Genomic DNA, 57,671 nt, shown 5'->3' with positions numbered 1-57,671 from the left:
TGCAGATATTCAAACCTACATCACATTTACGCCAAATGCGAAATGGCAACATGGATTTTTAGGTAATATATCTCAAAATAAATATGATTACAAGCCGCTTTTTAGTAAAACAAATTTTGGTACTATTAGTGAACCAATAGCTTTATTAATTGAATATCAAGGTCAAGAAAAAGACAGATACACTACATTTTTTGGTGCTTACAAAGGGATTTATGCAGTTAATGATAATTTTGATTTAAAATTCATTGGATCTGCTTATCATACTATGGAACAAGAGTACTTTGATATTCTTGCCGAATATAGATTAGGAGAAGTAAATTCTAATTTAGGAGATGATAACTTCGGAAATGTTGAGTATACACGTGGTGTAGGATCACAATTAACGCATGCCCGAAACGATTTAGATGCTTTAATTATGAATGTAGAAGTAAAAGGAATTCATAAAAAAAATGATGACCAAATTGAATGGGGTTTAAAATATACTCATGAAAGTATTCGTGATCGTTTAAGAGAATGGGAAGTGGTAGATTCAGCTGGTTTTTCTTTAAATAACCCAATTTTAGATATTCCTATTAATGAACAACCTTACACACCTTATACAGGTCCTTTGGTTCCGTATAGTAATGTAAGAGCTACTAATTTTGCCAACATAAACAGATTTTCAGGTTATGCGCAATGGAATAGAAGAACAAAGTGGAATGAGCATGATATTTTTACCAATATTGGTGTTCGTGCTCATGAATGGCAGGTGAGTGGTGATAATATTTCGGGTAAAAGTCAAATTACTATAAGCCCTCGTGCTCAATTTGCTATTAAACCTAATTGGGAAAAGGATATGCTTTTCAGACTTTCGGGAGGTTTGTACCATCAGCCGCCTTTTTATCGTGAGTTAAGAGATAGCTTGGGAGTTGTTCAGCCCAATGTAAAAGCACAGCAATCTGTTCATGTAGTTCTTGGAAATGATTTTAGTTTTAAAATGTGGAATCGCCCTTTTAAATTGGTTTCTGAATTATACTATAAGTCACTTTCAAATGTTAATACTTACACGCTTGACAATGTTCGTATACGATATGAGGCAAATAATGACGCAAAAGCATACGCTCAAGGGTTAGATTTGCGTTTAAATGGAGAGTTTGTTCCTGGAACAGAGTCGTGGTTGAGTTTTGGATATTTAAAAACAGAAGAAAACATCAACAATAGAGGGTATATTGCAAGACCAACAGATCAAAGATTAAAGTTTGGAGTTTTATTTCAGGATTATGTGCCAAACATTCCAGCCTTAAAAATGTACCTGAATTTAGTCTATAATACAGGATTACCGGGTGGATCTCCATCATATGCCGATCCATATGATTATCAATTGAGATTGAGAGATTATCGTAGAGCCGATGCTGGTTTCTCTTATGTTTTTACAGATAGAGCAAGAGCTAAGGAAGAAGGAAGTTGGCTTTATAAATTTAGAGAATTGTCATTAGGATTAGAAATATTTAATATGTTTAATAATCAAAATGCAATTACAAACACATGGGTTAGAGATGTTTACACAAAACAGCAATATGGAGTGCCTAACTACTTAACATCTCGTGTTTTTAGTGTTAAGTTGATTGCCAAATTGTAATTTTTTTAAAATATATTTGATTAAAACTTAAAAGCATGAAAAAGATAATTGTTTATATTCTTCCGCTTTTTTCACTTTTTTGGAATTGTAAAGAAGAACAAAAGCCAAAAGTGAAATATGATAAACCAACTAATAAAGTTGAAGTGAAAAAAGACACTTCAAAATTATTAGTAGCTGATTTACCACTTCAGTTTTCAAATTCGAATGTATTATTATACACCATTGGTGAATTACAAGTTAGCAGTTTTCAAAAAGGAAGTTATTCTGAAAAAATGGATGCTGAAACAACGTTTAATGTTTCTAATGTTTTAGAAGATGAGTTGACAGGATATCTTCAAAATGTAAAATTTCAGCAAATAGGGACAGATTCATTACATGTCTTAACTGATAAAGTAGTTATGATTGAGCGAATGACCTATCTTAAATCTAAAAAAATGTTAGTTTATGTGTTGGCAGATGCCGATACTAATCAAGACAGTAAAGTAGATTCTGATGATATCAAATCATTATATATTAGTAATGATATGGGTAAAAACTTTACCAAAGTATCTCCGGAACTTCAAGAGTTAATTGATTGGAATTATGTGGAAGTTGCTAATAAAATATTTTTTAGAACCATTGATGACCAAAACAAAAATGGTGCTTTCGATAAAAATGACGAATTGCATTATTTCACCGTAAATGTATCAAAGGATTGGAAAGCAGAAGAGTTTAAGGTGGTTAAATAAGAATATCACTCTCCAAATCAGATTTTTCAATTTCGAAATCAAAACCTAATCGTTCAACAAGTTCGATAACGAGTTTTTTGTACCAGTTTTCACTTTTTGGATGAATATAAATCTTCTCGATTAAGGTGTTTATATCAACATGAATTTTTAATCCGTCGTTTATGGTCATTTGTTGATTTGTAACGTCTGATATTATGCGAATCTCTCTTTCATACTGAAAACTTTTTCGTTTGAACAAGAAAGGGAAAAAAGCATCGTCAAAAGGGATGTATTCCTTCTTATAGTCTATATAATTTACTTCACCAATGTATTGCTCGAAATGTCTTTCTGGGTGTAAAGCTTCTTTTAGCCTCCCTATTGTGGACTGAATGGCAAGTCCTTCATTGTTTTTTGTGAAAATTTGCCACATGGCAAAACTCTCATATTCATTGGTGTGCCAGCTACTAACTACCACATTTTCACGATGTGATTTGTAGTAATCAAGAAATTTAGGATTGTTTTCAGATATTTTTTTAATTTCTTCAAAGGTGGGTTCACTAAATGTGCCTTCGTATTGATCTTCAAATTTATCAGATCGCGACATAAACATTTTACCTGATAGTAAAATATCTAAAAATTTTGAAAGGTCAAGATATTTCCACACAACAGTATTGGGATCTTCTGGTAATTTGATATTGTTGTTTGGAATATACATACGTAATTATTTAGGGAATTTTGCAGAATACCTTCCGATAAAGAAAGCACTTAATGTGAAGCCTACTATAAATTTTGATAGAATATCTTCTCCTAAAAATTCTAATATTAATAAATAAATTATCGTTGAAAGTATTATAAAAATACCTGTGAATGTACTTTGCTTCATAATTTTATTTTTTTACCAAGATATATATTCTTTATGTAATAAAAAATCCCGAACGAGTCGGGATTGTATTTATTCAAATGATTGCATCATTACTAATTTGGAATAAGTTCCATTTTTAGCTAAAAGTTCATCGTGAGTTCCTTGCTCAACAATTTCACCTTTTTGCATTACTACAATTTTATCTGCTTTTTGTATTGTAGACAAACGGTGAGCAATTACAATAGATGTTCTGTTCTGCATCATATTTTCCAGAGCAACTTGAACAAATTTTTCACTTTCAGTATCTAATGCTGATGTTGCCTCGTCTAAAATCATTATCGGAGGATTTTTAAGTACGGCACGAGCAATAGATAAACGTTGTTTTTGTCCTCCCGATAGTTTTCCTCCAGAATCACCAATATTGGTTTCTATTCCTTTAGGTAAATCTTTCACAAACTCATAAGCATTGGCTACTTTAAGGGCTTCAATTATTTCCTCATCAGTAGCGTTTGGTTTACCAATAAGTAAATTGTTCTTTATTGTGTCATTAAATAAGATAGAATCTTGCGTCACTAATCCCATTAGGGCACGAAGCGAATGCATTTCTAAATCTTTAATGTCAATTCCGTCAATAGCAATTTTTCCTTCATTAACATCATAAAAACGCGTCAATAAATTGGCAATGGTACTTTTTCCACTTCCAGATTGACCAACTAAAGCAACAGTTTTTCCTTTAGGAACTTCTAATGAAAAATTCTTCAATACATTTTCTTCTGCGTAAGCAAAATTGATGTTTTCAATTGTTATTTTTTCATCAAAAGACTTTTTAACGATAGCGTCAGGTTTGTCAGTAATTGTGTTTTCTTGTTCTAATAAAACAAAAACTCTTTCGGCGGCAGCTAAACCACTTTTCACCTGAAAAGAAGCCTTTGAAATTGCTTTTGCAGGAGTAAGGATAGTATAAGCGAGAGCTATGTATGTAATAAAAGCTGTACTGCTTAATGTTTGATCAACCAAAACCAGTTTTCCTCCATACCAAAGTAATGTTCCAATAGTCATAATTCCTAAAAACTCACTCATTGGCGAGGCTAAATTATTTTTGTTAGAAATACTGTTAGATAATTTTAGTAATCGGTTAATAGAATCATTAAATTTTTGGATAAAAATATTCTCTGCATTAAATCCTTTAACCACTTTTAATCCTGATAGTGTTTCATCAAGTGTAGAAATAAAAACTCCTGATTCTTGCTGTGCACGTTGTGATTTTGATTTTAAGCTTTTGCCAATTCTGGAAATAATGAATCCTGAAATTGGTATGAATAAAAATACAAACAATGTAAGTTCTGAACTAATTGCAAACATTGTTATGATAGAAAATAGAATAGTTAAAGGTTCTCTAACAATCAATTCCAGAATTTGAAAAAAAGAGTTTTGAACTTCTCCAACATCCCCAAGCATACGTGCCATAACATCTCCTTTACGCTGATCTGAATAATAAGAAACAGGCAGATGTATTATTTTATGATAGAGTTTTTGTCTTAAATCACGCAAAACCCCATTTCGTAAAGCAGTAACATGTCTAGAAGCTAAGTAATTGAAAAAGTTTTTCAGCAATGCAGTTATTAATACAATTCCAATTACCAGTAATAAAGCATTTTGTTTCCCATGTTCATTAGAAATACTTGTGATTGTATAGTTTAAATAATCTACTCCGAAATCTTTTATATCTGCAATACCAGTGTAAATGGGTTTGGTTAATACCTTTTTACCTTTGTCAAAAATGACATCAAGGGTAGGCATTAAAGAGACCATTAGTAACGTACTAAATAAAGCATATGATACGTTGAAAATAATGTTTAGGGTAACATTCCTTTTGTAATGTAGTGCAAAAGGAATTATTTTTTTTAGATTATTATCCATTAATTAAGATTAAGTTCTTTTATAATGTTTGTGATTTTAGTATCCAAAAGAAGTTCAGCTTCAGTAATATCTGCAAGACTTTCAATAGCACAATTTACACTAAAATAAAACTTTATTTTAGGTTCTGTGCCACTTGGACGTGCACAAATTTTGCTTCCGTCTTCTAAATAATAAATTAATACGTTCGATTTAGGAACTGTAATTTCAAATTCTTCATTGTTCATGAAATCTTTCCCTTTTGAACTTTGATAGTCTTCCACACAAACTACTCGTTGACCATTTATTTCAGAAAGCGGATTTTCACGTAAATCAATCATCATTTGTTTGATTTCGTTTGCTCCTTCAATTCCTTTTTTTGTTATAGAAATTAGGTGTTCTTTATAGCATCCAAAATCAACATACATTTGAAGCAATTCTTGATACAAAGAGCTTCCTTTTTCTTTTGCTTGTGCTGCTATTTCGCAGACTAACAAGATAGCACCTACACCATCTTTGTCGCGAACCGCATCACCAACCATAAAACCAAAACTTTCTTCACCACCACCAATAAATTTTTGATTAGGGAAGTCTTTGATAAATTTTGCAATCCATTTAAAACCTGTCAAACCAACTTTGCATTCTACACCATAAGCTTCAGCTAAATCAAGCATCATAGGAGTTGATACAATGGTAGAACCAATAAATTCGTTTCCAGTTATTTTTTCTTGTTTTTTCCATTGTTCCAACAAGAATGCTGTCATGACTACCATGGTTTGATTTCCGTTTAGTAGCATCATTTCTCCTTTGGTATTTCTAACGGCCACACCTAATCTGTCTGAATCAGGATCTGTCCCCACAACAATATCAGCATTTAATTTTTCTGCTAATTCCATAGCCATTTCTAAAGCTTCTGGTTCTTCTGGATTTGGGGATTTTACAGTTGGGAAATTTCCATTAGGAATCTCTTGTTCTTTAACAATATTTACATCTGTATAACCTGCTTTCGCTAAAACTCCAGGGATAGCTTTTATGGATGTTCCGTGTAATGGCGTGTAAACAATTTTTAGATTTTCTTTGGCCGATTTTGAAGTGTCAAAACTAGCATTCGCTACTGTTGAATCTCTGAAAGCCTCATCAACTGCTGTGTCGATATATTCAATTAAATTTTCATTTGCATTGAAATTTATATCAGTATATTCTAAACTTTCAATAACCTTGATAACTTCACCGTCTTGTGGAGGTACAATTTGGCCTCCATCTTGCCAATACACTTTGTATCCGTTATATTCAGGTGGATTGTGAGATGCAGTAAGAACAATTCCAACATGACAATTTAAATGTTTAACAGCAAATGAAAGTTCCGGAGTTGGACGCATATCTGAAAACAAATACACTTTAATTCCATTTGCCGAAAAAACATCGGCCACAACTTTTGCTAATGTATTACTGTTGTTACGACAATCATAAGCAATTGCAGCTTTTAAATCTTCTCCAGGAAAACATTTTTTTAAATAATTTGATAAGCCTTGTGTGTTTTTACCCAGAGTGTATTTGTTGATACGGTTTGTACCAACACCCATAACTCCGCGCATTCCTCCAGTTCCAAATTCTAGGTTTTTATAAAAGCTGTCCTCTAGTTCCTTTGGCGAAGAAGTCATCATTTCTTCGATTGCTTCACGAGTTTGATTGTCGAATGTTGGTGTTAACCAAACGTTTACTTTGTCTAAAATTGCCTTTTCTATATGCATTTTCTTAATTTTAGAATTATTATTATTATATCTGTCTAAAGATTGATTTCTTTAGAAATTTTATATCGTTCTTCATTGTTTTTTGTACGAAGTATAATTTCGCCTAAAAAACCAGCTAAAAATAGTTGTGTTCCTATAATCATTGCTGTTAGCGCAATGTAAAATAAAGGATTGCTGGTTACTAATATTGTTTCGTAACCTGTATACAATTTAAATAATTTTAATCCAATTATTAAAAAGGTAGACACAAATCCAATGATAAACATTAAAACACCAGCTGCTCCAAACAAGTGCATTGGTCGTTTGCCATATTTTGATAAAAACCAAATGGTTATTAGATCAAGAAAGCCATTTATGAATCTGTTGATTCCAAATTTTGATTCTCCGTATTTTCTAGCTTGATGTATTACTACCTTTTCGCCAATTTTTCCAAATCCTGCATTTTTTGCTAGTACAGGGATATAACGATGCATTTCTCCAGAAACTTCAATGTTCTTGATAACAATGTTTTTGTAAGCTTTTAGTCCACAGTTGAAATCATTAAGTTGGACATCTGATGTTTTGCGAGCTGCCCAGTTAAATAATTTTGAAGGTAGATTTTTAGCTACTACAGAATCATATCTTTTTTTCTTCCATCCAGAAACTAAATCGTAATTCTGTTGGGTAATCATGTTGTATAATTCTGGAATCTCGTCTGGACTGTCTTGTAAATCAGCATCCATTGTAATTACTACATCACCTTTTGCTTTAGCAAAACCAGCATGTAAAGCTTGAGATTTTCCAAAATTTGTTAGAAACTTAATTCCTTTTATGTTTGAATTCTCTGCTGATAAATTCTGAATTGTGTCCCAAGAATTATCAGTACTTCCATCATCAATAAAAATAACTTCATAACTAAAATTGTTTTCAGTCATGACTTTTGTAATCCATGATGTTAATTCGGGTAACGACTCTTGTTCGTTTAGTAAAGGAATTATGATCGAAATATTCACTATTGTTGATATGAAGGTTTAGATTTAAAAATAGCTGCCAAAATTAATCCAAAAATTGAAGCAATAACTACATAAACAAAAAAACCTTGTATTTGTTGACCAATTGAAAATTGATCATTTTTTTGAATTTGCTCTATAGCTTTATTTATTTCTGAAGATGGAGCTCCAAATTTTTGTAATAACTCAGCAGTAAATTTAATTGACATTTCTTTTAATGTATCTTTAAGAGAAGGGTCTATAAAGTTGAAAAGTATTATTTCAAAAATGATGGCTAATGCAAGACCAATTAATATTGATATAAAATAAGTAGTAAAAGCATCTTTAAATGAAATAATTCCTTTTAGCTCTTTTTTAGTTTTACTTATTAAAATGACCGAAATTGCTCCAAAAATTAATACTTTAAGAAAAGTAATCCATCCAGACATAAATAATTCTAAATTTGTGCTGTATATTATTGTAGTAATTAAAATAGAAATTACACCAGTTATTATTCCGTAATTGATTCCGTTTTTCTTAATAATTTCGTTCATGGCTGATTAGTTTAGTTTACAAATATATGAATAATTAAAGTTTCAGGATTAGTGTGTTAAAATCAAAAAATGTTACGGAAACATTTGGATTTTAAAAAATAGTTGTACATTTGCACCCTGAAATTAATAGAATTAAAACAAAAGTTACTGTAAGTTAATACCTTTTTACTAGTAAAGAGCATCAAAACCCAAAGTAGCAAATCATAAAAAGATTTATCATGAAAAAAGGAATTCACCCAGAAAATTACAGATTAGTTGCTTTCAAAGACATGTCAAATGACGACGTTTTTATCACTAAATCTACTGTTGAAACAAAAGAAACTATCACTCACGAAGGTGTAGAGTACCCAGTTTACAAAATGGAGATCTCAAGAACTTCTCACCCTTTTTACACAGGTAAATCTAAACTTATCGATACTGCAGGACGTATAGATAAATTCAAAAACAAATACGCTAAATTCAGCAAATAATCGCTGTTTTTATCATCATATAAAGCCTTTCCGATTTGGGAAGGCTTTTTTTTTAGGTTTTGTAGTTTTATTACTAAACTTTGTAACTTTGATACATTATAAATCTGAACTGTAAAAAATGAACTATATACTTTTTGACGGAACGGTTAGAAACGCATTACTTCCGTTTACTTTTACTCGTCCCGTTGCTGATATTCGTGTTGGAATTTTAACTATCCGTGAAAAATGGGAAAAATATTTAGGTTACACTACTACAACCTTGACAGAGGAGTATTTAATGGATAAATATCCAATGGTTGAGATGGAAGAAAACATTATGATTAATGCTTCTTTTTTACCAAATGATATTTTAGTTGAAATGATTAGATCTTTGGAAGAAAATCAAGCCATTTTTTATAAAGAAGAAGTTGTAGCTTTTTATAGTAAAGAAAATCAGGAAGTCGATTTTGATACTTTCGAAATTATCGATTTTGATGAAGAATGTCTTCGAATAGAACATACTTGGGATATTTTTTCAAAAAACGATGCAGCACTTCGTGAAGATTTTGAATTGATTACTGAAGGCAGACATTCACAGCCTATTCCGAAATCGGTTAATGTTTTATCTCCTGAAAATATATTTATTGAAGAAGGTGCAAAATTAGAATTTGTGACTTTAAATGCTTCTACAGGCCCCATTTACATTGGTAGAAATACTGAGATTATGGAGGGTTCTGTAATTCGTGGCCCGTTTGCACTTTGTGATAATGGTAGAGTAAAATTGGCTACTAAAGTTTATGGGGCTACTACAGTTGGGCCTCATTCAGTTATTGGTGGGGAGGTGAATAATTCGGTATTGTTTGGATATTCTAATAAAGGACATGATGGTTTCTTAGGAAATTCCGTTTTAGGCGAATGGTGTAATATTGGAGCCGATAGTAACAATTCCAACTTAAAAAATAATTATGAGGAGGTGAAACTTTGGAGTTATGAAACAGAAGGTTTTGCAAAAACGGGTCTTCAATTCTGTGGATTAATGATGGGGGATCATAGTAAATGCGGAATCAATACCATGTTTAATACTGGTACTGTAGTTGGTGTTTCTGCTAATATTTTTGGTTCAGGATTTCCGCGTAATTTCGTCCCAAGCTACTCTTGGGGTGGAGCTTCAGGATTTACAACTTATTTAACTTCAAAAGCTTTTCAAACGGCTAAAATTGTTATGGCGAGACGACAAGTTGAATTTACAGAAGAAGACGCTAAGATTTTGGAACACGTTTTTGAGGAAACTAAAAAATACAGAAAAGAATAACTTGAAATTTTATAGAAATTATAACACCACGATTGCGAGAGTAGTCGTGGTTTTTTATGTAAATTTATTCCTCAAAATTTAAAGCAATGTATAGAATAGAAAACGATTTATTAGGGGATTTGCAAGTTCCTGAAAATGCATATTATGGAGTTCAAACTCAAAGAGCTATAGAAAATTTCCATATTTCGGGAGTTAAGCTATATCAGTTTCCCGAATTTATAAAAGGCTTGGCTTATGTAAAATGGGCAGCTGCCGAAACTAATTTTGAGTTAGGGTTGCTTGATGGAAAAATAAAGGATGCGATTGTTCAGGCTTCCAAAGAAGTTATCGAAGGTAAACTTGATCAAGAATTCCCTGTAGATATGATTCAAGGAGGAGCAGGAACTTCAACCAATATGAATGTCAATGAAGTATTGGCTAACCGCGCACTTGAAATCATGGGCTATAAAAAAGGAGAGTATCAGTATTGTTCACCAAATGATCATGTAAATTTATCACAATCTACAAACGATGCATATCCTACAGCGATTAAAGTAGGAGCCATTCATTCGAATGTTAATATGATTAAACATTTGAAACTGTTAATCCAATCTTTTAGAAAAAAAGGTGAAGAATTTAAACATGTGCTAAAAATGGGGCGTACACAGTTGCAAGATGCTGTTCCTATGACTTTAGGACAGGAATTTGAAGCTTTTGCCGCAACTTTAGAAGAAGAAATCGATCGATTGACTCAAAATTCTAATTTATTTTTAGAAACAAATATGGGTGCAACTGCTATTGGAACAGGATTGAATGCTGCTCCAGGATACGCTAAACTTTGTGCTGAGAATTTAGCTAAAGTTACAGGACTTGCAATAGTTTCTGCGCCAAACTTAATTGAAGCAACACCAGATACAGGTTCGTACGTTATCTATTCGTCGGCTTTAAAACGTATGGCAATCAAAATGTCTAAAATTTGTAACGATTTGCGTCTACTTTCTTCAGGGCCGAGATGTGGATTTAATGAAATTAATCTTCCTCCAATGCAACCTGGTTCTTCAATTATGCCAGGAAAAGTAAATCCTGTTATTCCAGAGGTGATGAATCAGGTTTGTTACAGGGTTATAGGAAATGATTTAACAGTTACTATGGCTGCCGAAGCTGGTCAGTTGCAGTTAAACGTGATGGAACCAGTGCTAATATATGCTATCTTAGAATCGATGCAATTGATGATTAATGCAATGGATACTTTAAGAGAAAAATGTATTGATGGTATCACAGCTAATGAAGAACACTGTAGAAATATGGTCTTACACAGTATTGGTATTGTTACTGCCCTGAATCCACACATCGGGTATAAAAACAGTACTAAAATTGCTAAAGAAGCACTCGAAACAGGGAAAAGTGTTTACAATCTTGTTCTAGAGCATAACATATTGTCTAAAGAGCAGTTGGATGAAATTTTAAATCCTGAAAACATGTTAGCTCCTAAGGCTTTTAAATAATTGAATAGTAATTGATTAATAATTTTTACAAACCAATATTTCTAACTAATTTTGCACCCTCAATTTTTTGACAACGATTTCATTGATTGAGCTATTTTATGGAAAACAGAAAAAAAGTAGCCTTTTATACTTTAGGCTGTAAATTAAATTTCTCTGAGACATCTACCATTGCGAGAAATTTTCAAGACGAAGGTTTTGACCGTGTCAATTTTGAAGAAGTTGCCGATATTTACGTAATCAATACGTGTTCGGTAACCGAAAACGCCGATAAACAATTCAAACAGATTGTGAAAAAAGCCATGAAGCTTAATGACAAGGCGTTTGTTGCTGCTGTTGGATGTTATGCTCAATTAAAACCTGAGGAATTAGCTTCGGTTGACGGAGTAGATTTGGTTTTAGGAGCAACAGAAAAATTCAAAATTACAGATTATATTAATGACCTTTCCAAAAATGATATGGGTGAGGTACATTCTTGTGAAATCGAGGAAGCCGATTTTTATGTTGGAAGTTATTCGATTGGCGACAGAACCCGTGCATTTTTAAAAGTGCAGGACGGATGTGATTATAAATGTACGTATTGTACTATTCCATTGGCACGTGGAATTTCACGTAGTGATACAATGGAAAACGTGATGAAAAATGCCAAAGAAATTTCAGAAAGAGGAATTAAAGAAATTGTTTTAACTGGAGTTAATATTGGGGATTATGGGAAAGGTGAATTCGGAAATAAAAAACACGAACATACTTTCTATGAGTTAGTTCAAGCATTAGATAAAGTGGATGGAATTGAACGTTTACGTATTTCTTCTATTGAGCCAAATTTGCTTAAAAATGAAACAATAGATTTCGTATCGCAAAGCCGAACTTTTGTGCCGCATTTCCATATTCCGTTACAATCAGGTAGTAACACAATTCTTAAAAAAATGAAGCGTCGTTATTTACGTGAATTGTATGCCGAACGCGTAGCTAAAATTCGTGAAGTGATGCCTGATGCTTGTATTGGTGTAGATGTAATTGTTGGTTTTCCAGGAGAAACAGATGAATTGTTTTTGGAAACATATAATTTCTTAAATGAATTGGATATTTCCTATCTACATGTCTTTACTTATTCTGAAAGAGATAATACAGAAGCAATGGCCATGGAAGGGGTTGTTCCGGCAAATGTAAGAGCGAAGCGTAGTAAAATGCTTCGTGGATTATCAGTAAAAAAACGTCGTGCTTTTTATGAAAGCCAAATTGGATTGGACAGAACAGTTTTGTTTGAAGGAGAAAACAAAGAAGGTTACATTCATGGATTTACAGAAAACTATGTAAAGGTTAAAACACCTTGGAATCCAGAATTAGTAAATACATTACATCATGTTAATCTAACAAAAATTGACGAAGACGGTAGTGTAAGAATGGAGTTTTTAAATGTACTAGTATAAAAGAAAAGCCTGTCGAAAGACAGGCTTTTTTTTAATATTTATAATGAAACCGAAGTTTAGTAATTCTGAAAACATTATCAGCTAATCTCTCAACAAATTCAAATTTATTTCTTCCTGGTTGATTTAAGGCAATTATCGATTGAGCGTCAATTTCATAATACATTCCGTTGCCTTCCATCATAAATCTTGCGCCATTATTTCTGTAGGCAGAACGTATTAAATCAAATTCGAATAAGTTCCACGTAGTATAATTAGCATTAAAATCACCATTGGATGTGCAAATTCCTTCAGTAATTTCAGTTTTACTTCCGTAGTATTTTTCAATTTTTTCAAAAAAATCAATAATACTTTGATTGTCTTCTTGGTCTGTCATTATTCGAATGGTAAAATTATTTCATATCGAAACTTTTTAAAGCCTAATTCCCGGAGGAAGCATGTCTTTGTATTTTGGATTTTTTTTAATAAATGTAGCAATTCTTGGAAATATAGGGACAACTTTGAATTTTTTCTCTTCAGCAATGGACATGATTTCTACTAAAAAATCATCTATAAATTGATCATTGCTAAAGTTTTCAGGCGTATTAATACGTGTTAAAAATATCTTACGATCCTGAAATGAATATTCAACGGTTACCATTCCTTCTGGTGTGGGAGTTTCAAATTGACGTGAAAAAGAGTTGTCTTTAATTTCCATAATTTCTACTAAGGAGTCTTAAAATAAATATAAATTAACAGCGAAGGTTAAAAACTGTTGTTTGAAATAGTTAATTTTATACAAATTTCGGTAAAATCTTACTAACTCTACACATTTTATGTCTAAAATTCATGTTTATTTTATGCCTGGGATGGCAGCTAGTTCATCTATTTTTGAGCGAATTAAACTTCCTGAAGAACAATTTGAAATGCATTTTTTAGAATGGGTTTTACCTGAAAAGAATGAAAAGCTAGAGGAGTATGCCAAGAGAATGGCTCAAAATATTAAACATGAAAATGTAGTTTTGATTGGAGTTTCTTTTGGAGGTATTTTAGTTCAAGAAATGTCTCAATTTGTTTCTGCTAAAAAAATAATTATTATTTCTAGTGTGAAAAGTAATAAAGAATTACCAAGCAGGATGAAAATTGCAAGAGTTACTAAAATCTATAAATTAGTTCCAACTAGCTTGGCACAAAATGTCGAGGTTTTGGCAAAATATGCCTTTGGAGAAGTGGTTAAAAAGAGGTTAGAGTTATATGAAAAGTTTTTAAGTATGCGCGATAAGTCCTATTTGGATTGGGCAATAGAGCAAATTATAAATTGGAATAGGGTAGAGCCAGATCCAAAAGTGATTCATATTCATGGTGATGCTGATGAGGTGTTTCCGATAAAAAATATAAAAGATTGTATAAATATTGAAGGTGGAACTCATATCATGATTTTGAGTAAATATCGATGGATTAATACTATCTTGCCTGAAATAATATTGAAATAAGATGAAGAAAGTATCTGTATTAGTTGTAGCAATTTTTTTAGGAGTAATGCTTTTGAGTGCTTCTAAAAATGAAGCAGAGAAATTTCCAACCAAGATTGATTTTTGTGGAGAAGAAGCGCCTTTGCATATTTCAGATGTCCACGATAGACTAGATAGAGAGTTAGTAGTTAACCAGTATATGCACGGTTCGACTATATTGATTATTAAAAGGGCTAATAGGTTTTTCCCAATAATTGAACCTATTTTGGCTAAAAACAATGTGCCAGACGATTTTAAATATTTAGCAGTAATAGAAAGTTCATTAACAAATGCGACTTCGCCATCAGGAGCAAAAGGTTTTTGGCAATTTATGCCTCAAACAGCTAAAGAAAAAGGAATGGAAGTGAATGATATTGTTGATGAACGTTATCATTTAGAGAAATCTACACAAATGGCTTGTGAGTATCTTATTAAAGCTAAAGAGAAATTTGGTTCATGGACAATGGCTGCTGCGTCTTATAATGGAGGTATGAATGGGTTGCAAAAAGCCGTTGATCAGCAAATGGAAACAAATTACTATAATCTTTTATTGACTGATGAAACGTTTAGGTATGTTTTTAGAATTTTAGCTCTAAAAGAAATTATGCAAAATAAAAGTGCTTACGGATTTAATCTGACAGCTGAAGAATTATATCAGCCAATGCAGTCTAAAAAAATAGAAATTGATAGTAGTATAACAGATTTGGCTAAATTCGCAAAAACTCAGGGAATAAATTACAAGGAACTTAAATTGTTTAACCCTTGGTTGCGTGATAAAAAACTTGATAATCCTACTAAAAAGAAATATGTTTTAGAAATTCCAATCAAAGGATAATTAATCATGAAAAGTATGACAGTAACAATAATATTATCTTTAGTTTTAATTGGTTTATTGGCTGGAGTTTTAAGTGGTTTAGTGGGTGTTGGTGGCGGAATTATTATGGTGCCATTACTTGTTTTGCTATTAGGATTCAATCAGCATCAAGCGCAAGGAACAAGCTTGACGGTTTTGGTAGTGCCGGTAACTGCTTTAGCAGTATTCAATTATTATAAGGAAGGATATATAAATTGGAAATACGCGGCAATAATTGCTGTTTTTTTCGTTGTAGGAAGTTATTTTGGTAGTAAACTTGCTGTAAGTATTGATCAAAAAATGCTGAAAAAGATATTCGCAGCTATTCTAATATTGGTAGCAGGAAAAATGCTACTCGAAAAATAATTAATTAGTGGTTAATTGTTCGTCCGAAATATTTTTTTCGATAAGTAAACTGCTAAGGCCTTCTCTAAAAACGTTATAATTTAAAGTATAAGCTTTTACATAAGAACTTTTGTTATCAGGTTGTGCACCTCCTCTTTTGATATTTACTACTTTTAAATTTTGGTCTAAAAAGTAAGATGTGGGAAACCCAAGAGTATGTTTTAAATGTGCTACTATTATAGCATCTCTTTTGTAAGTTTCATGAGCATAACAAACAGTGATGTTGTGGTTAAATTTTCGGGCAATTTGTTTTACTTCATATTTTTTGTTCCAAAACAAGATTACAAACTGTACGTCTTTAGCATATTTTTGAGCTAATTTGTTCAAGGCAGGAATTTCTCCTTTGCTTGGAATACACCATGTGGCATATGTCAGTATGAAAACGGGTTTCTTGAAACTACTGAGTTTTACCTTTCTTTTTTCAAAACTCTTTAAGGTGTAATCTTCAAATGTGGTTCCAATTAAATGATGTGAAACCAATGAATCAAACATAATCTGACCTTTTTGAATTTCCCTGTTGGCAAATGCGTCATTGCTCTTAATGTTGTATCTATTTAAATGCTCTTTCAAGGCTTCAGGAAAAGTAGCCTCTTGGCTCTGAGCGTAATTGCTTGAGAAAGCTGCAAATAGTAGTAAAATAGTAGTGTAAATATTTTTCATAAGCAGTAATTCTTAATGCTAATTTATAAATATAAAACTCTGTATTTCAATAATATCGGTCAAATATCTAAAATATCGATTAACAACATATATATACGAAAAAACCACACAAATATTGTGTGGTTTTTTGTTTTTTAACAAAAAAAGATGTACTAAATTTTCTTCAGTTGATCTTTCATCATCTTAATTTGATCTTTCAGCATATTGTGTTTGTCAAGTTTTTTAGCCTCATTTAATAAGTTTGTTGCTTCAAGCTTTCTTCTTCTACTTAAAGCAATACCTGCTAAATTTAATTTAGCTAAAGCCAAATCTTGGTCCATAGATAAACCTAAACTAATTGCTTTTTTAAAATATTTTTCAGCCTGATTTAAGTTGGTTTGAGAAATCATTAAACCATTTAAATAATTGTAATAACCTTGTTGTTTTTGAACCAAAGCTGTTTCAGGATTTTTAATTTTGTCTAACCATTTTTTTGCTCCTTCAAAATCTTGATTTCTTAATTTTAAAAAAGCCATTAATATGTATTCATTTCTAAAGTATAGAAAAACAGGGATTATTGTAAGTAGTGTTAAGAAAATTCCATTTCCAATATTTCCTTCAGTAAATTGCCAAATTCCAGTAATAAAGAGTAATCCAGCTATGATTAGTTTGATGTTTTTATGAAACATAAAAGTGTTTTTAATAATGAGTTGCAAATATAAGAAAAGGAAATAAATTATTTTTTATAAAAGCACTTGCAAGAATAAAAAATCGTTGTATATTTGCACTCGGTTTCGAGAAAACCAAAAATTAAGATATTTATACAAGATTTTAAAGATACACAGTTATGAGTAAAAGAACATTTCAACCATCGAAAAGAAAAAGAAGAAACAAGCACGGTTTTATGGACAGAATGGCTTCTGCGAATGGAAGAAAAGTCCTAGCTCGTCGTCGTGCTAAAGGAAGACATAAATTAACTGTTTCTTGCGAACCAAGACACAAAAAATAATGATTGATTTTCAGTCAAATATATAGGCGTTACTTTTATCAGTAACGCCTTTTTTTTAAACTGTTCATAAAAATACTGATAATTATTTAGAGCTTTTTCCTGCTGTACGCTGTATCTTTTTAATTTTGCTTAGTTCATAGAAAAGGTGTTGTAAAGCAAAATTAAAAAGGATGCTGCTTCCATCAGGGCTATAATACAAACAACAACTAAATTCTGAATTAATTCGGAATAAACAACACAACAATGCCTAAAGACAATTCAATTAAATCGGTTTTAATTATCGGGTCAGGTCCCATAATTATTGGTCAAGCGTGTGAGTTTGACTATTCAGGTTCACAATCAGCACGTTCGTTGCGTGAAGAAGGAATAGAAGTTATCTTAATCAATTCTAATCCAGCAACCATCATGACCGATCCTTCAATGGCGGATCACATTTATCTAAAGCCATTAACAACAAAATCAATCATTGAAATCCTTAAAGCACATCCGCAAATCGATGCTGTTTTACCAACAATGGGAGGTCAAACGGCCTTGAACCTTTGTTTGGAAGCTGATGATAAAGGGATTTGGAAAGATTTTAATGTAAAACTTATCGGAGTTGATGTTAATGCTATTAACGTTACAGAAGATAGAGATAAGTTTAAAGCATTATTAAATGAAATTGGAATCCCTCAAGCACCTGCAAAAACTGCAAACTCTTTCCTAAAAGGAAAAGAAATTGCTCAGGAATTTGGTTTTCCATTAGTAATTCGTCCTTCTTTTACATTAGGAGGAACTGGAGCTGCTTTCGTTCATAAAAAAGAAGATTTTGATGAGTTATTAACTCGAGGACTTGAAGCTTCTCCTATTCACGAAGTGTTAATCGATAAAGCACTTTTAGGTTGGAAAGAATACGAATTAGAATTACTTCGTGATAAAAATGATAACGTAGTTATTATATGTACAATCGAGAATATGGATCCAATGGGAATCCATACTGGAGATAGTATCACTGTTGCTCCAGCAATGACTTTGTCAGATACAACATTCCAGAAAATGCGTGATATGGCTATGCACATGATGCGTAGTATAGGAAACTTTGCAGGGGGATGTAACGTTCAGTTTGCGGTTTCTCCAGATGAGAGAGAGGATATCGTTGCTATCGAAATTAATCCGCGTGTATCACGTTCATCTGCTTTAGCATCAAAAGCAACTGGATATCCAATTGCTAAAGTTGCAACTAAGTTAGCCTTAGGATATACTTTAAATGAATTACAAAATCAAATTACAAAATCAACTTCGGCTTTATTTGAGCCAACATTAGATTATGTAATTGTAAAAATCCCTCGTTGGAACTTTGATAAGTTTGAAGGTTCAGACAGAACATTGGGACTTCAAATGAAATCGGTAGGAGAGGTAATGGGTATTGGTCGTTCGTTTCAAGAAGCGTTACATAAAGCTACTCAGTCCTTAGAAATTAAGCGTAATGGTTTAGGTGCTGATGGTAAAGGCTATAAAAACTACGAGCAAATTATAGAGAAATTAACCCATGCAAGTTGGGACAGAGTTTTCGTAATCTATGATGCGATTGCTATGGGAATTCCATTATCAAGAATTCATGAAATCACAAAAATTGATATGTGGTTCTTGAAACAATATGAAGAATTGTTCTTGCTAGAGAAAGAAATTTCTAAGTATACTCTTGAAACACTTCCAAAAGACTTATTGTTGGAGGCAAAACAAAAAGGGTATGGAGATCGTCAAATTGCTCATATGTTGAACTGCTTAGAGAGTCAGGTTCACGCATTGCGCGATACAATGAATATTCAGCGTGTATATAAATTGGTAGATACTTGTGCTGCCGAATTTAAAGCACTAACTCCATATTACTACTCAACTTTTGAAGCAGAGATTGAAAAAGTTGATGGGACACGTTTTGTTGATAATGAAAGTGTTGTTTCAAATAAAAAGAAAATCGTTGTTCTTGGTTCTGGTCCTAATAGAATTGGTCAAGGAATCGAGTTTGATTACTCGTGTGTACACGGAGTTTTAGCAGCAAAAGAATGTGGTTATGAAACCATCATGATTAACTGTAATCCTGAAACGGTTTCAACTGACTTCGACACGGCTGATAAATTATATTTCGAACCTGTTTTCTGGGAACATATTTATGATATTATCCAACATGAAAAACCGGAAGGTGTAATTGTTCAATTGGGAGGTCAAACCGCTCTTAAATTAGCTGAAAAACTTCATAAATACGGAATCAAAATTATAGGAACAAGTTTCGATGCGCTAGATTTAGCAGAAGATAGAGGTCGTTTCTCGGAGTTGTTGACAGAATTAAATATTCCGTTTCCTAAATTTGGTGTAGCAGAAAATGCTGAACAAGCTGTTAAATTAGCTGACGAATTAGATTTTCCATTATTAGTTCGTCCTTCATATGTTTTGGGAGGACAAGGAATGAAAATTGTGATTAATAAGCAGGAATTAGAAGAGCATGTAATCGAAATTTTAAAGCACATTCCAAATAATAAATTATTGTTAGATCATTATTTAGATGGAGCAATCGAAGCGGAAGCAGATGCTATTTGTGATGAAGATGGGAATGTGTACATTATTGGTATCATGGAGCACATTGAGCCTTGTGGTGTGCACTCTGGTGATAGTAATGCAACTTTACCACCTTTCAATCTTGGTGAGTTTGTAATGCAACAAATTAAAGATCATACTAAGAAGATAGCCGTAGCTTTAAAAACAGTTGGATTAATCAATATTCAGTTTGCAATTAAAGATGATACGGTTTATATCATCGAAGCAAATCCTAGAGCTTCTCGCACTGTTCCATTTATTGCAAAAGCTTATGGAGAACCGTATGTGAATTATGCAACAAAAGTTATGTTGAGAGAAAATAAAGTAACTGATTTTAATTTCAATCCAAAACTTAATGGTTACGCTATTAAACAACCAGTGTTCTCATTCAATAAATTCCCAGGAGTTAATAAGGCATTAGGGCCTGAAATGAAATCGACTGGGGAGAGCATTTTGTTTATTGATGATTTAAAAGATGATCAATTCTACGAATTGTATTCTCGAAGAAAAATGTATTTGACTAAATAAGTATAAAATATATCTCACCATAAAGCCCCTTTTTAGGGGCTTTATGGTTTTTTTGTAACATGAAGTAAATATTTAATGAAAAAATATAAAAAAATATTTACAAAATAAAAGAGTAAAATCTTACAGAATTTGATATCAACAAAGCGATTTTGTTTTAAAAATTAATTAAAAATAACTATATGATTGTCGTTTTGTGTTAAAAAATATTTTTTTATTATAATATTGTTAATTTCTTAACATTTAGTTTTTTGTATATATTTGGGTAAAATTTTTTTAGCCCATGAAACACAAATACCTACTTTTATTATTTGCTTTTTCAATTTTCTCAGTGTATTATTCCTGTTCAGGAGACGATAGTACTGCAGGAGATGATAGTGATTATGTTCCAGTTTCACCTGTTACTGTCGATTTAACTAAAGTTCCCTACCCAAAATTATCAGATTACAAGTTTTTTGAAGGTGAGATGAAAGCTCAGAAACCTTCACCTGATGTACTTCCTTTTGAACCAAGGAGTACACTCTTTACAGATTATGCACATAAAAAACGCTTCGTTTGGATTCCAAAAGGGGTAAAAGCAACTTATAATGCAGACGGGAACGTTTTAGAATTGCCTGTTGGTTCTGCTTTAATCAAGAACTTCTATTATACAAATGTGCAGCCCAATAATACTAATAGAATAATAGAAACCCGAGTTATGATTAGAAAATCAACAGGTTGGATTTTTGCGAACTATGTTTGGAATGATGCTCAAACAGAAGCTTTTTTTGATCTGCAGGGTAGTATTACATCAATACAGTGGAAGGATGATAATAATGTTGTAAAAAGTACAGATTATAGAATTCCTGAAGAGTCTCAGTGTATTGTTTGTCATAAATCAAAAACTACGGTGGGAGGTATTGAAGTAACAAAAAATATTCCGATAGGGATTAAGCCTCAAAATCTTAATTTCAACTACAATTATGGCTCTGATGCGAAAAATCAACTTCAAAAATGGATTGACGCCGGTTATTTAGAAAATAATTTTTCTTTGCCTTCAGATGAAAATTCCGTTGTCGATTATAATGACCAAACTAAGCCATTAGAAAAAAGAGTTCGTTCATATTTTGATAGTAATTGCGCTCATTGTCATAACGATGACAGACACTGTGATTATCGTCCAATGAAGTTTGGTTACAACAAGACTGCATTGCCTAGTGGGCAAGGACTTACAAACTTAGGTGTTTGTGTGGATACACAAGACATGCAGGGATTCCCTTCAGCTTTAAGTAAAATTGTAACTCCTGGAAATACAGACCGTTCTATGCTGTATTTTAGGGTGAGTACAAATGATGAAACGTATAGAATGCCTCTTCACGGAAGAACAATGGTTCATGAAGAAGGTGTGCTATTGATAGAACAATGGATTAATTCACTACAAGGTTGTCCATAAAACGAAAAAACCACAAACAAAAACTACTAAACAATGAAAAAAATTACAATTTTAATTACACTGCTATTTGTGATGCAATTTTCAATAGCTCAAGACAGTTGTGTTGGAGCTGTTCCTATAACTACAGCAGGTCTTTATACTGTTGATGTCATCAACGGAGCACCACCAACTTTAATCTGTGCTGATAATGGTGCAATTCCTTCTACTAGACCACCAGGAGCAGAATGGTATGCATATACTCCTACAGCTAACTATACGGTAACTGTTACAACCGATATTACTCAAAATACCTCGGGGATAGATACTAGGGTTCATGTGTATACAGGTAACTGTGGCGCGCTAACATGTTATGCAGCAGATGATGACGCAGGGACACTTTATCAGTATTCTTCAGTGGTAACATTTAATGTAACTGCAGGAACTACTTATATTATCGCTTTTGATAACCGATGGAATTCATTAGGGTTTACCTTTCAATTAATAGAAAATACTATTGTTGTCCCTGTTCCTGCACCTGTTACTTACACTAATCAAGTAATAAGTACTATTAATAGCACGCATAATAAATGTGTGGTCGATATGAATGGTGATCATAAGGATGATATAGTAGGTGTAGGTTCTGGATACTTGAAAGTTCACAACCAAGAACCCGGAGGTACTTTTTCTATTACAAATTTTACTCTTTCTGGAACTAGTAAAATGCCTACATGGAGTATGGCGGCTGGTGACTACAATAAAGATGGTTATAATGATTTGGTTTTAGGTGCTGGTGACGGATTATCGCTTTGGAGTTCCCAAAATAACGGAGGAGTAGTAACTTATACTCCTATAACCCCTGGAGAATACATATTTTGTCAAAGAACTAATTTTGTAGATATTAACAATGATGGAAATTTAGATATTTTCTCATGTCATGATGTGAATAGAAATGTATATTATCTAAACAATGCTTCTAATAACCTAACTTATTACCAATCGGGGGTAACACCTGGAGCCTACAATTTAGGACTAACTGCAAGTGGAGGAAATTATGCTTCACTTTGGACCGATTTTGATAATGATGGTGATGTTGATATGTTTATTTCAAAATGCTCCGGACCACCTTGTGAATTACATAGAAATGATGGAAATGGTGTTTTTACAGATATTTCAGCCATAGCACAAATTAACCCAACGCCAGTACAATCTTGGTCTTCTGCTGTAGCAGATTTTGATAATGATGGAGATATGGACATTTTGATAGGTTCAAATGGTTCTACTGATCATAAATTTTTCAGAAATAATCTTGATTTAACAAATAGTACTGAGGAAGCTTATTCAGAAATTACAATAGGATCAGGCTGGGATTTGGATTCTACGATTAATCGAGATTATATCGCTTATGACTTCGATAATAATGGTCTTGTTGATGTTATGGGTAGCGCAAATAAAATCATGTTCAATCAAGGAAATAATGTTTTTTCTCCAGTGACTTATACGGGGCTAGGAATTAGTGTTGGTGGTGTTGGTGATTTAAATAATGATGGATTTTTGGACATAGTAAACGGAAGTACAATTCATTTTGCAACGCCTAATGGTAATAATTGGTTAAAAGTTGCTTTAGATGGTGTTCAAAGTAACAAAAACGGAATTGGAGCAAGAATTGAAATTTATGGTCCATGGGGAAAACAAATTAGAGATGTTAGAAGCGGAGAAGGATTTGCTTATATGAGTACTTTAAATGCTCATTTTGGATTAGGTGCTTCAACAACGATAGATCAGGTTGTTATACATTGGCCATCAGGAATTGTGGATACATATAATAATGTTACTCCAAATCAACAATTACTTGTTACAGAAGGTGCAACGCTATCGGTTATAAAAAATGAAAACAATTCAGTTTTTAGTATTTATCCAAATCCAGCAAGAAATGTTATCAATATTCAAATGAATAGAATGGGGATTGAATTTGCAGAAGCTAAAATTTATGACTTAACTGGTAAAAAAGCTCTTGAAAGCAAAATGAATGAGAATAAAATCAATGTAGAAAGTCTTTCAAAAGGAACATATATTTTAGTTTTAAAAGATACAGATGGTAATAATTATTCTCAAAAAATTATTAAGGAATAATAAAATGTCTTTTAAAAAATCAAAAACCGTCTCAATAAAAATGGGACGGTTTTCTTTTTTTGTATTTTTACCAAGCAATTATACGATATGATCGAAGAGAGAGTAATTTTAGTAAATGAAAATGATGAGCAAATAGGTTTAATGCCAAAATTAGAAGCTCACGAGAAAGCCTTATTGCATAGAGCTTTTTCAGTTTTTATACTGAATGATAAAAATGAATTGATGCTTCAACAAAGAGCACATCATAAATATCATTCGCCCTTATTGTGGACGAATACTTGTTGCAGTCATCAAAGAGAGGGAGAAACAAATATAGAGGCTGGTAGTAGAAGATTAATGGAAGAAATGGGTTTTATAACCGAACTAAAAGAGTTGTTTCATTTTATTTATAAAGCACCTTTTGATAACGGATTGACTGAGCATGAACTAGACCATGTTATGGTTGGATACTTTAATGAAGATCCGAAGATTAATAATGATGAGGTTGAAAGTTGGAAATGGATGAGTATTGATGCTGTTAAAGATGACATGGAAATCAATCCTGAAATTTATACGGTTTGGTTCAAAATCATATTTGATGAATTTTATCATTTTCTAGAAGACCATAAGTTATGAAAGTCACAGTAAGCAGGAAAGCTCATTTTAATGCAGCTCACAGACTGTATCGCAAAGATTGGTCTGACGAACAAAATCAAAAAGTTTTTGGGAAATGTAATAACCCTAATTTTCACGGACACAATTACGAATTAATTGTAAGTGTGACAGGTAGTATTAATCCAGAAACAGGATACGTTATTGACATTAAAGATTTATCAGATATTATTTTTGAAGAGATTGAAGCCAAATTTGATCATAAGAATTTAAATTTAGATGTTCCTGAATTTGAGAATTTAAATCCAACTGCAGAAAATATAGTTGTGGTTATTTGGAATAAAATTAGAAAAAGAATCGCTTCAGAAAACGATTTGGAAGTAACATTATATGAAACGCCACGAAATTTTGTAACATTCAAAGGATAATTATGCAAGAAGTATTAAAAGTAGGGGATAAATTGCCATTATTTGGAGCTAAAGATCAAAAAGGAGAAGATTTTTATATTACTTCTGTTTTAGAAAAAAAAGTTTTGGTAATATATTTTTATCCAAAAGACGATACGCCTGGATGTACTAAACAAGCTTGTTTTTTTAGAGATCAGTACGAAGAGTTTAAAGATTTAGGTGCCGAAGTTATAGGCATAAGTGGTGATAGTGTTGCAGCACATAAAAAATTTGCTCATAAATATGATTTACCTTTTACTTTATTGTCTGATAATGATAAAAGCATTCGTAAATTGTTTGGTGTGCCAACTAACTTTTTAGGATTAATTCCTGGACGAGTTACCTACATTGTAGATAAAAAAGGAATAGTAAGAATGATTTATGATAGTATGGATGCAGAAAGCCATTTTCCTAAAGTTGTTGAAGCAGTTAAAAATTTAATTTAATGGAAGTTTACCCTTTGATATTTAAACCCATTTTAAAAGATAGAATTTGGGGTGGTACAAAACTAACTACACAACTTAATAAAGAAAAACTAACTCAAACCACAGGTGAAAGTTGGGAAATATCGACAGTACCTGGAGATGTTAGTATTATTGCTAACGGAATTTACAAAGGTTTAAACTTAAATGAATTAATCGAAAAATTTCCAGATGAGGTTTTAGGTTATAAGATTCATAAACAGTTTGGATTAGATTTTCCTTTACTGTTTAAATTTTTAGATGCTAGAGAAGATCTATCTATTCAATTGCATCCTAATGATGAATTGGCTAAAAAACGCCATAATTCGTTTGGTAAAACAGAAATGTGGTACGTTATGCAGGCTGATGATGAAGCAAGGCTAATTGTAGGTTTTAAAGAGAAATCTTCACCTGAAGAATACTTAAAACATCTAAACGATACAACCTTAGTTTCTATTCTTGATCAAGTACCTGTAAAAAAAGGAGATGTGTTTTTCCTTGAAACAGGAACAATTCATGCTATTGGTGCAGGGATTGTAATTGCAGAGATTCAGCAAACTTCTGATGTAACCTATAGAATTTACGATTTTGACCGTAAAGATGTGAACGGAAATAAGCGGGAACTTCATGTCGATTTAGCTTTAGAAGCGATAAATTATGACGTAGTCGCTGCTAAAAAAGAATACAATTCTGTAGAAAACAGAAGCAATGAAGCAGTTAAATGTCCTTATTTTACAACAAGTGTAATTCCGTTAAATGGAAAATTTGACAAAGTAAAAAACGACGATTGCTTTGTTGTGTATATGTGTACCGAAGGTGAATTTTTGGTTCATTATAAACATCATAATTTCGAATTTAAAAAAGGAGATACTATTTTATTGCCATCGGTATTGACTGAATTTCAATTGATTGGACAGGCAAATTTGTTAGAAATCACAATAGAGTAGTATATATTAAAAAGATTAATTGTACTTTTGCAACCAAAATTTAAAATACATAAAAATGGGAAGTGTTAAAAACTTAAAAAAAGACATCAACTTTGTAATGGGTGATATCATTGAGGCAGTTTATTTATATGAAATGACTACTACTGGTAAGCCGTCTGATGCGACTAACGCAATTATCGAAGAAGTGATTGCTACTTTCGACGGATTAATTACTAAAGTTAATGCTAAAAACGTTGAGAATAAAAAAGCACATTTCAATCAAATCAATAAGGATTTAGAAGTAGCTGCTAATCAGTTGGTTGATAAAATCAACGCATTATAGTAGTAAAAAATCAATAAAATTAGGGTGTAAGTGTTTGGAAGTTAAAAAAACTCCATTATATTTGCACCCGAAATGAGTCGCCGGTGTAGCTCAGCTGGCTAGAGCAGCTGATTTGTAATCAGCAGGTCGTGGGTTCGAGTCCCTCCATCGGCTCAATTTTTTTCAAAATAATAATACACTTTTGCCGGTGTAGCTCAGCTGGCTAGAGCAGCTGATTTGTAATCAGCAGGTCGTGGGTTCGAGTCCCTCCATCGGCTCAAAAAAGGTCTTCAAATGAGAAGACCTTTTTTTATTTATATAAAATCCAGATCTTTTACTAGTCTATTATATAAAAAATAAAGCCTCCAATAAGGAGGCTTTATTTTTTAGTATTCTAAAAGTATTTATTTTTTTGATGTAGTTGTTTCGTTTTCTTTTCTTTCTTTAAGAAATTGAGTGAATTTTTGCCCGTATTTTGATTTTGCAACTTCAGGGGACATCGATTTTTGAATTGTATCTAGATATTTAATGTTCATGTCATAAATGTCTGTCAAAGCAATATATGGAGCTACTTCTTTATCAGCATGTGTTAATGCATAATTTGCGGCATATAAATAACGTTTTTTTAGCAACGTCTCTTGTTTTTTAGCATTTTCAGCAGAGATATCTTTTTTGTTTTTTAATGCCATTAATTCATCTTTAACATATTCTAATTGTTGTTCATTAAACTTAGAGATAATTCCTTTATAATCTGTGTATAAATCGTTGTTTTTAGATCCAGTTATTTTAGCATTGCCTAAAAAGAATTCTAAATCTGTATCAATGTTTATTTTTCCAGGTTCTGCAAAAAATAATAAATTGTTGTCAAGAGAATTGGTTACACCTCTATCGACAAATAAGTATAGCATTTCAGGAGAATCTATATTTATAATACTTTTGAATGATGATTCACCGTTTAAAACAATTGTGTCAAGCGCGATTAATGTAGTATCCTGTACTTTTTGAATATATAATTTGCCTTTTTTAAAGCCTTTAATATTTCCTGTAATTTCTAAATTTCCTTTAGCTTTTTCTTCTCCACAAGCAACTAATAATGAAAGAGAAAGAGCTGCTATAATAACTTTATACATGTTTTTTCAATTTGGCGCAAAGTAATAAAAAAATCCTCAAATTGATTTACAAAATGAGGATTTAAATACTTTTATAATTGAAAATTATCCTTTTAACCAAGCTTCTTTAAGAGCGTTTTTGCTTTTGTCAGTTAATTGGTAGCCATCTACTTCTTCGTAAGGTAAAACGATTTTTCCTTTTAATTCAGATTCTTTACCATCGCGTTTAATTTTGACAGTGATGGCATCACCATCTTTCCAGCTTTGGCTAGCCATGATTAAATCATAAATATTATCTAAATTATAATTTGTCCCATTTATTGCTGCTATTACATCTCCGTTTTTGATACCTAGCTTAGTATAAAATTCAGGTAAATCTATTCCTGGAATTGGCATAATTTCCTTTGTGTTTGGGTTAACCGTAATGTAAGGTGTTTGCCCTTTTAAGAATACATTACCAGCAACTTTTGTTTTGGCTTTTGTTACACCCACTTTAGCAAAAAACTCTTCGTATGGAATTGGTGTTGGACCATTTACATAAGTATCTAGGAATGTTTTTACTTCTGGATACGTTAGCGAAACAATTTTATCAAACAATTCTTCATCGTTAAATGGTTTGTTGATTCCGTATTCATTATTTAATTTTTGCATTAAATCTAAAATACCTCTTTCACCATTACTTTTTTCACGAATTGTAATATCTAAACACATTCCTATTAATGCTCCTTTTTGATATACGTTTAAGTATTGATCTTTATACGGATTTTCTAATACGTTAGCACTCATTTTAGTGAATGGCATAGTATCGTTCATTTGTGAGGCTTGACGAATTTTGTCTGACATTCTATTATAAAAATCATCTTCAGAAATTAATCCTTGATTGATTTGGAATAAGTTGGCAAAATATTCAGTTACACCTTCATACATCCATAAATGTTTAGACATTTTAGGTGCATTGAAATCGAAATAATGAATTTCGTTAGCATGAATTCCTAGAGGAGTTACAATGTGGAAAAACTCGTGAGAAACAACATCTTTTAATTGTTCTGCCATTTCTTGTTCAGGCATCATTTCAGGCATGACTACAGTAGTAGAAGTAGTATGCTCTAAAGCTCCGAAACCTTTTGCGTCGTTTTTACTTAAATCAGAAAGATATAATAGAACCGCATATTTTTTTGTATTGTTGATTGGGCCTAAGAATTTTTTCTGAGCTTTCATCATTGTTTCCATTGCAGGAGTAATATCGGCAGCTTTAAATTTTCCAGTTGGAGAATATACACTAATTAAGATGTCCATATCTTCTACTTTAAAAGTAGTATAATCAGGTTTAGAATACATAATTGGATGATCTACCAATTCGGCATAACGAGATGCTTTAAATGTATCTTGATTAGCTGCTGCGTCTAAATCGGTCATAGAAGTTGCACCAAATAATTTATCTGAATGCGAAATAGTTACAGTGTAAGGAACTTCTTTTTTGTCTGAAAAATAGCCCACAAATCCATGAGTATTTACCATGAAACAATCAGGATCAATGTTTGTTCCAGCCGGTGAGAATACATCTTTACCACCAATTCCTCCTTGAGTTTCTTGGTCATAAGTATCGTTTACCCAATACGTAACTTTGCTCAATTTTGTTGCTTCCGAAATTCTCCAAGTATTATCGTCCATTTTAGCAATAGGAAGCGAGTTTCCTTTTGCGTCGTAAGCTTTTACGTTTTCAATATATTTTCCGTAGTTGTCTGCCGAGTAAGTTCCAGGAACAGTTTTAGGAATGTTGAATGTTACTGTTTCTTCTTTAGTTGGAGAAGGTAATACAGTAACCATTACTTTATCATCTTTAATAACATTTAGGTCAATGTTAACTTTTACCTCAGGTGTAACAGCAGTTGTGCTAGTTTGACCTGATTTACAGCTCATCATGAAAAAAGCGAATGACGCTGCTATTAATATTTTTTTCATTTTTTAGATTTTTACTTTTGCTATATGTGTGTGTATATTGTTTTTTGTTACATTGAAAATAAAAAACTCCTGAATTTCAGGAGTCAATAATTAATCGAATTTATTTTTCAAATAGTATTTTCCATCTAGTTCCTCGTCAAAATCATCAACATTAGCTTGCTTAGGCTTAGGTTTTGTTGCTGTTACCTTTTTCTTCCAAAGTTCAAATTGATCTTTGGATAAACGCTTACGGATTAGCTCTGTTACTTCATTTTCGCTAATGCCAAATTCTTCCTTAATTACTTCAAAAGGTTTTCTTTCCTCTTGTGCCATGCTGACTAGTCTTTCTAAAGTTTCTCTGTCTAAATCAGCGATTTTACTTTTTCTCATTTATAAAATGTTAATTCAAAATAAACTTGCAATACTTATACCAATATTAATAAAAAGATATTAAAAAATAAATTTTAATTTTCGGGTGCTCTATATTTTTGAAAAGGAATTGCTAGTAAGTTGGAAAGCTTATTATTTTCTTCCTCTTTCATATGTGTATCTACTCCATAAATTAATTCTTCTCGTGGCATTACCATAAATGTTCCAAATAATCTGTCCCAAATAGAAAAAATATTTCCATAATTACTATCTGTATAAGGTAATTTATAATGATGGTGTATTTTGTGCATATCTGGTGAAACTATGATGTAACTGATATACTTATCTAATGTTTTTGGTAACGACATATTTGCATGGTTAAACTGTGATAAAAACACAGAAAGTGACTGATACAAAAAGAATAACCAAATTGGGGCTCCAACTATTATTATAGCAAAAATTGTAAAAATAAAACGGATAACACTTTCTCCTGGATGATGTCTATTGGCCGTTGTGGTGTCAATCCAAGTATCTGTATGATGAATTAAATGATATCTCCACAAAGGTTTTGTTTTGTGTTGCACAAGGTGAGCAGTATATGCTCCTATAAGATCCATGAATAATAAACCTACAATTGCTTGTAACCAAAGATTGTCTAAATGAAACCAATAAATAAGACCGAATTTATTTTCAGAAACAAAAACAGAACTTTTATATAGTAGGAATGCTAAGGAAAAATTGATAACTATTGTGGTTAAAGTAAAGAAGAAATTAATCCCAGCGTGTTGCCATTTGTTATATTTAAACTTAAATAAAGGGAATCCGTTTTCTATTATCCAAAAAAGAGTAATTCCTCCAATTAACAGAAAACTTCTATGAGATGATGGGATGGTTTGAAAATAATTTACAATTTCGCTTATCATAATTTGAGTAGGTTTAGTACTCAAATTTAATAAAAAAATTATTTGATAATCCTGAAGGTCAAATTAATTCTCGGCCCAATTTCCTTTTTTGTCTTCGGGATTTGATGTTTCCAAAAGTGTTGCGTTGTTCCTTTCATTATTAATAAACTTCCGTTTTCGAGTGTGATATTTTGTTTTATATCCTGTGAATTGTGTTTAAGTTGAAAAACCCTTTCGGCACCAAAACTAATTGAAGCTATTATTGGGTTTCGTCCTAATTCTTTTTCATTGTCAGCGTGCCAACCGTTGCTGTCTTGTCCGTCACGATATAAATTTAAAAGCACAGTTGTAAAATTTTCTCCACAAACTTTTTCCACTTCATTTTTAATATACATGATTAAAGGACTCCATTGATGAGGTTGCATCACAATATTAGAATAACCATAAGGTTTTCCTTCGTTACCATATAAAGCAGTTAGTCTAGGTTGTAAATGTGAATGACCAAATACTGTTATAGTATCTTGTTGCCATTGCACTTCGGTTTTAAGTTTTTCAAAAAGATTATTGGATTCTTCAAGTGAAAAAAAACTTGGGAAATACTCTATTTCGGCATTTGGAAGTGTGAAAACTATTTTTTCATCAGGGAATAAACTCATCTGTCAAAAATAAAAAAAGCGACAAAACTTTGTCGCTTTTTTTATTAAATATGATAAAATTAAGCTGCTTTAGTTTCTAAGAATGATTTATAAATAAACCCTCCAGCAATTGCTCCAGCAATTGGGGCAACCCAAAACATCCAAACTTGCATTAAAGGTTCTCCGCCTGCAAAGATTGCCTGCGATAATGAACGAGCTGGATTTACTGAAGTATTGGTTACTGGAATACTTACTAAATGTATTAATACTAGTGCTAGACCTATTGCTAATCCAGCGAATTTAGTGTTAGCAAATTTATCAGTAGTTCCTAATATGATTAGTAAAAAGAACATAGTTAGAATAAATTCGGTCACAAAAGCAGATACTATAGAATAACCATCTGGAGAGAAAGCTCCATATCCGTTTGAAGCAAATGCTCCAGCTTTTGTATTATCTATTGCAAAACCTGCTTTTCCAGATAAAATTAAATATAAAAATCCTGCAGCAACAATTGCTCCAGCACATTGTGCAATTATATAAGGCACTAAATCTTTAGAATCAAATCGACCACCCGCCCAAAGCCCTAGAGAAACAGCAGGATTAAAGTGTCCACCTGAAATATGCCCTACAGCATACGCCATCGTGACAACAGTTAAACCAAAAGCTAGAGAAACTCCCGCAAAACCTATTCCTAATTCTGGATATCCAGCTGCGAAAAGAGCACTTCCACAGCCGCAAAAAACTAACCAAAAGGTTCCAAAAAATTCTGCAATTAAATTTTTCATAATATTATATAGTTTAGTTGGTTAACAAGTGTATTGAAAGGCCCAATAAATGAGTAAAAACTGCAATGGCAACCTCAGTAGTCTTACCCATTTGGGTAAACCAAGTGCTGCTTTATCGTTTTGATACATAAAAATATTGGCAGGAAATATGGCAATTAATAGAATAATGATTCCCCATGCTGCGTAATTTGATAACTGCGTAATGCAAAGTGTAATACCTAGAATAATTTCGGCAACACCACTGGTTATGTTCAAAAGCTTTTGATTAGAAAAGTAAGGAGGGATAATTTTATAGTATAATTTTGGAATTCTAAAATGATTGATTCCTGCTAAAATATACAATAAAGCCATTGCATATAAATGCCAAGGTAAACCCATAAGTTGTAGTTTTCTTACGAATTTACCTAAAAAAGTCTTATAAAGTTTAAAAAATTATTTTTTTCCGAACTGAATGTTCATGATTATAATGGCAAAAATGATCAATACAATACCAATCCATTGCGTTAATACAACTTGTTCTCCAAGAACTAAAAAAGCCATAGAAACAGACACTGGTAATTCTAAAGATGAAACTATACTTCCCAGTCCAATTCCTGTATGAGGAAATCCAGCATTCATAAGCATAGGAGGGATAACTGTTCCAAAAATCGCTAACAATACACCCCATTTCATGAAAATGTCGTAGTTAAAAGGAGTTGCCTGTGTGTAAAATGCAAAAATGAAAACGACAATAGCACCGCCTAAAAGCATATATAAACTTCTTTGTGCAGATGATATATGTGTCGCTACTTTATTTGCAGTAAACATCGTTGTTGTGAATGAAGCTGCCGCTAATAATCCTAAAACTACACCTCGCCAGTCAAGGGTAACAGTATTTTGTATAAGATTTGTTGCTAAAGCAGTTCCTGCTAAAACAATTAGGACCGCAATTATTTTAATGTTTGAAGGTCTTTTTTTCTCTAAAATCCATTCTAATAAAACACCCATCCAAACCGTTTGCATTAATAATACAATACCAATAGAAACAGGGATATATTTTACAGCTAGATAATAAAAAATACTTGTCAATCCTGTAGAAGTACCAGCAATCATTAGTTGAGTAATGTCTTTTTTATTTGCTTTAACTACTTCAGATTTCTTTTTAGCTTTTTGAAAAGCATTAATTAATAGAATCACAAAGATTCCTAATATAAATTGTGATGTAATTACTTCAGCTGGTGTAAAAGGTAAACCAGTCATTCCTTTATCATGGTAAGCAAGTTTTACAAAAGTCGCTAACATACCATAACTTGTAGCTCCAAGACCTACTAATAAAACTCCTTTTAATACATTATTATTCGCCATCATTTCATTTTTAAAAAGCCGGCAAATATAATGTATAGTTGTGAGTTATGAGTTATAAGTTATGTTTTTTGTTTAAAAAAGTATTGCGGCGAACTTTTTTTATCTTCTTCTGTTATGATGTACAGCTCTAACTCTTCCTGTTTTTCCTTTATGAATTACAGTAGTTCCTCTTCTGTTTTTAACTATAGTGGTAGATGAATGTCTTCTTGGCGCATATGATTTATGTACTACAACACGACGTGTAGGTGTTCTATGAATATAAGTTTTATGTACATGACAACGAGTAACGAAAACAGTGTGACGCATTGGTCTCCAAGGTTTCCACCATCTTGGATATACTGCCCAGCGAAAAGGCGAAATCCAAACTCTATAGCTAGGAGCATAAATAAATCGTACACTTGGCCAAAACCAAACATTTACTACAATTCTTGTTGTAACTAATTTGGGGATAGCTGGGCCATTTTTTCCTGAATCCATCTTATCATTAACGTCAAATGGTTCAGCAATGGTGTTTTCTGCATACAAATCCTCATCACCAAAAATTTGTAGCTGTGCTTCCTCGTTACCTGTTTTTTCGATTACAATGGTAGCTACATCTTGTTTTTCTTTTTCGTTAATAATTGCAGATAGAACTAAAACGTGTTTGTTTCCTTCAATAATATCTTCAACAGTTATATAGTCGATATCTCCATCATCGTTTAAATCAAGATTGTTAACATCGTTATTTTCTTTGTTGATGAAAGATTCAAATTCTTCAATGGTATTTGCTTTTTTAAGCATAGAAAGGGCGCCTTCAAGACTGAAATTTTCTCCAGAATATTCAGGAGCTTCGTTTTGTTGGGCAAAAGCGGATGTTATTCCTAAAATAAGAAGAACAGAAGCAACACAATTTTTCATAGTCTGTATTTTTTAGTTTAATGATAAGACTATGTAAGTTTAATATGGTTTAATCTTTTTTAGAAAATTCTTCTAAATCACTAAGGTGGACTCTCAGCGCATTAACCGAAATACTGATTTCCCAAAATGAGATCCCTAATGAAATTAATAAGCACAGCATACTTAATCCAAAAAGATAAATCGCAACATTTTGCATTTCTACAAAAAGTAAAAGCATTGCAAAAACGGATAAAAACAAGCAAAGTACTCCCATAAGTTGCATAAAACGTATCAAGGTTAGGCGCTTGTTTAGATTGTGGATTTCTAAAAGGATTGATTTGTTATGAACTTCTTCATAATTTTTTTTTAAACTGCGAATAATTTGCGCGATAGTCAAAAATCGGTTGGTATAAGCCAAAAGAATTAATGAAGTGGCAGAGAATAATAATGCAGGTGTTTCTATAGATAATGTCATGTCGGTGTATATACTTTCAAATTTCTGAAATAATTTTCATTTATTAGGTATAATTTTAAATGAAAGAATTTTTCTACAAAATTAACTAAATTGTTATTGTTTTGTCTTTAAAAAGAATTATGTTTGATTAATAAAAATTAAAAATCTTAATTATGTAAAAAAACATTTTAAATTTGGAAGGTGTTGTTATCTTGAGTAAGATACAACAAAAAAGTATTAAAGGAGCCTTAAATAATAATAATCTTGTAAAATGCCCTCAGGACGATTGTTCTAATGATAAAAATTGTCCTACAAACTCTTATTGTGCAAATACAACCTGTAAAAATCCGGATGGAACATATTCATCATTTAATAGCTGTCAATGGAGATAGATTACATTGAGGAGAATTTTTATCCCCAATAAATAAGTTATGCTTAAAATATTTGTTAGCTTATCACTTCTTCTATTCTGTCAATCAGATAAAATGTCATATGAAATTATTTTGAAACCAGTAATTGGACCAAAAAAAAATATTTTTCATATGAATAGAATGAGCTATGAATTGAATTTAGTAGATGAAATCACTGGATTTTCAAATACAATTCATAATGAATATAAAGGTATTTCTAAAAATGATTCAGTTTTTTTTTATTTAAAATCTGAAAGTTTTAGCCAATACATTTTCGATTTGTATAAAGAAAAAAAATATGATAAAGCTCAATTTTTAGAATATTGTAAAAAAAGAAGGATTGACACTCTTGAGTTATCTCAAAAGTCAATTAGTCAAGGATTTGTTGTAATGGTTGAATACCAAAAAGGAAATGTTTTTATTACAGCTGATACAGATAGAAATAAAAATTTTGGTGATAATTTGAAGCAAACTTTTGATATAAAAGCAAAAATCAGTAAAGATGATGATAGGATAGAAAAATCTGAAATTCAGGACTATTCTTATGAGATTTATTCAGATAAAAAAATAAAAATATATCACAGAAAAATAATAATTTATCCATCTGTTATTCACGAAAATAATGAAACTAAAATTTCATTTAAATACAAATATGTTGATTTTTGGGAGGGAAAATTAAACTTTGATAATCAAAAGTTTTCCTTTTTTTATCAAGGAATAGATAATAATAGAGGTGGTTTGTTTATAATTCCCAAAGAAATTGATTTTAAGCATCAAGATGATAGCTTTGTGAGTCAATTTCAATATTATAAAGGTGATACAATCTTAATTAATAAGCAACAATTTAAATTTGATAGTGTTAACTCTTCAATTTCAAAATTGTATTTGAGTGAATTGAAGAAGTTTGATAAAAATTACGGAAATTATATAGGTACTTATCTTGAAAATTTTAAAATTATTGATTTTAAAGGTATTGTGAAAAATACTGATTTGTTAATAAAAGATAAGCAATACACTTTAATAGATTTTTGGGCCAGTTGGTGTGGGCCTTGTATTGAGAGGTTTCCAGAAATAAAGCAATTGCAGGAAAAATATGAATCTAAATTAAATATGATTGGTATTTCAACCGATGTTTCAATAGAAAAAGCAAAGCAAACAATTGAAAAATACAATATTAGTTGGGGAAATTTTCATGGTAGTTTTAAAACAAAAATTAACAAAAACCTAAATATTAAATCTTTACCGACATATTTTTTAATTGACAGGGATGGTAAAATAATATATAGAGGAGAAAATGTAAAAGAAATCATCAAGATTTTAGAAAAATAATTGTTTATTTTTTTGTAACTTTTTTCTGATTGACTAGTCTAACGAGCAATTATATTCAGAGAAATGCACAAATCAATTTTTATTTCCACCTTATTTTTTATTTCAATTTATTCCATTTCAGCACAAGAGAGTCAACAGTCTAACAAAGAAAAAATCAACACACTTAATGAAGTTGCCATTGTAAAAGAGAAAAAAGCAGTCGAACAAAAAGCTGATAGGACAATTTTCGATTTTTCAGGTCAGGCTTATTTAAACTCTGGTTCGCTATTGGAAGGAATCAAAAAATTGCCTGGTTTAATTGCTACAGATATAGCAGGAATGTTGTATCAAGGAAAACAATTAGACGTGTATTTAGACGGTCGTCCGTTAAATATTTCATCTAATGAGTTGAATTCTTTTCTAGACGGTATGCCTGCCAATTCAGTAGAACGTATTGAAGTGATTACACAACCCGGAGCTGAATTTCCTGCCACTTCAGGAGGAGCCATTTTGAATATTATCACCAATAAAAAAGCTAAAAATTATTTATCTGCAACCTATACTAACAGCACCAGTTTTTCAAATAATGAATCGATTCGCTGGAGAGCTAATAATGGACTGATGTTGAGTGCTAAGAATAAATTGTTTGGATGGCAATTAAACATTGGACAAAATTATGCTGAAAGAGGACTTTGGAACGAAGTAATTAAGACAGAAAATAATACCAAAACGATACTGAACAAAAGTGATGCGGATAGAATTAATCGAAATTATTATGCCAAATCGGGATTGACTTTCGATTTTGGCGCAGACAGATTACTTTTAAATTATGATTTGATTTACAATAAAAACAATAGTTATACCAATGCTTTTGGAGAGTTACCTAGCGCAACTACTTTTCAAACTTCAGATAAAGGAGATACAAAAAATACCCGTCAAGATGCAGTGGCTACTTTTCAAAAACGATTTGAGAACAAAGCGAAGAAGTTAGATTTCAGTTTCAATTACAATCGAATGAATACTGATTTTATGTTAAATTCGGTAACATTCAATACTTTGGTTTTAGATAATTCTTCTCTTCAGGAGTTGTATAATTTCAAAGCTGATTATTCTCAACCTTTGAAAATATTAGATGAAGGTAAAATGAGTTTTGGAACATTGTATGAAGAATTGTTTTTTAAAACCAAGAATGAAGGAATAACCAATTTGGATTACCGTCGTAGAACAGCATCAACTTATCTGGAATTTCAGGCTAAATTGAAAAAAATTGACTTCATTTTGGGAGGAAGAGCAGAAGATTATGATATTTCTGGAAAAACAGATACAGGTGATTTAATACCTTTTAAACAATTCCGATTTTTTCCAAACACCAGTGTACAATACAATTTTTCTAAACAAGTGTATTTCAATTTGAACTATAGTAAAAAGATTTCATTGCCAAGTACTTCGGTACTAAATCCTAACAATACAACTTATCAAAATCCAAATGCAGAAACAATAGGTAATCCACAATTACAACCTACTATTTATAATAATTTTGAAGCTAAAATTAGCGCTATCGATTATGCTTTTTTAAGTTATAATTTAAGTGTTGGCGATAATCAAGTAGTCCAACGAATTTTATATGAAAATGATAGGATGATTAATACTAACATTAATGTTTCACAACTTCGATCTCATAGTATCAATTTTGGTATGCCTATACCGTATATGTTGTTTACAAAAGGATTGGCTGAAACTATGAAAATGAATGTGAATCCTGACGAAATGAATTTCTTGTATGTATTTGCAGGTCGTCAATTGCATGAAATCCCAAATATAAAGACCAAAGCTTTTTGGTACATAAATCTTATGTCGCAAGTGGTATTGCCTCAAAAAGTAAAATGGATGACTACTTATAATTTTATTCCAGCTGGAGGAAACTATTATTATTTTGGAATTGACAAGCCTTTAAACGCTAGTTTGAATATGAATTTTTCGAAGAAATTCTTAAATAATCAATTATCAGTTTCGATTAATTTAGATGATATTTTAAATACCAATAAAGGACAGTTAAACTCAAGACTAACTCCGTTGACAGTTACCAATAAAAATGATACTCGTCGTTATGGGTTTTCAATTAACTATAAAATTCCAACCAAAAATAAATTAGCCAAGGAAGATCCCAACATGCTGAATAAAGATAAAAAAGAAGATAACGGAACGTTAATTGGTAATTAAAAATTAAAAGACCAGTTTACAAATTTGTAAACTGGTCTTTCTTCTTTTATTTTCTACTTATTTAAGTGTTTCAAATCCTCTTTTTACAAAGGCTGTTAGTTCTTCACCTCTTAACAAACCTTGAGATAATTTTGCTAAGTCAAGAGCTTGTTTTACCAAATCCTCCTGTATAGATTTATCTTCCGTTTTTAGAATAGTTGATGCTAAATCTGAATTTGAATTCACAACCAAATTGTACATTTCAGGGAAATTGCCCATACCAAACATTCCGCCACCACTCGTTGCACTCATTTCTTTCATACGGCGCATAAATTCTGGCTGTGTGATAATGAATGGTGCTGCCGAACTTTCCATAGCTTCAAGTTGAACAGTATAGGTTTCTTTTGGGACAATTCCTTCTAATGAATTTTTTAGTTTTTCTTTTTCTTCATCAGATAATTTTGAAATTTGTGTTTCTTCTTTAGCAATTAATTTATCAATATGATCAGCATCTACACGAGAAAAAGTTAAGTTCTCATTATCTGCTTCTAACTTCTGAATTACATGTGATACAATTGGAGAATCTAAAAGTAACACTTGATATCCTTTTGCAGTAGCAATATCTATATAACTGTGTTGCCCTTCTTTATTTGAAGCGTATAAAACAACCAACTTCCCATTTTTATCAGTTTGAGTGTCTTTAATAGCTTCTTTTAGTTCTTCAAGTGTGAAATATTTACCATCTGTTGTAGGATATAAAACAAAGGAACCTGCTTTTTCATAAAATTTAGGTTCAGAAAGCATTCCGTACTCTAAAACAACTTTGATGTCATTCCATTTTTGTTCAAAATCTACTCTGTTTTCTGTAAAAAGAGATTTTAATTTGTCGGATACTTTTCTAGTAATGTAATTCGATATTTTCTTCACATTTCCATCGGCCTGTAAATAAGAACGAGAAACATTTAAAGGAATATCAGGTGAATCGACCACACCTTTAAGCATCATTAAAAACTCAGGAACAATACCTTCTACATTATCAGTAACATAAACCTGATTTTGATACAATGAAATTTTGTCTTTTTGAATTTGGATGTTATCACCTAACTTAGGGAAGTATAAAATACCAGTTAAGTTAAAAGGATAATCGACATTAAGATGAATGTTGAACAAAGGTTCATCAAAACTCATTGGATACAACTCACGGTAGAAGTTTTTATAATCTTCGTCATTTAAATCTGCAGGTTGTTTTGTCCATGTCGGATTAGGGTTGTTGATTATATTATCAACTTCTTTATATTCTGTTTTGTAATCTTCTGGAGCATCTTCTGGTTTTGGGAGTGCTTCTTGTTTTGTTCCAAATTTAATTGGAACTGGCATGAATTTATTATACTTTGTAAGTAATTCACGGATTTTGAAATCTTCTAAAAATTCTAACGAATCATCAGCAATGTGTAGGATTATTTCTGTACCTCTTTCAGTTTTTGAATGAGGTTCTAGTGTAAATTCAGGACTACCGTCACATGTCCAGTGTGCTGCAGGCTCATCTTTGAATGACTTAGAGATAATCTCTACTTTATGAGCTACCATAAAGGCCGAATAGAATCCTAAACCAAAATGACCAATAATACCTGAATCTTTTGCAGAATCCTTATATTTTTCTAAAAATTCTTCTGCGCCCGAAAATGCTACTTGGTTGATGTATTTTTCAATTTCATCAGCAGTCATTCCCAAACCTTGATCGATGATATGTAATTTTTTGCCTTCTTTATCGTTCTTAATTTCAATAATTGGGTTGCCATATTCAACTTTGGCTTCACCAATACTGGTTAAGTGTTTCAATTTCAGAGTGGCATCGGTTGCATTTGAAACTAATTCACGAAGAAAAATTTCATGGTCGCTGTATAAGAATTTCTTGATTAAGGGAAATATGTTTTCTACCGAAACATTAATTTTTCCTGTTGTCATATAGAATAGTTTTAAAGTTAATATTTGTTGCCTTTCAAATTAAATACCAAATTTTAAAAAATGACAAAATGTCGTAGTAGAAATAGTATAAGAATCGGCTAAAATTATGTAAATTTGGTACTCCCTTTCGAGTATAATTTTGAATTATCAAACATTAAAAACAAATCATATGAAAAGACTAGCATTATTTTTATGTTTAATTGGACTAGCGATGTCTTGTAAGCCAAAGCAAACAGTGGCTGCATCAAGTACTGTTGATAGAAGGTCACAAGTAGCTGTTAAAGGAAATTGGACAATTACATCAGTTTCTTTTCCTGGTTCAGATTATATTAAAGTAACTTCATTTGATATTGCAGACTCTAAATGTTTTGTTGGAAGTAATTGGCAGTTTGTCTCAAATAATGATTCAGGAACAATGGAATTAACACAAGCTAACTGTCCACAATTTGCATCAAAAATAAAATGGTACGTTAATAAAGATCAGCAATTTGTATTAAAACTTCTTGATGCTGGAGAAAAAGCGAGAAAAGTAAGAGATGGTTATATTCTTTTATTGACTAATCAAACACAAGAATCTTTTCAGTTAATCGATAAAATTGATGTTGGAGGTAAATTAACTAGCGTAGTGTATCAGTTCAAAAAAAATAACGTAACTAAATAAATTATGAAAAAATCTATTCTATATATATTGTCCTTTTCGTTGATTTCAGGAATGACATTATCGAGTTGTGAATCTGTAAAAAATGCTAATAATACACAAAAAGGTGCTGTGATTGGTGCTGTTGGTGGAGCTGTACTTGGTGGAGTTTTAGGTAACAATATTGGTAAGGGTGGAAATGGAGCTTTAGGTGCTGTTATTGGTGGAGTTGTTGGTGGAGTTGCTGGTGGTTTAATTGGTAACAAAATGGATCGTCAAGCCCGTAGTATAAGTGAGTCGCTACCTGGAGCTAAAGTAGAAAGAGTAGGAGAAGGAATTAAATTGACTTTAGGAGAAAATTCGGTTAATTTCGATTTTAATAAAGCTACTTTAACTACTAAAGCAAAAGGAAATTTGGATAAATTAGTTCCTGTTTTTAAAGAATATCCAGATACTAACATTGAAATATTTGGGCATACTGATAGCAAAGGTGCAGATGATTACAATATGAATTTGTCAAAACAGAGAGCAGAATCAGTTAAAAATTACTTAGCAGGTAGAGGTTTGAGTTCTTCACGTTTCAAAATTGTTGGAATGGGAGAGACTGAACCAATAGCAAGTAACGATACAGATGCTGGACGTGGAGAAAATCGTCGCGTGGAATTTGCAATTACTGCGAATGAAAAAATGATTCAAGATGCTAAAAAAGAAGCAGGACAATAATTTTTAAAATAATTGTTGAAAAAGCTGTCCTTTGTGACAGCTTTTTTATTGGTAATCTCACTATTTTTGTGCTCCTAATTTTAAATAATGCTTCAGGTAAATAATATATCGTTTGGCTATACTGATAAAATCATTATCAAGTCAATTAATTTTGAAATCCAAAAAGGGCAAAATATTGCTGTTATTGGTGAAAGCGGTTGTGGTAAAAGTACACTACTAAAATTAATTTACGGATTACATGATTTGAATGCAGGCAATATTTTTTGGCACGATACAGAAGTATTAGGGCCTAAATATAATTTGGTTCCAGGGATGCCATTTATGAAATATATGGCACAAGATTTTGGATTAATGCCTTACGAAACTGTTGCAGAAAGTGTTGGGAAGTTTTTGTCAAATCAGTTGCTTGCCATTAAGCGTTTGCGTATTCAGGAATTGTTGGACATTGTTGAAATGGGAGAGTATTCTAGAGTACGAATTAATGAATTAAGTGGAGGACAACAACAAAGAGTTGCTTTAGCGAGAGTTTTGGCTTTAGAACCTGAAGTTTTAATGTTAGATGAACCTTTTAGCCATATTGATAATTTTAGAAAAAATGCTTTACGTAGAAATCTTTTTGCGTATTTAAAAGCAAGAGGTATTACAGTTATTGTTGCAACACATGACAGTACAGATGCTTTGTCATTTGCTGATGAAACGATTGTTTTGAAAGGTGGTGAAGTAATTTGTAAAGCCCCATCAATGAAAATTTATCAGAACCCAAAAAATAAGTATGTAGCTTCTTTATTTGGTGAGGTTAATGAGTTAATAGTGAATAAAAATGCAATTTCTGAAACTATTTTGGTATATCCGCATCAGTTAAAAGTAGCCGAAGAAGGAGTGCTTAAAGTAACGGTGAAACAAAACTATTTTAAAGGTGGTCATTATCTTGTTAAAGCCGCTTTTAATGGTAAACCTTTGTTTTTTGAACATCCAACTCCTTTAGAATTGCAATTAGATGTAAGTTTGAATGTTGTTAGATAATAAAAAGCTCCTTTAAAGGAGCTTTTTTATTGTATTAGTTTTTAAGATGTTTTTCTAGAAACTGATCTTGTTCCCATAGTAAGTGAAAAATGTTTTCTTTTGCAGCATATCCATGAGATTCTTTTGGTAAAAGAACCATTTTTACAGGAGCGCCTAAGCCTTTTAGGGCTTGAAAATAACGCTCAGTTTGTAATGTAAAAGTTCCAGGATTGTTGTCTGCATCACCGTGAACTAAAAGCAACGGAGTCTTCATTTTTTCTGCATTCATAAATGGCGACATTTCATTGTACACTTTTTGGGCCTCCCAGTAATTACGTTGTTCACTTTGAAATCCAAATGGAGTCAATGTGCGGTTGTAAGCGCCACTACGAGCAATTCCGCAAGCAAATAAATTAGAGTGTGTCAATAAATTTGCTGTCATAAAAGCACCATAAGAATGCCCTCCTATGGCAACTTTTTTAGGATTTATATAGCCTAATTGATCAACAGCATTGATAGCAGCTTCACCATTTGCGACAAGTTGCGTAATAAAAGTATCATTTGGTTCTGTAGTTCCTTCCCCAATAATTGGGAAAGAAGCGTCATCAAGTACTGCATATCCCTTAGTTACCCAATACACAAAAGATCCATAATAAGGGAATGTAAATTCATTAGGGTTTTGTGTGGTTTGTCCTGCCGAATTTTTATCTTTAAATTCTGTTGGATAAGCCCAAACTAATAAAGGAAGTTTTTCCTTTTTAGCATTTCTGTCATAATTAGCTGGTAAGTATAACGTTCCTGAAAGTTCTACGCCATCTTTTCGTTTGTATTTAATTACTTCTTTATAAACGTTTTTAATACTTTCAAATGGATTTTTGAATGCCGTTATCGGAGTTAATTTTTCTTTAGATTTAATGTTTCTAAAGTAATAGTTGGGGAATTCTGTTTTAGATTCAATTTTCACTAAAACATCACCTTTTTTGAAATCTTCAATAGATTGAATATCTTCTTTTTTGTCTTTGTAAGCAGATTGGTATAAGCGTTTCTTTTTTAAAGTGTTTAAATTAAATTCATCAATAAAAGGAAATTGACCTTCTTTTGTAAAGCCTTGTCCAATTAAATATAAGTTGTTGTTTTCAATTGCCAAAACATAACGTCCATATTCGTTTCTTTTTGTTTCAAAGTCGCCCGGATCAGAATAAACATCTTGAGAATTTCTATCTGAAATCACTTTTGGAGCTTCAGAAGGATTAGAAGGATTAAACAAATATGTTTTTGTATTTCTGGTATCGTACCAGTTATCATAAGCTATTGCGGTCGTGTTATTACCCCAAGTGATACCTGATAGTCGTTGTGGAGTTTTTAAAATTGATTTTGCATTTTCAGTAAAAGGAGCCTTCCAAACAAAAATTTCATCTCTGAAATCTACTTTGTTTGCCGGATCTCCGCCATCTAGAGCCTCTACAAAACATATTGTCGCAGGTTCGTCTGTTCGCCAAGAAAGACTACGTTTACCTTTTTTAACAGCCATGAAACCTTTAGGCATAATTTCGTTTAAAGGCGACTCGTTAATAGTTTTTACTTCATTTCCTGCTTTATCATAAACAATAGTTTTTATTGGAAAACGGTTAAAAGGGACGATGTATGAAAACGGTTTTTCAATTGTATTTACCAGTAAATAATTTCCATCAGGGGAAAATGATTCACTCATATATAAATCTGCTTTTTTAAATAAAGTAGCAGTTCCATCAAGAGTAACTTTGTAGTATTCTGATTTAATTAAATTTTCAAAATTGATTTCATCCGCTTTGTTTTTAAGTAAATCTTGAAAAGTTCTGTTTTGTGATACTTTCCCATCTGAAGTTGAAACTGTAGGGCCAGTTGGTAAATCCTTTTTAGTATCAAGTAATTCAGGTCTGTTTTTTGGTAATGATTTTACCAAAATACTTTGCCCATCTCTAAACCAATTGTATGGATTTCCAATGTTTGCATTTAAATTAGCTTCAGTTAATTTTTTTGCAGATGCCGTTGCGATGTCTAATACCCATAATTCTACACCATTTTTTGTAGTATTTGTAAAGGCCATTTTAGATTCATCTGGTGACCAATTTAGATAAGCAATTTTAGGATTTTCAGGTAATCCGCTAACTTGTAACTCATTTTTGTCTTTAACTTTTCTGACTTTAAGATTGTTGATGTACGTTAAAGAGCTAGAAATATTCGTTTTAGGATTAATTCGTAAACCTCCTAAACGCATTTCGTCCTGATTTAAATCATCTAATGATTTGTAGGTATTTCTAAAAGTAAAAACAATCCAAGTTTTTTTACTGTCCATTAAAACAGAAGGAGCAGCTTGATATTCTGCTAGTTCTAAAATTTCTTTAGATGGTTTTTGATAGTTGAGGTTTTCCTGAGAAATTCCATAATAGCCTGATAATAGAAAACAGACAGATAAGAATAGTTTTTTCATATGTTATGGTTTGTATTGTAAAAATACACTTCAAATTTTTATAAAAGTTTATCTTAACATTTTTTTAAATAATTCCAAAAATTAGCAATATTCCATAAAAAAGGAGTAAAATGGCTACAATGTTTTGTATTGCTTTAAAAGTAGTTTTTTTAAGTAATTTATTTCCAAAGTATACGCCTAAAAATGCAGATAATGTGGCTAGTAAAACTAATTTGAAGTCTAAAGCTACTTCGGTACTAACTATTTTTGGTATATATATGCTTAATCGAGAAATATCTACTAAACATGCTATAACAACACCAGTTACTATGAAAGATTCTTTTGATAAACCAGAGCGGACTAAAAAAACACTCCTAAGCGCGCCTTGATGTCCAGAGATACCTCCAAAAAAGCCACTTAGTATCCCTCCAATTGATAAATACTTTTTATCAAATTCAAGATTTTTAAATTTTGGAATGAAATCGAATAAAGAAAAAATAATCAATAGCAATCCTATTATTGATTTTAATGGAGTTATTCGGAATATTTTATTGTTGATTGTGTATTCAAAAAATGATGATGACTTGGTTAGTAGTTCCAAAATATAAGCTCCTAAAAAAGCAAATAAAATAGCAGGCAGACCAAATTTTAATATCACAGTTTTATCAGCATTCTTGCCAAAAAGAAAAAATTTAAAAAGATTATTTAAAAAATGGACTATTGCAGTTAACACAACGGATACTTCTATAGGAAAAAATAAAGCAAAGACAGGTAAAAGGAGGGTTCCTAAACCAAATCCAGAGAAAAGAGTTAGTCCAGCACCTAGCAAGGATACTAAACATATGATTATATAATCCATTTTTTTTAACTTTTTTACAAAATAAACAAAACTTAATGAAAGGTAAAATTGTCAATTCAGAAAATTTACCTAATTTGTATTGTTAATTTTTGTGGTAAACGTAAATTTGCAAACTGATTTTTAACTAAAATATAAAATATGTATCATTCTAAAATTACAGGTTTAGGATATTATGTGCCTGATAATGTGGTGACAAACGATGATTTGTCTAAAATAATGGACACTAATGATGAGTGGATTCAGGAGCGTACAGGAATAAAAAGAAGAAGACATGTAAATAGTCAAGAAGACACTACAACTTCTATGGGAGTTAAAGCTGCCAAAATAGCAATTGAAAGAGCCAAAATAGATAAGGATGATATAGATTTTATCATTTTCGCAACATTAAGTCCAGATTATTATTTCCCAGGACCTGGTGTTTTAGTACAACGTGATTTAGGATTAAAAACGGTAGGAGCACTCGATGTTCGTAATCAATGTTCTGGATTTGTATATGCGATTTCTATTGCAGATCAATATATTAAAACTGGAATGTATAAGAACATTTTAGTAATAGGATCTGAAGTTCATTCACGTGGTCTAGATTTTACTACTCGTGGTCGTGGAGTATCTGTAATTTTTGGTGATGGAGCAGGAGCAGCAATACTTTCAAGAGAAGAAGATTTAACAAAAGGAATTCTTTCTACTCATTTACATTCTGAAGGCCAATATGCAGAAGAATTGGCTTTAATTGCTCCTGGTATGGGTAAACGTTGGGTTTTAGATATTTTGAAAGATAATGATCCTGATGATGAAAGTTATTATCCTCACATGAATGGACAGTTTGTATTTAAAAATGCTGTTGTTCGTTTTAGTGAAGTGATTATGGAAGGTTTGAAAACAAATAATCTTCAAGTATCTGATATTGATATGCTAATTCCTCACCAAGCAAATCTGAGAATTTCACAGTTTATTCAACAAAAGTTCCAGTTAACAGATGACCAAGTGTATAATAATATTATGGACTATGGAAATACAACTGCTGCTTCTATTCCAATTGCTTTAACAGAAGCTTGGGAAAAAGGTAAAATTAAAGAAGGAGATACAGTTGTTCTAGCGGCTTTTGGTTCTGGTTTTACTTGGGGAAGTGTAATCATCAAATGGTAATTGATGAAAAAATCAATCATCATAATTTCTCTTTTTGCATTAAGTTGTGGCAAACCATTTTTTAATGAGAAATGGATGAATGAAAAGGCTCCTGAAAATTTTCAAGCTCGATTTGAAACCTCTCAAGGTGATTTTGAAATTGAATTTACCAGAAATTTATCTCCTAAAGCAGTAGATCGAGTTTATCAACAAATTAGCCATAACTTTTACAACGGAATAGTATTTTATAGAGTAGTTCCTAATTTTGTGGCTCAGTTTGGTCATATGGACTCAACGGCAACTGTTAATAATTGGGACAGGTATAAAGTAGAAGATGAACCTGTAAAAGGGAGTAATCTAAAAGGAGCGATTAGTTATGCCAGATCAGGACAAAATTCTAGAGGCAATCATTTGTTTATCAATTTAAAAGATAATAAACGACTAGATACGGTTTTTTACAACAAAGTAAAAGGTTTTCCTCCGCTAGGAAAAGTAACTAAAGGAATGGAAGTGGTTGAAAAATTATATTCTGGCTATGGAAATGAAACGATGGAAGTTTATGATTCTTTAGCAGTAAAAAGAAAGGAATTCTTAAAAAAATTTCCGAAGTTAGATTCTATCAAAAAAGTTTACATTCTAAAATAAAAAAAGCCTCGATAATTTATCGAGGCTTTTTTATTACTTATAATATGTTGGTTTTAGAATAATCCACCACCGCCACCTTGAGTTTCATTTGCATCACGTTGTTTACGTTGTAGGGCTCTGTTTTTTCCACCACCAAAGTTGTAGTTAAATCCTACGTAAAGTGTACGGCTTTCCCAGTAAAATGCTCCTTTTTGTCTATAAGGTATGTTTCCATCAAAAGCAAAATGCATAGTTTGGAAAACATCATTAAGACGTGTAGTTATAGTTCCTTTTCCTTTTAATATGCTATACGATGCTCCTAAGTCCATTTTGTACATTGGTAGACGCTCAAATTGTAAACTCAAATCACGACCTCTATACATTCCAAATAAAGTAAAACGTAAGTTTTTAGTTGCTGTAAATGTATTGTTTAGTCTTGCATTGAAAGCAACAACATCTACTTCAGCAAATTCTTGTTCTTTTGTATTAGCGTTTTGTACTGTACCTCTTACAGTCTTAAAGTAAGCATCAGTACTTGCGTTTGCAGACCACCATTTCGTTAGTTTTAAATTAGATGTTAATTCTAAACCTAATGAATTATTGTCTTTGAAGTTGTCCCATGCTAAAATTCTTCTAGTATCATCGTTTGGATCAGTGTATGATATTCTTGAAATTTCATCATAAATTAATCTGTAAAATGCTCCAAATGTTACAGTTCCTAACTTCATTGTTCGTGTATAGTTTGCTTCAAATGAGTTAGTAAACTGTGGTACTAAGTTAGGATTACCTCTTGATTCTACTGTTGGAGTTGTCCATTCACGAATAGGGCTTATTTGACCTACACTTGGTCTATCAACACGTCTTGAAACATTAAAGTTGAAAGCATCTTTTTCGTTAGGTTTATAGGTCACGAATGCTGAAGGATAAACTGTAAAAATGTTATCTTTAATTTTTTGATTATCATTAATATCTTCTGAATTGATAAAAGAATCGGTTACATTTCTAAAATCACCTGTGATATTGTAATGTTCAACACGGACACCAAATTGTCCGCTCCATTTACCCCATTGTTTTCCTAATGTTCCATATACAGAACTAATATTTCTTCCAAAATCAAAACCAGAATTTGTTGTTTTAGTATATCCTGTTGTAGAAGTAATATCTTCAAATAGACTGTTCTCTATGTTTTGAATTCTAGTCTCAGCACCTAATTCTAAACGAAGTGTTTCAGATAAAGGATTTACATAATCAACATTAATTTGTAAGTAGTCAGTATCTCGTTTAACATCATTTAGTGTTAATCTTCTTGTACCACTTGGTGAACTTATTTGATCATAATTAGTTAACTCAGGAGATTTTGTATTAGAGAAATTAGCTTGGACTTCTAAATTTTCACCTTTTTTGTCAAAATCATGTTTGAATGATATATCGTAAGTTTGTGTTTTGTTTTCTGAATCAGAGGTAAAATCCTGATTACTATCTTGATTTATTGGTAATGTAAAATTATCATAATAATCTACAATTGTATTACCAGATCCACTTCCATCAACAATATTTTGGTTAGTAAAAATTGACAATGTATTCTTGTCATTGATATAATAATCCATTCCCAATTTTAATAAATGAGAAGTATTTTTATTGTTGAATTTAAAAAACTGTTGACTTTCTAACCCTGGTTGCCAGTTTTGGATGTCACCATGATTTGCATTTTTACCATGATTTAATCCGTAATTAGTATAAAAATTTACTTTACCAACTTTATAGTTTAAGTTTAAAGCAGTATTTACTTTTGGAGTGATACCAAAAGTAACTCCAGTATTAATACTTCCATTAAATCCTGTATTGGCATTTTTATGTAAAATGATGTTAATAATTCCACTCATACCTTCAGGATTATATTTTGCTGAAGGATTTGTAATCAATTCAATTTGTTTTATTGAAGATGAAGGAATTTGTTGTAATAATTGAGTTGCATCAATGTTAGTTGGTTTTCCATCAACTAAAACTCTCACATTTGTGTTGCCACGAAGACTTAATTCTTTTGTTTGAGGGTCAACGCTTAAAGTTGGTACATTGTTTAACATTTCAGAAGCTGTTGTTCCAGATGCAACCAAATCTTTACCAACATTAACCACTTTGCGGTCAATTTTTTGTTCGATAGTTGATCTTTCTTTTACAACACTGACTTCGTTAAGTTGTGTAGCTTCTTCTTCTAGAGCTATGTTTAAATTAGCACTTTTATCATTGCTAGAAAGCGAAAAGTTTTTTACATATTTTTTATAACCCATGAACTGAACTTCAACAGTAAGGTCTTTTAAGATTAAATTTGTAACAGTAAATGTTCCATTTTCTTTAGTGATAGCTCCGGAAACTATAGTAGCGCCATCTTTTACGGTAACTGATGCATAAGGAATTGGTTCATTTGTTCTTTTGTCTACTACTTTACCGGTTAATGTTCCCGGATTTGTACTTACCGTCGTTGGGGCTGACGTTTGCGCATTCATACTGGCAAATTGTGCCATAATGCAAGCAATAAAAATTTTCAATTTCATGTGTAATGTTTGTTTGTAAATACTTGATTGATGATTTTTGTGCAAAAATACTATCTAATAGACACGAGCTTACTAGCAATGTTACAATTTTAAGAAATGTTTAACAGCAAAAAGAAACGCTCCAAAGTAAACTTTGAAGCGTCTCACGTGTAAACCCCAATACACACCAAAAACTATTTTTAAAACATTCCGCCTCCTTGGGCATCACCTTTATCTCTTTGTTTACGTTCTAAAGCTTTGTTTTTACCACTTCCAAAACGGTAACTAAAATTGACGTTTACAGTTTGATTTTCCCAACGGAACTCACCTGAAAGATCTGCAGGCTCACTGCTATTAAATCTTGAACGCATTGTGTCAAATAAATCGTTATAACGTATGCTTAAAGTTGCTTTACCTTGAAGTAGATTTAAACGAGTTCCTAGATCCATTTTCCACATTTCTTTGTTTGAAAATTGTAAACTTTTTTCACCAGCTCTGTACATAGTAAACCATATTAGTCGTAAATCTTTAGTAAGTTTAAACGTATGGTTCATTCTAGAGTTGAATAAAGTAGCATTGATTTGCTTATCTACTAAATCGCCATATCTATTTTCAATGATTCCTCTGTTGTTTTTAAAATAACTATCTACCCCAAAGTTCAAATTCCACCATTTGTTAAAATCTAAATTTCCTGAAACTTCTATACCATATTCTGTATTATGGTCAAAGTTCGTGAATGTCATTAATTGCTTATTTGAATCGTATGGATTGCTTGTTAATACTTGCGAAATATCATCTTTAATGTATCTAAAGAATGCTCCAGATGTGATTGATCCAATTTTTACTTTTCTAGTATAATTTGCTTCTACTGAGTTTGTGAACTGTGGTTTTAAGCCTGAGTTTCCAATTTGTTCGACTGTCAGGCCTGTCCATTGTCTAATTTCATTTACTTGTTCCATGTTTGGTCTGTCAACTCTTCTTGAATAATTAAAGTTGAAAGAATTTTTTTCAGATGGAGTATAAGTAAAGAAAGCTGATGGATACGCTGTAAAAATATAATCTTTGAAAGATTTATCATCTTGACCAACTTTTTTGAAAGTTCCATTAACATCATAACTTTCAAAACGCAAACCTAATTGGTAACTCCATTTACCAGCTTGTTTGCTGTAATTTCCATAAGCAGATTGGATGCTTCTGTTAAAATCAAAGTCAGAGTTATAATTACCGTCTATATTAAATTTGTTGTTTGTTCCATCAAAACGACTCTCTACACCTAATTCTACTTTAGCTGTTTCACTTATTGGGCTTGTATAATCAATATTTGCGATTAAATTTTTACCGTCTTTGTTTATAATGTTTGTTTTTGTTAAAACATTATTTTCATTAAAAAAGACACTGTTTTCTGGCTCTTCAGTTAGATTGTAATTTAATTCAACATCTAATGTTTTTTCAGGTTTTTCGAACTGATGTTTGTAAGCTAAATTATAGGTTTGGTTTTTCTCATTTCCTTTTGTATTCTGAATTTGTAATGCGTCAGGTGTAGCGTCAAGATAATCAACCCCGTTTTTGAAAATTGCTGTAGGATTGCCAAACGATTGAATTGTATAAAAGGACAATGTGTTTTTATCATTAATATAAAAGTCAGTTCCTAGTTTGGTGAAATGATTTTTATTGAAATTATTAATGTCAAAAGTCATATCATAATCACTTGAAGAATCATATTCATTCCAGTGTATAAGTCCTTTGTTGGCATTTTTTCCATGATTCATTGAGTAGGTTGTGTAAAAATTGAATTTATTTACTCTATAATTCATGTCGATTGACCCATTGAATTTTGGTGTTTTACCAAATACAACACCGGTATTTATGTTTCCGTTAAAGCCAAGATTTGCATTTTTGTGTAATACAATGTTGATGATTCCGCTCATTCCTTCAGGGTTGTATTTCGCTGAAGGATTTGTAATCAATTCAATTTGTTTGATTGAAGTTGAAGGAATTTGTTGTAAAGCTTGAGCAGCAGAAAGATTTGATGGTTTTCCATCAATAAATATTCTTACGTTCTCATTACCGCGTAATGATACTGTGTTGTTTTGTTGATCTACACTTACCGAAGGAATGTTATTCATTAACTCTGCCGCAGTAGAACCAGCCGAAAGTAAATCTTTACCAACAGTGATTACTTTACGATCAATTTTTTGTTCAACCGAAGACTTTTCTCTAACGACACTTACTTCATTAAGTTGTTTTGCTTCGTCTTCTAAGGCGATATTTTTTAGGTTAATAGAGTTGTCTTCACTAGTAAGGGTTACATCAGTTTCATATTTCTGATAGCCCATAAATACTACTTCGACATGTAAGGTTTTGATTGGAAGGTTAGCAACAGAAAAACTTCCATTGTCTTTTGTCATAGCGCCCGAAATAACTTTACCGTCTTCTTTTATAGTAACCGAAGCATAAGGAAGAGGCTCGTTATTTTTTTTGTCAATTACTTTACCATTGATTGTTCCTAGTATCGTTGGGATTGATGGTGGTACAGATGTTTGTGCTTGCGTACCGGTATACCATACCAGTAAGCAAATTAAAATTGCTTTTAATTTCATTTTGATTATTATTTTGATTGATGATGATGATGCAAAGCTAAGGTAAAAAATAATACTGTGCAATACAAAGTACTATTTATTTTAAATAAACTTTTACTTTACTGATTAAATAGACGATTCAGAAATGATTTCGTTACAACTTTTACAAGAAAATTTATCTATTTTAATTTTATTTATATAAAATGTATCTTTGCACCCTTAAAAAATAGTAATTATGACACTACAACAAATTCTCACGCCAAAAATTCAGGAAGCTGTACAGGCTTTGTTTTCTGTTTCACTTGATAAAGTTGAATTTCAGGCTACACGTAGGGAATTTGAAGGTGATATAACAGTGGTTGTTTTTCCATTATTAAAATTAGTAAAAGGGAGTCCTGTAGAAATAGGAACTAAGATTGGTAACTATTTAGTAGAAAATGTTGCAGAAGTAGAAAAATTCAATGTTGTTCAAGGGTTTTTGAATATTGTAATTTCAGATGCTTACTATGTAAACTTTTTCAATGCAGTTCGAACTACCGAAAATTTTGGTTTTGTAACTCCAAAAGAAGATGCGAAAGCTATTATGGTAGAGTTCGCTTCGCCAAATACTAATAAGCCATTGCATTTAGGTCATGTTAGAAACATCCTTTTAGGATATTCTGTAGCAGCTATTATAAAAGCTTCAGGTAAAAAAGTGTATAAAACTCAAATTATCAACGATCGTGGTATTCATATTTGTAAGTCAATGTTGGCTTGGCAGAAATTTGGAAACGAAGAAACTCCAGAGACTTCAGGTTTAAAAGGAGATAAACTCGTTGGTAAATATTATGTGAGATTTGAAGAAGAGTTTCAAGATGAATTTGATAAATGGATAGATAGTTCTCTTGGTAATGAAAGTTTTGAAGAATTGAAAAACTTAATTTCATCGAAAGAAGTAGTTGAATTCTTTAAAGAAGAGATTGATAAATATTTGAAAGAGGGTTATGATTTGTCAAATGAAGTTGTAAAGATTCAGGTTCATCAACAGATTTATAAAAAAGCAATTAAGACTATTTATAAAAACCATTTTTTTAATAAACATAGTAAAATAGGAGCTGAAGTTCAACAAATGCTTTTAGATTGGGAGGCAGGTAAGCCTGAAGTAGTTGCTCTTTGGAAAAAAATGAACCAATGGGTGTACGATGGTTTTGAAGTTACTTATAAAGATTTAGGAGTAGAATTTGATTCTTACTATTACGAGAGTAATACCTATTTATTAGGGAAAGAAGTCGTTCAATTTGGTTTAGAGAAAGGTATTTTTGAAAAAGATCCTGATGGTTCAGTATGGATTGACTTAACTGAAGATGGTTTAGATCGTAAAATTGTATTGCGTTCAGATGGTACTGCGGTGTATATGACACAGGATATTGGAACAGCTATTCAACGTGTAAAAGACAATCCAGATGTTGGCGGAATGGTGTATACCGTAGGAAATGAACAGGATTACCATTTTAAAGTGTTATTCTTAATTCTTAAGAAATTAGGATTTGATTGGGCTGAAGATTTATTCCATTTATCATATGGAATGGTGGAATTGCCTTCTGGTAAAATGAAGTCTCGTGAGGGAACTGTAGTTGATGCTGATGATTTGATTGAGGAAATGGTAGTAACTGCCAAAGAAATTTCTGAAGAGTTAGGAAAATTAGATGGTTATTCTGAAGAAGAAAAAGCTAATTTATATAGAACAATTGGACTTGGAGCTTTAAAATATTACATGCTTAAAGTGGATCCTAAAAAAGGAATGATGTTTAATCCAGAAGAATCTGTTGATTTTGCTGGAAATACAGGTCCTTTCATTCAGTATACTTATGCACGTATTCAATCCATTTTAAGAAAAGCCGATTTTGATTACAATGTTACATCGAACGTAGTCGAGATGCATGAAAAAGAAAAAGAATTAATCAAACAAGTAGCTTTGTTTCCAGAAATGATTCAAAGTGCTGCACACAATCATAGTCCGGCATTAATTGCTAATTACACTTACGATTTAGTTAAAGAATTCAATTCTTTTTATCAAAACGTTTCAATTCTTGGGGAAGAAAATCTAGATAAAAAGATATTCAGAGTACAACTGGCAAAACAAGTTGGGGAAACAATAGGCTTAGCATTTAGTTTGCTAGGAATCCGAGTTCCTGAAAGAATGTAAAAAGAAAAAGGTTGGCTAATGCCAACCTTTTTCTTTTTTATTGTACAACGTATGAATCGATAATGTTGTTGATTTCTTCTTTTGTAGCTTCTGGTTTTAAGTTGAAAAGTTTCATGAATAATGGTTGTTTGTCAACCGTTTTGTTTAGTGAAAGATCTTTTTTTCTGTTAAAAATAACAGCCCATTTATTTCTTACATTTTTCCATAATCCTGCATTTTTCTTCCAGTAATTTTGTGCAAGGACACATCTTGAATCAGGTACTTTAGTATAAACATCATGTCCTTTTTCTTGTGCAAGCAAAACATCTTTTTCACTTCGTATAATTTTTTTATTGTCTTGATCATGAATCCAACCGTATTTTGTGATTTCATGAAAATTGGTTCTATTCAATACATTGTAGTCATTTCTTATGGTATGTTCACGTCTTGGTAGTGGAGCATCTGTAGTATTTTCCCAAAAATGTCTTCCGTCAACATGAACCCAAGTTGCTGTTCCTTCGTAGCGAGGACTATCATCTACTTGATACACTTTTTGTGTCCATTGTCCTTTAGCATCGTTTATAGATATTTTTTTGTACTTCCAGGTTTGATCTTTGTCAAATTGGTATAAATCTGTGTTTTCATATAACCAATCTTGTCTCCAATGTTTTACAATTGCATCATCTGTTTTCCCAACAATTAAAAGGTGTTGCATAACTATTTTGTTTGGCTCGTCTTCAACCAATTCCACCCATTCCAATCCGTAATCTATTTTGTTTTTAGAAGGTTTGTAATGTAAAGTGTCTTTTGAATAGTTGAAAGTTTCTGCAAAATTGAATTCTACTTCATAACAGCCACACATCGATTTTATGGCTTTAATGTCTTCTTTTTTTTTGTCTTGAGCAATCCCAGATAATACAGTTGTTAAGAGAAATGATGTTAATAGTATTTTTTTCATGATGGAAAAATTTGATTTGAAATTTTATGTGACAAAAATAATAAATTTATTTAGACTGAATAAAAATAAAATATATATTTGTAAAAAATTATTAAGAATAAATCTAAATAATGAGATTAAAAATTACTATCATTTTTTCTTTATTGTCTATTTACTTGGGATTTTCGCAGGAAAAAGCTAATGATTCTATTGCAATAAAAAAAATACAGGAAGTTGTTGTTACTGGACAATTCTCACCACAGTCAATTAAAAAGTCAGTGTTTAATGTTCGATTGATTTCAGCCAAAGACATACAAAACTTAGCAGCTAATAATTTATCTGATGTGTTGAGTCAGTATTTAAATATCTCCGTTAGACCAAGTGGCACTACTGGTCGTTCTACCGTTTCATTATTTGGATTGGATGCACAATATTTTAAGATTTTGATGGATGGTGTGCCATTAGTCAATGAAACAGGTTTAGGAAATAATATAGATTTATCTCAGATTAATTTGAACGATATAGAACAAATTGAAATTGTTGAAGGTTCGATGGGGGTAACACATGGAGCTAACGCAGTAAGTGGAATTTTGAACATAGTAACTAAAAAATCTTCACAATACAAATGGAATATTTCTTTAATAGCACAAGAAGAAACCGTAAAGAAAGAATTTTCGTTTTTTGAAAAAGGAAGACACATTCAAACTTTAAAAATAGCACATACAGTCAATGATAATTGGTTTATAAGTTTGGGGGCAACCAGAAATGATTTTCGTGGTTTTTTAGATACAAAAAAAGGGAAAAACTATTCTGAAAATGATCAAAATAGAGGTTATAGATGGCTTCCAAAAGAACAACTTAACGGAAATGCTTTAATTTCATATAAAAAAAACAACTTCAATATTTTCTACAAGTTTGAATATTTAGACGAAACTGTTGA

General features: G+C 31.7%; 53 protein-coding genes, 2 tRNA genes and 1 pseudogene (2 of these 56 only partly in view). 30 read left to right on the top strand and 26 right to left on the bottom strand.

Annotated features, from left to right (window positions below; genetic code table 11):
• A protein-coding gene (locus LJY17_RS08380) for a TonB-dependent receptor (RefSeq protein ID WP_264543388.1) crosses the window boundary here: on the top strand, window positions 1-1,618 show its 3' portion. Its footprint begins 842 nt before the window's first position; 1,618 of the gene's 2,460 nt are visible here — the last part of the coding sequence; its start codon lies off the left edge, out of view; its stop codon occupies window positions 1,616-1,618.
• Between the two features lie 35 nt (window positions 1,619-1,653).
• Complete coding sequence (locus LJY17_RS08375) at window positions 1,654-2,346, top strand: hypothetical protein (RefSeq protein WP_264543387.1); 693 nt, start codon at window positions 1,654-1,656, stop codon at window positions 2,344-2,346.
• On the opposite strand, the gene LJY17_RS08370 is transcribed toward LJY17_RS08375, so the two are convergent.
• From LJY17_RS08370 to LJY17_RS08345, 6 genes are all read right to left on the bottom strand, one after another.
• The gene (locus LJY17_RS08370; protein ID WP_264543386.1) at window positions 2,339-3,040 is read right to left on the bottom strand and encodes a hypothetical protein; all 702 of its coding nucleotides are present in this window, start codon (window positions 3,038-3,040) and stop codon (window positions 2,339-2,341) included. The two genes, LJY17_RS08375 and LJY17_RS08370, sit on opposite strands and share 8 nt — an antisense overlap.
• A 6-nt stretch (window positions 3,041-3,046) precedes the next feature.
• Window positions 3,047-3,208, bottom strand: coding sequence for a hypothetical protein (locus tag LJY17_RS08365; RefSeq protein ID WP_264543385.1), 162 nt, complete (start codon window positions 3,206-3,208; stop codon window positions 3,047-3,049).
• A gap of 69 nt (window positions 3,209-3,277) precedes the next feature.
• On the bottom strand, window positions 3,278-5,107 hold the full coding sequence (locus LJY17_RS08360) for an ABC transporter ATP-binding protein (RefSeq protein WP_264543384.1): 1,830 nt from the start codon (window positions 5,105-5,107) through the stop codon (window positions 3,278-3,280).
• A complete protein-coding gene (locus tag LJY17_RS08355; protein ID WP_264543383.1) occupies window positions 5,107-6,834 on the bottom strand; it encodes a phospho-sugar mutase in 1,728 nt (575 codons plus the stop codon). The genes LJY17_RS08360 and LJY17_RS08355 overlap by 1 nt, the downstream gene beginning before the upstream one ends.
• Before the next feature lie 35 nt (window positions 6,835-6,869).
• Window positions 6,870-7,826 (bottom strand): glycosyltransferase family 2 protein, encoded by a 957-nt coding sequence (locus LJY17_RS08350; RefSeq protein ID WP_264543382.1) that lies wholly within the window; start codon window positions 7,824-7,826, stop codon window positions 6,870-6,872.
• Window positions 7,826-8,356, bottom strand: a complete 531-nt coding sequence (locus LJY17_RS08345; protein WP_264543381.1) for a DUF4199 domain-containing protein — start codon at window positions 8,354-8,356, stop codon at window positions 7,826-7,828. The genes LJY17_RS08350 and LJY17_RS08345 overlap by 1 nt, the downstream gene beginning before the upstream one ends.
• 218 nt (window positions 8,357-8,574) lie before the next feature.
• On the opposite strand from LJY17_RS08345, the gene LJY17_RS08340 reads away from it, so the two are divergent.
• The 4 genes from LJY17_RS08340 (at window position 8,575) to mtaB (ending at window position 13,028) form a co-directional block, all read left to right on the top strand.
• Complete coding sequence (locus LJY17_RS08340) at window positions 8,575-8,826, top strand: type B 50S ribosomal protein L31 (protein ID WP_264543380.1); 252 nt, start codon at window positions 8,575-8,577, stop codon at window positions 8,824-8,826.
• Between the two features lie 118 nt (window positions 8,827-8,944).
• Entirely contained in the window at window positions 8,945-10,117 is a 1,173-nt protein-coding gene (locus LJY17_RS08335; RefSeq protein WP_264543379.1) for a GlmU family protein, read from the top strand.
• Between the two features lie 86 nt (window positions 10,118-10,203).
• On the top strand, window positions 10,204-11,601 hold the full coding sequence (gene aspA / locus LJY17_RS08330) for an aspartate ammonia-lyase (protein WP_264543378.1): 1,398 nt from the start codon (window positions 10,204-10,206) through the stop codon (window positions 11,599-11,601).
• A gap of 98 nt (window positions 11,602-11,699) precedes the next feature.
• Window positions 11,700-13,028, top strand: a complete 1,329-nt coding sequence (mtaB, locus tag LJY17_RS08325; RefSeq protein ID WP_264543377.1) for a tRNA (N(6)-L-threonylcarbamoyladenosine(37)-C(2))-methylthiotransferase MtaB — start codon at window positions 11,700-11,702, stop codon at window positions 13,026-13,028.
• A 31-nt stretch (window positions 13,029-13,059) separates the two neighbouring features.
• On the opposite strand, the gene LJY17_RS08320 is transcribed toward mtaB, so the two are convergent.
• Together LJY17_RS08320 and LJY17_RS08315 are read right to left on the bottom strand one after the other, a co-directional pair.
• Window positions 13,060-13,401, bottom strand: coding sequence for a hypothetical protein (locus tag LJY17_RS08320; RefSeq protein ID WP_264543376.1), 342 nt, complete (start codon window positions 13,399-13,401; stop codon window positions 13,060-13,062).
• 36 nt (window positions 13,402-13,437) lie between these two features.
• On the bottom strand, window positions 13,438-13,722 hold the full coding sequence (locus LJY17_RS08315; protein WP_264543375.1) for a GNAT family N-acetyltransferase: 285 nt from the start codon (window positions 13,720-13,722) through the stop codon (window positions 13,438-13,440).
• A 118-nt stretch (window positions 13,723-13,840) separates the two neighbouring features.
• Here LJY17_RS08315 and LJY17_RS08310 point away from each other — a divergent pair, with 118 nt between their 5' ends.
• Genes LJY17_RS08310 through LJY17_RS08300 form a run of 3 tightly spaced genes read left to right on the top strand, consistent with a single transcriptional unit; the run spans window position 13,841 to window position 15,734 of the window.
• On the top strand, window positions 13,841-14,497 hold the full coding sequence (locus LJY17_RS08310) for an alpha/beta hydrolase (RefSeq protein ID WP_264543374.1): 657 nt from the start codon (window positions 13,841-13,843) through the stop codon (window positions 14,495-14,497).
• 1 nt (window position 14,498) lies between these two features.
• Complete coding sequence (locus tag LJY17_RS08305) at window positions 14,499-15,350, top strand: lytic transglycosylase domain-containing protein (RefSeq protein WP_264543373.1); 852 nt, start codon at window positions 14,499-14,501, stop codon at window positions 15,348-15,350.
• Window positions 15,351-15,365: 15 nt separating this feature from the next.
• Window positions 15,366-15,734 carry a sulfite exporter TauE/SafE family protein gene (locus tag LJY17_RS08300; protein ID WP_264543372.1) on the top strand — a complete coding sequence of 123 codons (369 nt, stop codon included), beginning with the start codon at window positions 15,366-15,368 and terminating at the stop codon, window positions 15,732-15,734.
• On the opposite strand, the gene LJY17_RS08295 is transcribed toward LJY17_RS08300, so the two are convergent.
• Window positions 15,735-16,433 (bottom strand): TlpA family protein disulfide reductase, encoded by a 699-nt coding sequence (locus LJY17_RS08295; RefSeq protein WP_264543371.1) that lies wholly within the window; start codon window positions 16,431-16,433, stop codon window positions 15,735-15,737.
• Window positions 16,434-16,585: 152 nt separating this feature from the next.
• Window positions 16,586-17,101 carry a DUF2892 domain-containing protein gene (locus LJY17_RS08290; protein WP_264543370.1) on the bottom strand — a complete coding sequence of 172 codons (516 nt, stop codon included), beginning with the start codon at window positions 17,099-17,101 and terminating at the stop codon, window positions 16,586-16,588.
• A 158-nt stretch (window positions 17,102-17,259) separates the two neighbouring features.
• On the opposite strand from LJY17_RS08290, the gene rpmH reads away from it, so the two are divergent.
• The 11 genes from rpmH (at window position 17,260) to LJY17_RS08235 (ending at window position 27,082) form a co-directional block, all read left to right on the top strand.
• Complete coding sequence (gene rpmH, locus LJY17_RS08285; protein ID WP_007136275.1) at window positions 17,260-17,421, top strand: 50S ribosomal protein L34; 162 nt, start codon at window positions 17,260-17,262, stop codon at window positions 17,419-17,421.
• Window positions 17,422-17,664: 243 nt separating this feature from the next.
• On the top strand, window positions 17,665-20,520 hold the full coding sequence (carB, locus tag LJY17_RS08280) for a carbamoyl-phosphate synthase large subunit (RefSeq protein WP_264543369.1): 2,856 nt from the start codon (window positions 17,665-17,667) through the stop codon (window positions 20,518-20,520).
• 280 nt (window positions 20,521-20,800) lie between these two features.
• Entirely contained in the window at window positions 20,801-21,949 is a 1,149-nt protein-coding gene (locus tag LJY17_RS08275) for a hypothetical protein (protein WP_264543368.1), read from the top strand.
• 33 nt (window positions 21,950-21,982) lie between these two features.
• Window positions 21,983-24,058: an FG-GAP-like repeat-containing protein gene (locus LJY17_RS08270; protein WP_264543367.1), complete on the top strand. Its 2,076-nt coding sequence runs from the start codon at window positions 21,983-21,985 to the stop codon at window positions 24,056-24,058.
• Between the two features lie 87 nt (window positions 24,059-24,145).
• Window positions 24,146-24,673, top strand: coding sequence for an isopentenyl-diphosphate Delta-isomerase (idi, locus tag LJY17_RS08265; protein WP_264543366.1), 528 nt, complete (start codon window positions 24,146-24,148; stop codon window positions 24,671-24,673).
• A complete protein-coding gene (locus LJY17_RS08260) occupies window positions 24,670-25,077 on the top strand; it encodes a 6-pyruvoyl trahydropterin synthase family protein (RefSeq protein ID WP_264543365.1) in 408 nt (135 codons plus the stop codon). The genes idi and LJY17_RS08260 overlap by 4 nt, the downstream gene beginning before the upstream one ends.
• Before the next feature lie 2 nt (window positions 25,078-25,079).
• Window positions 25,080-25,541: a peroxiredoxin gene (locus LJY17_RS08255; protein WP_264543364.1), complete on the top strand. Its 462-nt coding sequence runs from the start codon at window positions 25,080-25,082 to the stop codon at window positions 25,539-25,541.
• Window positions 25,541-26,503, top strand: a complete 963-nt coding sequence (locus LJY17_RS08250) for a type I phosphomannose isomerase catalytic subunit (RefSeq protein WP_264543363.1) — start codon at window positions 25,541-25,543, stop codon at window positions 26,501-26,503. The genes LJY17_RS08255 and LJY17_RS08250 overlap by 1 nt, the downstream gene beginning before the upstream one ends.
• A gap of 55 nt (window positions 26,504-26,558) precedes the next feature.
• Window positions 26,559-26,825, top strand: coding sequence for a hypothetical protein (locus LJY17_RS08245; protein WP_264543362.1), 267 nt, complete (start codon window positions 26,559-26,561; stop codon window positions 26,823-26,825).
• Between the two features lie 79 nt (window positions 26,826-26,904).
• Window positions 26,905-26,978: transfer RNA gene (locus LJY17_RS08240), tRNA-Thr, on the top strand.
• Window positions 26,979-27,008: 30 nt separating this feature from the next.
• Window positions 27,009-27,082: transfer RNA gene (locus tag LJY17_RS08235), tRNA-Thr, on the top strand.
• A 126-nt stretch (window positions 27,083-27,208) separates the two neighbouring features.
• Here the strand turns inward: LJY17_RS08235 and LJY17_RS08230 are convergent.
• From LJY17_RS08230 to LJY17_RS08185, 10 genes are all read right to left on the bottom strand, one after another.
• Window positions 27,209-27,934, bottom strand: a complete 726-nt coding sequence (locus LJY17_RS08230) for a DUF4369 domain-containing protein (RefSeq protein WP_264543361.1) — start codon at window positions 27,932-27,934, stop codon at window positions 27,209-27,211.
• Between the two features lie 84 nt (window positions 27,935-28,018).
• Window positions 28,019-29,875: a peptidase M61 gene (locus LJY17_RS08225; protein WP_264543360.1), complete on the bottom strand. Its 1,857-nt coding sequence runs from the start codon at window positions 29,873-29,875 to the stop codon at window positions 28,019-28,021.
• Between the two features lie 90 nt (window positions 29,876-29,965).
• Window positions 29,966-30,244 (bottom strand): TIGR03643 family protein, encoded by a 279-nt coding sequence (locus LJY17_RS08220; protein WP_264543359.1) that lies wholly within the window; start codon window positions 30,242-30,244, stop codon window positions 29,966-29,968.
• 74 nt (window positions 30,245-30,318) lie between these two features.
• Entirely contained in the window at window positions 30,319-31,143 is an 825-nt protein-coding gene (locus LJY17_RS08215; protein WP_264544891.1) for a sterol desaturase family protein, read from the bottom strand.
• A 41-nt stretch (window positions 31,144-31,184) separates the two neighbouring features.
• Complete coding sequence (locus LJY17_RS08210; protein ID WP_264543358.1) at window positions 31,185-31,781, bottom strand: alpha-ketoglutarate-dependent dioxygenase AlkB family protein; 597 nt, start codon at window positions 31,779-31,781, stop codon at window positions 31,185-31,187.
• Window positions 31,782-31,840: 59 nt separating this feature from the next.
• A complete protein-coding gene (gene aqpZ, locus LJY17_RS08205; protein WP_264543357.1) occupies window positions 31,841-32,545 on the bottom strand; it encodes an aquaporin Z in 705 nt (234 codons plus the stop codon).
• 21 nt (window positions 32,546-32,566) lie between these two features.
• Window positions 32,567-32,923, bottom strand: coding sequence for a DoxX family protein (locus LJY17_RS08200; protein WP_264543356.1), 357 nt, complete (start codon window positions 32,921-32,923; stop codon window positions 32,567-32,569).
• Between the two features lie 54 nt (window positions 32,924-32,977).
• Entirely contained in the window at window positions 32,978-33,889 is a 912-nt protein-coding gene (locus tag LJY17_RS08195; RefSeq protein ID WP_264543355.1) for an EamA family transporter, read from the bottom strand.
• A 99-nt stretch (window positions 33,890-33,988) separates the two neighbouring features.
• Complete coding sequence (locus tag LJY17_RS08190; protein WP_264543354.1) at window positions 33,989-34,786, bottom strand: hypothetical protein; 798 nt, start codon at window positions 34,784-34,786, stop codon at window positions 33,989-33,991.
• A gap of 49 nt (window positions 34,787-34,835) precedes the next feature.
• The gene (locus tag LJY17_RS08185) at window positions 34,836-35,240 is read right to left on the bottom strand and encodes a DUF2721 domain-containing protein (protein ID WP_264543353.1); all 405 of its coding nucleotides are present in this window, start codon (window positions 35,238-35,240) and stop codon (window positions 34,836-34,838) included.
• A gap of 410 nt (window positions 35,241-35,650) precedes the next feature.
• Between LJY17_RS08185 and LJY17_RS08180 the strand changes: the two genes are divergently transcribed.
• Both LJY17_RS08180 and LJY17_RS08175 read left to right on the top strand, forming a co-directional pair.
• A complete protein-coding gene (locus LJY17_RS08180) occupies window positions 35,651-36,958 on the top strand; it encodes a TlpA family protein disulfide reductase (RefSeq protein ID WP_264543352.1) in 1,308 nt (435 codons plus the stop codon).
• Window positions 36,959-37,021: 63 nt separating this feature from the next.
• Entirely contained in the window at window positions 37,022-39,157 is a 2,136-nt protein-coding gene (locus LJY17_RS08175; protein ID WP_264543351.1) for an outer membrane beta-barrel protein, read from the top strand.
• A 57-nt stretch (window positions 39,158-39,214) separates the two neighbouring features.
• Here LJY17_RS08175 and htpG read toward each other — a convergent pair whose 3' ends face one another.
• A complete protein-coding gene (gene htpG / locus LJY17_RS08170; RefSeq protein WP_264543350.1) occupies window positions 39,215-41,101 on the bottom strand; it encodes a molecular chaperone HtpG in 1,887 nt (628 codons plus the stop codon).
• 169 nt (window positions 41,102-41,270) lie between these two features.
• Here htpG and LJY17_RS08165 point away from each other — a divergent pair, with 169 nt between their 5' ends.
• The 3 genes from LJY17_RS08165 to LJY17_RS08155 all read left to right on the top strand — a co-directional run bounded on the left by LJY17_RS08165 (window position 41,271) and on the right by LJY17_RS08155 (window position 43,484).
• Window positions 41,271-41,762: a lipocalin family protein gene (locus LJY17_RS08165; RefSeq protein ID WP_264543349.1), complete on the top strand. Its 492-nt coding sequence runs from the start codon at window positions 41,271-41,273 to the stop codon at window positions 41,760-41,762.
• 3 nt (window positions 41,763-41,765) lie between these two features.
• Complete coding sequence (locus LJY17_RS08160) at window positions 41,766-42,461, top strand: OmpA family protein (protein ID WP_264543348.1); 696 nt, start codon at window positions 41,766-41,768, stop codon at window positions 42,459-42,461.
• An 87-nt stretch (window positions 42,462-42,548) separates the two neighbouring features.
• Window positions 42,549-43,484, top strand: a complete 936-nt coding sequence (locus LJY17_RS08155) for an ABC transporter ATP-binding protein (RefSeq protein WP_264543347.1) — start codon at window positions 42,549-42,551, stop codon at window positions 43,482-43,484.
• Between the two features lie 34 nt (window positions 43,485-43,518).
• On the opposite strand, the gene LJY17_RS08150 is transcribed toward LJY17_RS08155, so the two are convergent.
• Together LJY17_RS08150 and LJY17_RS08145 are read right to left on the bottom strand one after the other, a co-directional pair.
• Window positions 43,519-45,933 (bottom strand): alpha/beta hydrolase family protein, encoded by a 2,415-nt coding sequence (locus LJY17_RS08150; protein WP_264543346.1) that lies wholly within the window; start codon window positions 45,931-45,933, stop codon window positions 43,519-43,521.
• A 64-nt stretch (window positions 45,934-45,997) separates the two neighbouring features.
• On the bottom strand, window positions 45,998-46,771 hold the full coding sequence (locus LJY17_RS08145; RefSeq protein ID WP_264543345.1) for a sulfite exporter TauE/SafE family protein: 774 nt from the start codon (window positions 46,769-46,771) through the stop codon (window positions 45,998-46,000).
• Window positions 46,772-46,909: 138 nt separating this feature from the next.
• Between LJY17_RS08145 and LJY17_RS08140 the strand changes: the two genes are divergently transcribed.
• Together LJY17_RS08140 and LJY17_RS08135 are read left to right on the top strand one after the other, a co-directional pair.
• On the top strand, window positions 46,910-47,917 hold the full coding sequence (locus LJY17_RS08140) for a 3-oxoacyl-ACP synthase III family protein (protein WP_264543344.1): 1,008 nt from the start codon (window positions 46,910-46,912) through the stop codon (window positions 47,915-47,917).
• Between the two features lie 3 nt (window positions 47,918-47,920).
• Window positions 47,921-48,541, top strand: a complete 621-nt coding sequence (locus LJY17_RS08135) for a peptidylprolyl isomerase (RefSeq protein WP_264543343.1) — start codon at window positions 47,921-47,923, stop codon at window positions 48,539-48,541.
• A 53-nt stretch (window positions 48,542-48,594) separates the two neighbouring features.
• Here LJY17_RS08135 and LJY17_RS08130 read toward each other — a convergent pair whose 3' ends face one another.
• Window positions 48,595-51,072, bottom strand: coding sequence for an outer membrane beta-barrel family protein (locus LJY17_RS08130; RefSeq protein ID WP_264543342.1), 2,478 nt, complete (start codon window positions 51,070-51,072; stop codon window positions 48,595-48,597).
• Window positions 51,073-51,251: 179 nt separating this feature from the next.
• Window positions 51,252-53,651: an outer membrane beta-barrel family protein gene (locus LJY17_RS08125; RefSeq protein ID WP_264543341.1), complete on the bottom strand. Its 2,400-nt coding sequence runs from the start codon at window positions 53,649-53,651 to the stop codon at window positions 51,252-51,254.
• A gap of 214 nt (window positions 53,652-53,865) precedes the next feature.
• Here LJY17_RS08125 and argS (LJY17_RS15865) point away from each other — a divergent pair.
• Together argS (LJY17_RS15865) and argS (LJY17_RS08115) are read left to right on the top strand one after the other, a co-directional pair.
• Window positions 53,866-54,618: pseudogene (gene argS, locus LJY17_RS15865) on the top strand (arginine--tRNA ligase); the annotation flags it as partial.
• Complete coding sequence (gene argS, locus LJY17_RS08115; RefSeq protein WP_413614518.1) at window positions 54,601-55,815, top strand: arginine--tRNA ligase; 1,215 nt, start codon at window positions 54,601-54,603, stop codon at window positions 55,813-55,815. The pseudogene argS (LJY17_RS15865) and the gene argS (LJY17_RS08115), both read left to right, overlap by 18 nt.
• Window positions 55,816-55,852: 37 nt before the next feature.
• Here the strand turns inward: argS (LJY17_RS08115) and LJY17_RS08110 are convergent, their stop codons facing one another.
• The gene (locus LJY17_RS08110; RefSeq protein WP_264543339.1) at window positions 55,853-56,752 is read right to left on the bottom strand and encodes a DUF6607 family protein; all 900 of its coding nucleotides are present in this window, start codon (window positions 56,750-56,752) and stop codon (window positions 55,853-55,855) included.
• A 110-nt stretch (window positions 56,753-56,862) separates the two neighbouring features.
• Between LJY17_RS08110 and LJY17_RS08105 the strand changes: the two genes are divergently transcribed.
• On the top strand, window positions 56,863-57,671 hold the 5' end (the start) of the coding sequence (locus LJY17_RS08105) for a TonB-dependent receptor plug domain-containing protein (protein ID WP_264543338.1). It continues 1,309 nt past the right edge of the window; only the first 809 of its 2,118 coding nucleotides appear in the window; it begins with the start codon at window positions 56,863-56,865; its stop codon lies off the right edge, out of view.

It is taken from the genome of Flavobacterium hankyongi (assembly GCF_036840915.1).
Taxonomy (GTDB): Bacteria; Bacteroidota; Bacteroidia; order Flavobacteriales; family Flavobacteriaceae; genus Flavobacterium; species Flavobacterium hankyongi.
The sequence above is the reverse complement of the archived record's forward strand: the minus strand, read 5'-3'. Positions and strand labels throughout refer to the sequence as shown.

Excerpts from the sequence above, each read along its gene's own strand:
- LJY17_RS08220 (WP_264543359.1), bottom strand. The coding sequence starts at position 30,244 with ATGAGAAAAAGTAAAATCGCTGATTTAGACAGAGAAACTTTAGAAAGA.
- LJY17_RS08225 (WP_264543360.1), bottom strand. The coding sequence starts at position 29,875 with ATGAAAAAAATATTAATAGCAGCGTCATTCGCTTTTTTCATGATGAGC.
- LJY17_RS08110 (WP_264543339.1), bottom strand. The coding sequence starts at position 56,752 with ATGAAAAAAATACTATTAACATCATTTCTCTTAACAACTGTATTATCT.
- LJY17_RS08300 (WP_264543372.1), top strand. The coding sequence starts at position 15,366 with ATGACAGTAACAATAATATTATCTTTAGTTTTAATTGGTTTATTGGCT.
- LJY17_RS08255 (WP_264543364.1), top strand. The coding sequence starts at position 25,080 with ATGCAAGAAGTATTAAAAGTAGGGGATAAATTGCCATTATTTGGAGCT.
- LJY17_RS08155 (WP_264543347.1), top strand. The coding sequence starts at position 42,549 with ATGCTTCAGGTAAATAATATATCGTTTGGCTATACTGATAAAATCATT.
- LJY17_RS08210 (WP_264543358.1), bottom strand. The coding sequence starts at position 31,781 with ATGAGTTTATTCCCTGATGAAAAAATAGTTTTCACACTTCCAAATGCC.
- htpG (WP_264543350.1), bottom strand. The coding sequence starts at position 41,101 with ATGACAACAGGAAAAATTAATGTTTCGGTAGAAAACATATTTCCCTTA.
- LJY17_RS08200 (WP_264543356.1), bottom strand. The coding sequence starts at position 32,923 with ATGGGTTTACCTTGGCATTTATATGCAATGGCTTTATTGTATATTTTA.
- LJY17_RS08145 (WP_264543345.1), bottom strand. The coding sequence starts at position 46,771 with ATGGATTATATAATCATATGTTTAGTATCCTTGCTAGGTGCTGGACTA.
- aspA (WP_264543378.1), top strand. The coding sequence starts at position 10,204 with ATGTATAGAATAGAAAACGATTTATTAGGGGATTTGCAAGTTCCTGAA.
- idi (WP_264543366.1), top strand. The coding sequence starts at position 24,146 with ATGATCGAAGAGAGAGTAATTTTAGTAAATGAAAATGATGAGCAAATA.
- LJY17_RS08335 (WP_264543379.1), top strand. The coding sequence starts at position 8,945 with ATGAACTATATACTTTTTGACGGAACGGTTAGAAACGCATTACTTCCG.
- LJY17_RS08295 (WP_264543371.1), bottom strand. The coding sequence starts at position 16,433 with ATGAAAAATATTTACACTACTATTTTACTACTATTTGCAGCTTTCTCA.
- LJY17_RS08160 (WP_264543348.1), top strand. The coding sequence starts at position 41,766 with ATGAAAAAATCTATTCTATATATATTGTCCTTTTCGTTGATTTCAGGA.
- LJY17_RS08180 (WP_264543352.1), top strand. The coding sequence starts at position 35,651 with ATGCTTAAAATATTTGTTAGCTTATCACTTCTTCTATTCTGTCAATCA.
- LJY17_RS08195 (WP_264543355.1), bottom strand. The coding sequence starts at position 33,889 with ATGGCGAATAATAATGTATTAAAAGGAGTTTTATTAGTAGGTCTTGGA.
- LJY17_RS08370 (WP_264543386.1), bottom strand. The coding sequence starts at position 3,040 with ATGTATATTCCAAACAACAATATCAAATTACCAGAAGATCCCAATACT.
- LJY17_RS08315 (WP_264543375.1), bottom strand. The coding sequence starts at position 13,722 with ATGGAAATTAAAGACAACTCTTTTTCACGTCAATTTGAAACTCCCACA.
- LJY17_RS08175 (WP_264543351.1), top strand. The coding sequence starts at position 37,022 with ATGCACAAATCAATTTTTATTTCCACCTTATTTTTTATTTCAATTTAT.
- LJY17_RS08305 (WP_264543373.1), top strand. The coding sequence starts at position 14,499 with ATGAAGAAAGTATCTGTATTAGTTGTAGCAATTTTTTTAGGAGTAATG.
- LJY17_RS08290 (WP_264543370.1), bottom strand. The coding sequence starts at position 17,101 with ATGTTTCATAAAAACATCAAACTAATCATAGCTGGATTACTCTTTATT.
- LJY17_RS08340 (WP_264543380.1), top strand. The coding sequence starts at position 8,575 with ATGAAAAAAGGAATTCACCCAGAAAATTACAGATTAGTTGCTTTCAAA.
- LJY17_RS08310 (WP_264543374.1), top strand. The coding sequence starts at position 13,841 with ATGTCTAAAATTCATGTTTATTTTATGCCTGGGATGGCAGCTAGTTCA.
- aqpZ (WP_264543357.1), bottom strand. The coding sequence starts at position 32,545 with ATGAAAAATTTAATTGCAGAATTTTTTGGAACCTTTTGGTTAGTTTTT.
- LJY17_RS08125 (WP_264543341.1), bottom strand. The coding sequence starts at position 53,651 with ATGAAATTAAAAGCAATTTTAATTTGCTTACTGGTATGGTATACCGGT.
- LJY17_RS08190 (WP_264543354.1), bottom strand. The coding sequence starts at position 34,786 with ATGAAAAATTGTGTTGCTTCTGTTCTTCTTATTTTAGGAATAACATCC.
- LJY17_RS08360 (WP_264543384.1), bottom strand. The coding sequence starts at position 5,107 with ATGGATAATAATCTAAAAAAAATAATTCCTTTTGCACTACATTACAAA.
- LJY17_RS08270 (WP_264543367.1), top strand. The coding sequence starts at position 21,983 with ATGAAAAAAATTACAATTTTAATTACACTGCTATTTGTGATGCAATTT.
- LJY17_RS08355 (WP_264543383.1), bottom strand. The coding sequence starts at position 6,834 with ATGCATATAGAAAAGGCAATTTTAGACAAAGTAAACGTTTGGTTAACA.
- LJY17_RS08275 (WP_264543368.1), top strand. The coding sequence starts at position 20,801 with ATGAAACACAAATACCTACTTTTATTATTTGCTTTTTCAATTTTCTCA.
- carB (WP_264543369.1), top strand. The coding sequence starts at position 17,665 with ATGCCTAAAGACAATTCAATTAAATCGGTTTTAATTATCGGGTCAGGT.
- rpmH (WP_007136275.1), top strand. The coding sequence starts at position 17,260 with ATGAGTAAAAGAACATTTCAACCATCGAAAAGAAAAAGAAGAAACAAG.
- LJY17_RS08230 (WP_264543361.1), bottom strand. The coding sequence starts at position 27,934 with ATGTATAAAGTTATTATAGCAGCTCTTTCTCTTTCATTATTAGTTGCT.
- LJY17_RS08345 (WP_264543381.1), bottom strand. The coding sequence starts at position 8,356 with ATGAACGAAATTATTAAGAAAAACGGAATCAATTACGGAATAATAACT.
- mtaB (WP_264543377.1), top strand. The coding sequence starts at position 11,700 with ATGGAAAACAGAAAAAAAGTAGCCTTTTATACTTTAGGCTGTAAATTA.
- LJY17_RS08150 (WP_264543346.1), bottom strand. The coding sequence starts at position 45,933 with ATGAAAAAACTATTCTTATCTGTCTGTTTTCTATTATCAGGCTATTAT.
- LJY17_RS08130 (WP_264543342.1), bottom strand. The coding sequence starts at position 51,072 with ATGAAATTGAAAATTTTTATTGCTTGCATTATGGCACAATTTGCCAGT.
- LJY17_RS08375 (WP_264543387.1), top strand. The coding sequence starts at position 1,654 with ATGAAAAAGATAATTGTTTATATTCTTCCGCTTTTTTCACTTTTTTGG.
- LJY17_RS08365 (WP_264543385.1), bottom strand. The coding sequence starts at position 3,208 with ATGAAGCAAAGTACATTCACAGGTATTTTTATAATACTTTCAACGATA.
- LJY17_RS08245 (WP_264543362.1), top strand. The coding sequence starts at position 26,559 with ATGGGAAGTGTTAAAAACTTAAAAAAAGACATCAACTTTGTAATGGGT.
- LJY17_RS08140 (WP_264543344.1), top strand. The coding sequence starts at position 46,910 with ATGTATCATTCTAAAATTACAGGTTTAGGATATTATGTGCCTGATAAT.
- LJY17_RS08135 (WP_264543343.1), top strand. The coding sequence starts at position 47,921 with ATGAAAAAATCAATCATCATAATTTCTCTTTTTGCATTAAGTTGTGGC.
- LJY17_RS08185 (WP_264543353.1), bottom strand. The coding sequence starts at position 35,240 with ATGACATTATCTATAGAAACACCTGCATTATTATTCTCTGCCACTTCA.
- LJY17_RS08250 (WP_264543363.1), top strand. The coding sequence starts at position 25,541 with ATGGAAGTTTACCCTTTGATATTTAAACCCATTTTAAAAGATAGAATT.
- LJY17_RS08260 (WP_264543365.1), top strand. The coding sequence starts at position 24,670 with ATGAAAGTCACAGTAAGCAGGAAAGCTCATTTTAATGCAGCTCACAGA.
- LJY17_RS08165 (WP_264543349.1), top strand. The coding sequence starts at position 41,271 with ATGAAAAGACTAGCATTATTTTTATGTTTAATTGGACTAGCGATGTCT.
- LJY17_RS08320 (WP_264543376.1), bottom strand. The coding sequence starts at position 13,401 with ATGACAGACCAAGAAGACAATCAAAGTATTATTGATTTTTTTGAAAAA.